At 65.5% G+C, this 54,990-nt stretch carries 58 protein-coding genes and 3 tRNA genes (1 of these 61 only partly in view); 30 read left to right on the top strand and 31 right to left on the bottom strand.

All coding sequences use genetic code 11. The features are described 5' to 3' along the window. Positions 1-97, bottom strand: partial view of a hypothetical protein gene (locus MNI96_RS21935; RefSeq protein WP_283776597.1) — the 5' portion only. The gene continues 26 nt to the left of window position 1, outside the view; 97 of the gene's 123 nt are visible here — the first part of the coding sequence; it begins with the start codon at positions 95-97; the stop codon falls past the left edge of the window. A gap of 188 nt (positions 98-285) precedes the next feature. Between MNI96_RS21935 and MNI96_RS20150 the strand changes: the two genes are divergently transcribed. Beyond that, on the top strand, positions 286-1,683 hold the full coding sequence (locus tag MNI96_RS20150) for a bifunctional enoyl-CoA hydratase/phosphate acetyltransferase (RefSeq protein ID WP_249696079.1): 1,398 nt from the start codon (positions 286-288) through the stop codon (positions 1,681-1,683). Next, the gene (locus tag MNI96_RS20145) at positions 1,680-2,870 is read left to right on the top strand and encodes an acetate/propionate family kinase (RefSeq protein WP_249696077.1); all 1,191 of its coding nucleotides are present in this window, start codon (positions 1,680-1,682) and stop codon (positions 2,868-2,870) included. Before MNI96_RS20150 ends, MNI96_RS20145 begins: the two co-directional genes overlap by 4 nt. Before the next feature lie 14 nt (positions 2,871-2,884). Here the strand turns inward: MNI96_RS20145 and MNI96_RS20140 are convergent, their stop codons facing one another. From MNI96_RS20140 to map, 3 genes are all read right to left on the bottom strand, one after another. Next, entirely contained in the window at positions 2,885-3,283 is a 399-nt protein-coding gene (locus tag MNI96_RS20140) for a hypothetical protein (RefSeq protein WP_249696075.1), read from the bottom strand. Positions 3,284-3,451: 168 nt separating this feature from the next. Continuing rightward, complete coding sequence (gene radC / locus MNI96_RS20135) at positions 3,452-4,162, bottom strand: RadC family protein (protein WP_249696073.1); 711 nt, start codon at positions 4,160-4,162, stop codon at positions 3,452-3,454. A gap of 25 nt (positions 4,163-4,187) precedes the next feature. Continuing rightward, positions 4,188-5,021 (bottom strand): type I methionyl aminopeptidase, encoded by an 834-nt coding sequence (gene map, locus MNI96_RS20130; RefSeq protein WP_249696072.1) that lies wholly within the window; start codon positions 5,019-5,021, stop codon positions 4,188-4,190. Between the two features lie 672 nt (positions 5,022-5,693). On the opposite strand from map, the gene MNI96_RS20125 reads away from it, so the two are divergent. Then, entirely contained in the window at positions 5,694-6,998 is a 1,305-nt protein-coding gene (locus tag MNI96_RS20125; protein WP_249696070.1) for an aminotransferase class V-fold PLP-dependent enzyme, read from the top strand. A gap of 82 nt (positions 6,999-7,080) precedes the next feature. Next, complete coding sequence (locus MNI96_RS22045) at positions 7,081-8,100, top strand: sodium:calcium antiporter (RefSeq protein ID WP_349629205.1); 1,020 nt, start codon at positions 7,081-7,083, stop codon at positions 8,098-8,100. Between the two features lie 33 nt (positions 8,101-8,133). On the opposite strand, the gene MNI96_RS20115 is transcribed toward MNI96_RS22045, so the two are convergent. Beyond that, a complete protein-coding gene (locus MNI96_RS20115) occupies positions 8,134-8,661 on the bottom strand; it encodes an MgtC/SapB family protein (protein ID WP_249696067.1) in 528 nt (175 codons plus the stop codon). A gap of 468 nt (positions 8,662-9,129) precedes the next feature. On the opposite strand from MNI96_RS20115, the gene MNI96_RS20110 reads away from it, so the two are divergent. Further along, the gene (locus MNI96_RS20110; RefSeq protein ID WP_249696064.1) at positions 9,130-10,575 is read left to right on the top strand and encodes a TrkH family potassium uptake protein; all 1,446 of its coding nucleotides are present in this window, start codon (positions 9,130-9,132) and stop codon (positions 10,573-10,575) included. Between the two features lie 27 nt (positions 10,576-10,602). After that, positions 10,603-11,304 (top strand): DNA/RNA nuclease SfsA, encoded by a 702-nt coding sequence (gene sfsA / locus MNI96_RS20105; RefSeq protein WP_249696062.1) that lies wholly within the window; start codon positions 10,603-10,605, stop codon positions 11,302-11,304. Positions 11,305-11,379: 75 nt separating this feature from the next. On the opposite strand, the gene MNI96_RS20100 is transcribed toward sfsA, so the two are convergent. The 5 genes from MNI96_RS20100 to MNI96_RS20080 form a co-directional block, all read right to left on the bottom strand. Beyond that, complete coding sequence (locus MNI96_RS20100; protein ID WP_249696060.1) at positions 11,380-12,060, bottom strand: L,D-transpeptidase; 681 nt, start codon at positions 12,058-12,060, stop codon at positions 11,380-11,382. Between the two features lie 176 nt (positions 12,061-12,236). After that, positions 12,237-12,746 (bottom strand): xanthine phosphoribosyltransferase, encoded by a 510-nt coding sequence (gene gpt, locus MNI96_RS20095; protein ID WP_158192987.1) that lies wholly within the window; start codon positions 12,744-12,746, stop codon positions 12,237-12,239. Positions 12,747-12,784: 38 nt separating this feature from the next. Beyond that, complete coding sequence (locus tag MNI96_RS20090; RefSeq protein WP_249696058.1) at positions 12,785-13,522, bottom strand: competence/damage-inducible protein A; 738 nt, start codon at positions 13,520-13,522, stop codon at positions 12,785-12,787. An 81-nt stretch (positions 13,523-13,603) separates the two neighbouring features. Next, complete coding sequence (locus MNI96_RS20085) at positions 13,604-14,827, bottom strand: FAD-dependent monooxygenase (RefSeq protein ID WP_249696056.1); 1,224 nt, start codon at positions 14,825-14,827, stop codon at positions 13,604-13,606. A gap of 25 nt (positions 14,828-14,852) precedes the next feature. Beyond that, the gene (locus MNI96_RS20080; RefSeq protein ID WP_249696054.1) at positions 14,853-15,098 is read right to left on the bottom strand and encodes a zinc-finger domain-containing protein; all 246 of its coding nucleotides are present in this window, start codon (positions 15,096-15,098) and stop codon (positions 14,853-14,855) included. A 226-nt stretch (positions 15,099-15,324) separates the two neighbouring features. Here MNI96_RS20080 and MNI96_RS20075 point away from each other — a divergent pair, with 226 nt between their 5' ends. Both MNI96_RS20075 and MNI96_RS20070 read left to right on the top strand, forming a co-directional pair. Then, positions 15,325-16,092, top strand: a complete 768-nt coding sequence (locus tag MNI96_RS20075; protein WP_249696052.1) for an alpha/beta fold hydrolase — start codon at positions 15,325-15,327, stop codon at positions 16,090-16,092. After that, positions 16,089-16,973 (top strand): alpha/beta fold hydrolase, encoded by an 885-nt coding sequence (locus MNI96_RS20070; RefSeq protein ID WP_249696050.1) that lies wholly within the window; start codon positions 16,089-16,091, stop codon positions 16,971-16,973. Before MNI96_RS20075 ends, MNI96_RS20070 begins: the two co-directional genes overlap by 4 nt. Before the next feature lie 547 nt (positions 16,974-17,520). On the opposite strand, the gene MNI96_RS20065 is transcribed toward MNI96_RS20070, so the two are convergent. Further along, entirely contained in the window at positions 17,521-18,330 is an 810-nt protein-coding gene (locus tag MNI96_RS20065; protein WP_249696048.1) for an enoyl-CoA hydratase, read from the bottom strand. A gap of 252 nt (positions 18,331-18,582) precedes the next feature. Between MNI96_RS20065 and cysE the strand changes: the two genes are divergently transcribed. Beyond that, a complete protein-coding gene (cysE, locus tag MNI96_RS20060; RefSeq protein WP_249696046.1) occupies positions 18,583-19,416 on the top strand; it encodes a serine O-acetyltransferase in 834 nt (277 codons plus the stop codon). Positions 19,417-19,597: 181 nt separating this feature from the next. Next, positions 19,598-19,816, top strand: coding sequence for a DUF3126 family protein (locus MNI96_RS20055; RefSeq protein WP_067216731.1), 219 nt, complete (start codon positions 19,598-19,600; stop codon positions 19,814-19,816). A 107-nt stretch (positions 19,817-19,923) separates the two neighbouring features. Here MNI96_RS20055 and MNI96_RS20050 read toward each other — a convergent pair whose 3' ends face one another. Then, positions 19,924-20,649 carry a hypothetical protein gene (locus MNI96_RS20050; RefSeq protein WP_249696044.1) on the bottom strand — a complete coding sequence of 242 codons (726 nt, stop codon included), beginning with the start codon at positions 20,647-20,649 and terminating at the stop codon, positions 19,924-19,926. A gap of 239 nt (positions 20,650-20,888) precedes the next feature. On the opposite strand from MNI96_RS20050, the gene MNI96_RS20045 reads away from it, so the two are divergent. Together MNI96_RS20045 and MNI96_RS20040 are read left to right on the top strand one after the other, a co-directional pair. Next, complete coding sequence (locus MNI96_RS20045) at positions 20,889-21,206, top strand: DUF6949 family protein (protein WP_249696043.1); 318 nt, start codon at positions 20,889-20,891, stop codon at positions 21,204-21,206. A gap of 86 nt (positions 21,207-21,292) precedes the next feature. After that, entirely contained in the window at positions 21,293-21,829 is a 537-nt protein-coding gene (locus tag MNI96_RS20040; protein ID WP_249696041.1) for a gamma carbonic anhydrase family protein, read from the top strand. A gap of 159 nt (positions 21,830-21,988) precedes the next feature. Here the strand turns inward: MNI96_RS20040 and MNI96_RS20035 are convergent, their stop codons facing one another. From MNI96_RS20035 to MNI96_RS20025, 3 genes are all read right to left on the bottom strand, one after another. Then, on the bottom strand, positions 21,989-22,606 hold the full coding sequence (locus tag MNI96_RS20035) for a transglutaminase-like cysteine peptidase (protein ID WP_249696039.1): 618 nt from the start codon (positions 22,604-22,606) through the stop codon (positions 21,989-21,991). A gap of 323 nt (positions 22,607-22,929) precedes the next feature. Then, positions 22,930-23,550, bottom strand: coding sequence for a PilZ domain-containing protein (locus MNI96_RS20030; protein ID WP_249696037.1), 621 nt, complete (start codon positions 23,548-23,550; stop codon positions 22,930-22,932). Between the two features lie 139 nt (positions 23,551-23,689). Beyond that, on the bottom strand, positions 23,690-24,346 hold the full coding sequence (locus MNI96_RS20025; protein ID WP_249696034.1) for a PAS domain-containing protein: 657 nt from the start codon (positions 24,344-24,346) through the stop codon (positions 23,690-23,692). Positions 24,347-24,874: 528 nt separating this feature from the next. On the opposite strand from MNI96_RS20025, the gene MNI96_RS20020 reads away from it, so the two are divergent. The 4 genes from MNI96_RS20020 to MNI96_RS20005 all read left to right on the top strand — a co-directional run bounded on the left by MNI96_RS20020 (position 24,875) and on the right by MNI96_RS20005 (position 27,543). Continuing rightward, positions 24,875-25,636: a rhomboid family intramembrane serine protease gene (locus tag MNI96_RS20020; RefSeq protein WP_249696032.1), complete on the top strand. Its 762-nt coding sequence runs from the start codon at positions 24,875-24,877 to the stop codon at positions 25,634-25,636. 122 nt (positions 25,637-25,758) lie between these two features. Further along, entirely contained in the window at positions 25,759-26,190 is a 432-nt protein-coding gene (locus MNI96_RS20015) for a CBS domain-containing protein (protein ID WP_158192974.1), read from the top strand. A gap of 22 nt (positions 26,191-26,212) precedes the next feature. Beyond that, positions 26,213-27,073, top strand: coding sequence for an AraC family transcriptional regulator (locus MNI96_RS20010; RefSeq protein ID WP_249696030.1), 861 nt, complete (start codon positions 26,213-26,215; stop codon positions 27,071-27,073). 68 nt (positions 27,074-27,141) lie between these two features. Beyond that, positions 27,142-27,543 carry a DUF2000 domain-containing protein gene (locus MNI96_RS20005; protein WP_249696028.1) on the top strand — a complete coding sequence of 134 codons (402 nt, stop codon included), beginning with the start codon at positions 27,142-27,144 and terminating at the stop codon, positions 27,541-27,543. Between the two features lie 26 nt (positions 27,544-27,569). On the opposite strand, the gene hisI is transcribed toward MNI96_RS20005, so the two are convergent. Both hisI and folE read right to left on the bottom strand, forming a co-directional pair. Continuing rightward, complete coding sequence (gene hisI / locus MNI96_RS20000) at positions 27,570-28,022, bottom strand: phosphoribosyl-AMP cyclohydrolase (RefSeq protein WP_249696026.1); 453 nt, start codon at positions 28,020-28,022, stop codon at positions 27,570-27,572. Positions 28,023-28,070: 48 nt separating this feature from the next. Then, positions 28,071-28,706 (bottom strand): GTP cyclohydrolase I FolE, encoded by a 636-nt coding sequence (gene folE / locus MNI96_RS19995; RefSeq protein ID WP_067334636.1) that lies wholly within the window; start codon positions 28,704-28,706, stop codon positions 28,071-28,073. A gap of 271 nt (positions 28,707-28,977) precedes the next feature. Here folE and MNI96_RS19990 point away from each other — a divergent pair, with 271 nt between their 5' ends. From MNI96_RS19990 to MNI96_RS19965, 6 genes are all read left to right on the top strand, one after another. Next, entirely contained in the window at positions 28,978-29,415 is a 438-nt protein-coding gene (locus tag MNI96_RS19990) for an iron-sulfur cluster assembly scaffold protein (RefSeq protein WP_249696025.1), read from the top strand. Between the two features lie 11 nt (positions 29,416-29,426). Further along, complete coding sequence (gene yidD / locus MNI96_RS19985) at positions 29,427-29,780, top strand: membrane protein insertion efficiency factor YidD (RefSeq protein ID WP_249696023.1); 354 nt, start codon at positions 29,427-29,429, stop codon at positions 29,778-29,780. Positions 29,781-29,947: 167 nt separating this feature from the next. Next, on the top strand, positions 29,948-31,135 hold the full coding sequence (locus tag MNI96_RS19980; RefSeq protein WP_249696021.1) for a GNAT family N-acetyltransferase/peptidase C39 family protein: 1,188 nt from the start codon (positions 29,948-29,950) through the stop codon (positions 31,133-31,135). A 5-nt stretch (positions 31,136-31,140) separates the two neighbouring features. Beyond that, positions 31,141-32,595 carry a RimK family ATP-grasp domain-containing protein gene (locus MNI96_RS19975; protein ID WP_249696019.1) on the top strand — a complete coding sequence of 485 codons (1,455 nt, stop codon included), beginning with the start codon at positions 31,141-31,143 and terminating at the stop codon, positions 32,593-32,595. A 147-nt stretch (positions 32,596-32,742) separates the two neighbouring features. Further along, on the top strand, positions 32,743-34,698 hold the full coding sequence (gene thrS / locus MNI96_RS19970) for a threonine--tRNA ligase (RefSeq protein WP_249696018.1): 1,956 nt from the start codon (positions 32,743-32,745) through the stop codon (positions 34,696-34,698). A 150-nt stretch (positions 34,699-34,848) separates the two neighbouring features. Beyond that, positions 34,849-35,718: a lysophospholipid acyltransferase family protein gene (locus MNI96_RS19965; RefSeq protein WP_249696016.1), complete on the top strand. Its 870-nt coding sequence runs from the start codon at positions 34,849-34,851 to the stop codon at positions 35,716-35,718. Between the two features lie 14 nt (positions 35,719-35,732). Here the strand turns inward: MNI96_RS19965 and MNI96_RS19960 are convergent, their stop codons facing one another. Continuing rightward, positions 35,733-36,782 carry an RgsD C-terminal domain-containing protein gene (locus MNI96_RS19960; RefSeq protein WP_249696014.1) on the bottom strand — a complete coding sequence of 350 codons (1,050 nt, stop codon included), beginning with the start codon at positions 36,780-36,782 and terminating at the stop codon, positions 35,733-35,735. A gap of 224 nt (positions 36,783-37,006) precedes the next feature. Between MNI96_RS19960 and MNI96_RS19955 the strand changes: the two genes are divergently transcribed. After that, on the top strand, positions 37,007-37,591 hold the full coding sequence (locus MNI96_RS19955; RefSeq protein WP_249696012.1) for a nitroreductase family protein: 585 nt from the start codon (positions 37,007-37,009) through the stop codon (positions 37,589-37,591). 2 nt (positions 37,592-37,593) lie between these two features. Next, the gene (locus MNI96_RS19950) at positions 37,594-38,196 is read left to right on the top strand and encodes a flavin reductase family protein (protein ID WP_249696120.1); all 603 of its coding nucleotides are present in this window, start codon (positions 37,594-37,596) and stop codon (positions 38,194-38,196) included. A gap of 65 nt (positions 38,197-38,261) precedes the next feature. On the opposite strand, the gene MNI96_RS19945 is transcribed toward MNI96_RS19950, so the two are convergent. After that, the gene (locus MNI96_RS19945) at positions 38,262-39,143 is read right to left on the bottom strand and encodes an HpcH/HpaI aldolase/citrate lyase family protein (RefSeq protein WP_249696010.1); all 882 of its coding nucleotides are present in this window, start codon (positions 39,141-39,143) and stop codon (positions 38,262-38,264) included. A 2-nt stretch (positions 39,144-39,145) separates the two neighbouring features. After that, positions 39,146-39,598, bottom strand: a complete 453-nt coding sequence (locus MNI96_RS19940) for a MaoC family dehydratase (protein WP_249696009.1) — start codon at positions 39,596-39,598, stop codon at positions 39,146-39,148. A gap of 187 nt (positions 39,599-39,785) precedes the next feature. Here MNI96_RS19940 and MNI96_RS19935 point away from each other — a divergent pair, with 187 nt between their 5' ends. Then, positions 39,786-40,865 (top strand): lytic transglycosylase domain-containing protein, encoded by a 1,080-nt coding sequence (locus MNI96_RS19935; protein ID WP_249696007.1) that lies wholly within the window; start codon positions 39,786-39,788, stop codon positions 40,863-40,865. Positions 40,866-41,044: 179 nt separating this feature from the next. Next, the gene (locus MNI96_RS19930; RefSeq protein WP_249696005.1) at positions 41,045-42,199 is read left to right on the top strand and encodes a DUF2336 domain-containing protein; all 1,155 of its coding nucleotides are present in this window, start codon (positions 41,045-41,047) and stop codon (positions 42,197-42,199) included. Between the two features lie 33 nt (positions 42,200-42,232). Here MNI96_RS19930 and MNI96_RS19925 read toward each other — a convergent pair whose 3' ends face one another. The 3 genes from MNI96_RS19925 to MNI96_RS19915 form a co-directional block, all read right to left on the bottom strand. Then, positions 42,233-42,760: an Hpt domain-containing protein gene (locus MNI96_RS19925; protein WP_249696002.1), complete on the bottom strand. Its 528-nt coding sequence runs from the start codon at positions 42,758-42,760 to the stop codon at positions 42,233-42,235. Positions 42,761-42,845: 85 nt separating this feature from the next. Next, on the bottom strand, positions 42,846-43,424 hold the full coding sequence (locus MNI96_RS19920; RefSeq protein ID WP_249696000.1) for a response regulator: 579 nt from the start codon (positions 43,422-43,424) through the stop codon (positions 42,846-42,848). A 101-nt stretch (positions 43,425-43,525) separates the two neighbouring features. Then, positions 43,526-44,308, bottom strand: a complete 783-nt coding sequence (locus tag MNI96_RS19915) for an NAD kinase (protein WP_249695999.1) — start codon at positions 44,306-44,308, stop codon at positions 43,526-43,528. Between the two features lie 70 nt (positions 44,309-44,378). On the opposite strand from MNI96_RS19915, the gene cutA reads away from it, so the two are divergent. Next, a complete protein-coding gene (gene cutA, locus MNI96_RS19910; protein WP_249695996.1) occupies positions 44,379-44,702 on the top strand; it encodes a divalent-cation tolerance protein CutA in 324 nt (107 codons plus the stop codon). 24 nt (positions 44,703-44,726) lie between these two features. Here the strand turns inward: cutA and MNI96_RS19905 are convergent, their stop codons facing one another. From MNI96_RS19905 to MNI96_RS19895, 3 genes are all read right to left on the bottom strand, one after another. Continuing rightward, positions 44,727-45,641 (bottom strand): cytochrome c, encoded by a 915-nt coding sequence (locus MNI96_RS19905; RefSeq protein ID WP_249695994.1) that lies wholly within the window; start codon positions 45,639-45,641, stop codon positions 44,727-44,729. A 112-nt stretch (positions 45,642-45,753) separates the two neighbouring features. Beyond that, a complete protein-coding gene (locus tag MNI96_RS19900; RefSeq protein WP_158192952.1) occupies positions 45,754-46,197 on the bottom strand; it encodes a c-type cytochrome in 444 nt (147 codons plus the stop codon). Positions 46,198-46,321: 124 nt separating this feature from the next. Next, positions 46,322-47,170, bottom strand: a complete 849-nt coding sequence (locus tag MNI96_RS19895; protein WP_249695992.1) for a transcriptional regulator — start codon at positions 47,168-47,170, stop codon at positions 46,322-46,324. A 283-nt stretch (positions 47,171-47,453) separates the two neighbouring features. On the opposite strand from MNI96_RS19895, the gene MNI96_RS19890 reads away from it, so the two are divergent. Beyond that, positions 47,454-48,359 carry a fatty acid desaturase gene (locus MNI96_RS19890; protein WP_249695990.1) on the top strand — a complete coding sequence of 302 codons (906 nt, stop codon included), beginning with the start codon at positions 47,454-47,456 and terminating at the stop codon, positions 48,357-48,359. A 12-nt stretch (positions 48,360-48,371) separates the two neighbouring features. On the opposite strand, the gene MNI96_RS19885 is transcribed toward MNI96_RS19890, so the two are convergent. From MNI96_RS19885 to MNI96_RS19865, 5 genes are all read right to left on the bottom strand, one after another. Further along, the gene (locus MNI96_RS19885) at positions 48,372-49,067 is read right to left on the bottom strand and encodes an orotate phosphoribosyltransferase (protein WP_158192949.1); all 696 of its coding nucleotides are present in this window, start codon (positions 49,065-49,067) and stop codon (positions 48,372-48,374) included. Positions 49,068-49,195: 128 nt separating this feature from the next. After that, a tRNA-Thr gene (locus MNI96_RS19880) sits at positions 49,196-49,271 on the bottom strand. 100 nt (positions 49,272-49,371) lie between these two features. Then, complete coding sequence (locus MNI96_RS19875; protein WP_249695987.1) at positions 49,372-50,529, bottom strand: cytochrome-c peroxidase; 1,158 nt, start codon at positions 50,527-50,529, stop codon at positions 49,372-49,374. Between the two features lie 9 nt (positions 50,530-50,538). Then, a complete protein-coding gene (locus tag MNI96_RS19870; RefSeq protein ID WP_249695986.1) occupies positions 50,539-53,229 on the bottom strand; it encodes a TonB-dependent receptor in 2,691 nt (896 codons plus the stop codon). 190 nt (positions 53,230-53,419) lie between these two features. Further along, positions 53,420-54,403, bottom strand: coding sequence for a TrmH family RNA methyltransferase (locus tag MNI96_RS19865; protein WP_249695983.1), 984 nt, complete (start codon positions 54,401-54,403; stop codon positions 53,420-53,422). Positions 54,404-54,611: 208 nt separating this feature from the next. Here MNI96_RS19865 and MNI96_RS19860 point away from each other — a divergent pair. Both MNI96_RS19860 and MNI96_RS19855 read left to right on the top strand, forming a co-directional pair. Then, a tRNA-Tyr gene (locus tag MNI96_RS19860) sits at positions 54,612-54,696 on the top strand. Positions 54,697-54,714: 18 nt separating this feature from the next. Then, positions 54,715-54,829: transfer RNA gene (locus MNI96_RS19855), tRNA-Gly, on the top strand. The last annotated feature ends 161 nt before the right edge of the window (positions 54,830-54,990 follow it).

Below are 54,990 nucleotides of genomic sequence, written 5' to 3'. Positions count from 1 at the left end.
CGAGCGAGAGGGAAAGCTGGTAGGCGCCGGAGCTGCTGTCCGTGCCATCGCCAAGGGCGAGCAATGCGCAGGCAAGACGTGCAAACAGGCGGTTCATGGCGGCTCCTCACGTTCAGCTTGTGCTACGCTGCAAAAAGGCCGGCGGATTGCCGCAGCGGTTTGCGCGCAGTGCGGCGATGGGCGGCCGAGGGGTCCGGATATTGACGGATTGCATGCCGGGGCGGGGGGCATGCATGCTCCCGCGCGACCGACTGACACCCAACGACAAGCCGGAACCGATCTTTCATGGACATTCGCACGGGCGCCACCGGCCAGAACATGGTGGAGAACCGGACCTTCGACGAGATCGCGGCCGGCGACAGCGCAGTGTTGCGCCGGACGCTTGCCCAGCAGGATATCGACCTGCTGGCGGTGATCTCGGGCGGCGGCAGCGCCGGAGAAGGCGCCGGCGCCGGCTCGGTGGTGACCGGACTGGTGTCGCTGCTGGTTGCGACCGAGCTGCCGGGACCCGGCGTGGTGATGCTGGGGCAGGAGCTTGCCTTTCGCGGCACAGTATCCGCCGGCGATGCCCTTGTGCTGACGCTCACCGTCACCAGACGGGAAACCGAGACACGGGAGCTGACCCTGTCCTGCGACTGTCGCACGGAGGCGGGCAGGGAGGTGGCTTCCGGTACCATCCGCGTGCGCGCGCCGGACGAGAAGATCCGCCGGCCGAGGGCCGAGCTGCCCGATATCCGCATGAGCCGGCACGAGAGGTTCCGCGCGCTGATGGCGGAGGCAGCGTCCTCCAAGCCTCCTGTCGCAGCCGTCGCCCATCCTTGCAGCGCACCGGCGATCGCCGCGGCCGCGGAGGCCGCGCAGGCCGGCATCGTCGTCCCGATCCTGGTGGGGCCGCGCGGCAAGATCGAGCGGGCGGCAGCGGAGGCGGGCGTTGCCCTCGACCGATTCCGCCTGGTCGAGACGCCGCACAGTCACGCGGCGGCCGAGGAGGCGGTGGCGTTGGTGCGACGGGGCGAGGCCTCGCTGCTGATGAAGGGCTCGCTGCACACGGACGAGCTGCTGCGTGCCGTGCTCGACCGGGCGAAGGGACTGCGGACCGAGCGGCGGCTGTCGCATGTCTACCTGATGGACGTGCCGGGCTACCCCCGGCCGCTGCTGGTGACCGATGCGGCGGTCAACATCGCGCCCGATCTCGCGATCAAGCGCGACATCATCCAGAACGCCATCGATCTGGCGCATGCGATGGGTCTCGCCCTGCCGAAGGTGGCGATCCTCTCTGCGGTGGAGACGATCAATCCGAAGCTCGCCTCGACGCTGGACGCCGCCGCCCTGTGCAAGATGGCGGACCGGGGCCAGATCACCGGCGGGCTCGTCGACGGGCCGCTGGCCTTCGACAATGCGGTCGATCCATGGGCCGCCAGGGAAAAGGGCATCGTCTCGCCGGTCGCGGGGGAGGCGGACATTCTCGTGGTGCCGGATCTGGAGGCCGGCAACATCCTCGCCAAGCAACTGACCTTCCTTGCCGGCGCGGATGCCGCCGGCGTGGTGCTGGGCGCGCGGGTGCCGATCATCCTGACCAGCCGCGCGGATGCGGAGCGCACCCGGCTCGCCTCCTGCGCGGTCGCCGCGAAACTCGCGCGCGTCCGTCTCGCCGCGGCCTCCGGCGGGGAGGGCACGGCGTGAGCGGGGCAGGCGAGACGGGCGCGATCCTGACGCTCAATGCGGGCTCATCGAGCATCAAGTTCGCGATCTTCGACGTTGCGACGGACGGCGCCCTGCGGGCGTGGCGGCGCGGCGAACTGCGTGAGGACGGGGCCGGCCAGCGCTTCCGGGTGAAGGGCGCGGACGGTGAGTTGCTGGCCGATGAGGCCTGGGCACAGTCCGGTTTCGAGGCCTCGCTCGAGCATCTTCTCGCCCGGCTCGACGGCGAACTCCACGGGCGGCATCTTGCCGGCATCGGCCACCGTGTGGTGCATGGCGGGGCGGGCCACAGGACACCCGAGGAGGTGACGCCGGAGCTCCTGGACCTGCTCGGCAGCCTGGCGGAACTGGCGCCGCTGCACGTACCGCACAATCTCGCACCGATCCGCGAGATCGCCCGCACGCGACCCGGCATCCGGCAGGTCGTGTGCTTCGACACGGCTTTTCATCGCACGATGCCGGCGGTGGCGACGCGCTTCGCCCTGCCGCGCGAGTTCGAGCGGCGCGGTATCCGCCGCTACGGCTTTCATGGCCTCTCCTACGAATATGTGTCCCGGCGGCTGGCGGTCGTCTCGCCGCAGGTGCATGGCGGGCGGGTGATCGCGGCGCATCTGGGCAACGGCGCCAGCATGTGCGGTTTGAGGGGCGGCGAAAGCCTCGACACGACCATGGGCTTCACGGCGCTGGACGGGCTGGTGATGGGCACGCGCTGCGGCGCGCTCGATCCCGGCGCCCTGCTGCATCTGATGCGCTGGGAAGGGCTGTCCATCGACGAGACGGAGCGGCTGCTCTACACGCGCGCAGGACTGCTGGGGCTGTCCGGCATTTCCAACGACATGCGGGTACTGCTGGAACGTGCGGAGCCGGCGGCGGCCGAGGCGGTCGAGGTCTTCGTGCATCGCATCGTGCGCGAGACAGGTGCGCTGGCCAGTGTGCTCGGCGGGCTGGACGGGTTCGTCTTTACCGCGGGCATCGGCGAGAATGCGCCCGAGATCCGCGAGCGCATTTGCGCCCGGCTCGGCTGGCTGGGCGTGCGGCTGGATCCGGCGGCAAATGCGGCGGGAGCACAGGTCATTTCGGCGGCGGACAGCGTCGTCGAGGTGCGGGTGATACCCACCGACGAAGAGGCGATGATCGCGGAGCATGTCCGCGATCTGCCGGCTTCGTGAGGCATGCGGTGCCGTCAGGCGACGACGAGAGAGGCCGCCTTCAACTCGTCGGAGATCTCTTCCGCGTCACGGGCGACCTGTTCGGCCGTCTCTGCCGCGACCTCGGGCACAAGATTGGCAGCGCGGTAGCCCTCGCGGGTATAATCCTCGAGCGCATCGCTGCAGAACTCGGTGCAGGCCGCAACAACGTCGACGGGCTGGCGCGCCTGCAGCAGGCGCTCGGCGAGACGAACGTCCTTTTCCACCCGCAGGCGCAGGAAGTCGACCATCTCGACCTGTCGGTCCAGCGTCGCGCGCAGCGCCTCGGATTGCATACGCCCGATCAGAACCAGCGGGTTGCAATAGGCCATTTCGAACGGCGTAAGGGAGGCGTTGACGCCGTCCCCGGAAACGGTCTTGCGAGTATTTGCCATCGATGCGGACCTCCCGTTATGGGTCCCTTGCGGGACAGGGGTGTTGCGGCCGTCCACGACCGCAAGGCCAATCCTAGCGCCGGCGTGTGGCAGAACGTTGATAAACGTCAAGCACGGCTGCGACGGGGTGTCGCTGCCGGGCAGCCGTTTGAGAGGCGCTATGGGGCTTCAGATCAGCTGCAGGCCGCGGAAACTCGCATGGCCGTCGCGCCCGACGATGATGTGGTCGTGCAGGACGATGCCGAGCGTGCCGGCGATGGCGGCGATCTGCTTGGTCATCTCGATGTCGGCGCGCGAGGGGGTCGGGTCGCCGGACGGGTGGTTGTGCACCAGGATCAGCGCGCTGGCGGAAAGCTCCAGCGCCCGCTTCATCACCTCGCGCGGATAGACCGGTGTGTGATCGACCGTGCCGCGCTGCTGCACCTCGTCGGCGATCAGCGCGTTCTTCTTGTCGAGGAAGAGGATGCGGAACTCCTCGCGGTCGGAGAAGGCCATGGCGGTGCGCACATAGTCGATGACCTGCGACCAGGACGACAGGACGGTGCGCTCGCGCACCTGACCGCGCAGGAAGCGCTCGGCCACCGCATGGGCGAGCTTTAGCTCATCGACCACCCGGTCACCGACGCCGCGCACTTCCTTGAGGCGGGCCGGCGGGGCGGCCAGCACCTCGGCGAAGGAGCCGAAGCGGTCGATGAGCGCCTTGGCCACGGGCTTGGTGTCGGCGCGGCGGATCGGCGAGAACAGCAGCAGCTCGAGCAATTCGTAATCCTGCAGCGCGGCGTGGCCGCCTTCACGGAAGCGCTGGCGCAGCCGGTCGCGGTGCCCATGGAAATGCGGAGCGACGCCAGCGTCGGAGAAGCCGTCGTCGGTGCCGTTCATGCCGCCCCCTCCCGTGGTGCCGTCGTCAGGCGCGACCGAAGGTCAGCGGATTGTCGAGGCCGGCGGGCGACAGGGTGAAGATCTCGCACCCCGTCGCGGTGATGCCGACCGAGTGCTCGAACTGGGCCGACAGCGAGCGGTCGCGAGTGACGGCGGTCCAGCCGTCGCCGAGCACCTTCACATGCGGCCGGCCGAGATTGACCATCGGTTCGATGGTAAAGATCATCCCCGGCTTCAGCTCGATGCCTTCGCCCGGACGGCCGTAATGCAGGATGTTCGGCATGTCGTGGAACAGACGGCCGACGCCGTGGCCGCAGAAGTCGCGCACCACCGAGCAGCGCTCTGCTTCCACGAAGCTCTGGATCGCGTGGCCGATGTCGCCGGTGGTCTTGCCGGGCCGGGCCATCTCGATGCCGCGCAGCAGCGATTCGTAAGTAACCTCCACCAGCCGCTCGGCGGCGCGCTTCAGCTTGCCGACCGCATACATGCGGCTGGAATCGCCGTGCCAGCCTTCGAGGATGTAGGTCACGTCGATATTGACGATGTCGCCTTCCTTGAGCGGCTTGTCGTTCGGGATGCCGTGGCAGACGACATGGTTGATCGAGGTGCAGGTCGACTTGGTGTAGCCGCGGTAGTTCAGCGTCGCCGGCAGGGCGCCGTTTTCCACACCGAAGCGGTAGACGAAATCGTCGATCTCCTGAGTGGTGACGCCGGGCACGATCTTTTCCACCAGCGCATCGAGGCAGCGCGCCGTCAGCTGTCCCGCCTTGTGCATGCCGGCGAAGTCCTCCGGCCCGTAGAGGCGGATCTGGCCGGTATTCTTGAGAGGGGCCGTGGTGGCGTCGATATAGGTGACCATTGCGAGATGCTCGTCCGGGCTGTTCGTGTCGCGGGACTGCCGCCCCCCCGCGCCGCAGTGTCTGCGGTCGCCGCGCGATGCGGGAGGCATGCGGGGCGCAAGGGTCGGGCGGGACTGGCTCCGCCGGGATTTCCAATAGCCTTAAAACGCGAGGGCGTGGGGCGCAATCCGCTTTCGCCGCAAGGGCGAGTGGCGCTGGACGCAGGGCCGGCACAGCAGGCGCGACCGGCCGTAGGGGCGCCGGTCTGTCTGGTACGGACGGCGGGACTCGAACCCGCATAGCCGAGGCTGAGGGATTTTCGTACCAGCTACGGCTTTCGCCGCCGCCTTTCGGCGTTTGTGGTCTGGACTATACCTTCACCGTAGCGAAAGCCTTAGGTGCTGCCCGTCTAGTCTCTACACCTTCCCGATTTCTCGGGCTTGGCTCGGGATCGCCATGTGACAGGGTTCCCCGAATTTGAGCAGTTCTACGTCCCGCGTTTCCGCCGGCGCACTCAAGTTTGCCCCAAGTCCCTTGTGTCTACCAATTCCACCACGTCCGCACTGGCCTCTCTGCTAGCAAAGCGCCGACCAATGCTCAACCTGGAACTGAGCTGCCGACATGGTCCCTCGCTCAGGCAACCATGTGCTACGTCTTGCGTTGAATCTCAAGACAGACACGGAGGCCTCCCCATGGCGTTTTCGCGCCGTCATCTGCTTCACCTCATGGCGGCGTTTCCGGCTGCGCTTGGCATCTCGAGGATTTCGGAGGCGGAAACGCTTAGCCCGTCGTCGCTGGAAGACTGGGAGGCGGTCCGCGATCTCTTCGAGCTGACCCGCGACAAGGTCCACATGAGCGCGATGCTGCTGTCGTCGCATCCCCGTCCCGTGGCGCAAGCGATCGCGCGCCATCGTGCAGGACTGGACCGCGACACGGTCGCCTATCTCGAAGCCCATATGGAGGAACTCACCGAGGCGAGCCGGCGTGCTGCGGGCACCTATCTCGACATCCATTCCTCGCATGTGGCGTTCGCCGACAGCACGACGATGGCTGTGGGACTGGCCTATGGCGGGCTCCAGATTCGCGCGGATCAGGAGATGCTCACCACCGACGAGGACTATTTCGTCACCCATGAGGCGCTGCGCCTCAAGGCGCTGGAATCCGGTGCTCGCCTGCGCTCGATACCGCTCTACGAGCGGGCCTCCGATGCTACGGCCGAGGCCATCGCCGCCGCCGTCCTGAATGGAGTCGGCCCCAAAACGCGTCTGGTGGCGCTGACCTGGGTCCATTCCAGCACCGGGCTCAAGATGCCCATTCGTGCCATCGCCAGGGGACTTCGCGACCACAATGCGGGCCGCGACCCGCAGGACCATATTCTACTGGGCGTCGACGGTGTCCATGGCTTCGGCATCGAAGACGTCTCCTTCGCCGACCTCGGGTGCGACATGCTGATGGCCGGATGCCACAAGTGGCTCTTCGGTCCGCGCGGCACCGGCATCGCGGTTTTCAGCGGCAAGGCGCTGGACGCATTGGCACCGACGGTGCCCAGTTTCACCGACGATCCGACTTTCAATGCCTGGGTCAGGAGGCGAAACGCGCCGAGAGGCCGGAACAACGGGCGCCGCATGACACCTGGAGGCTTTAAGGCCTTCGAGCATCTGTGGGCGGTGAAGGAGGCTTTCGAGCTTCACGCTCAAATCGGCAAGGCGGCGGTTCAAGAGCGAACGCACGGGCTTGCAACCCGTCTCAAGCGCGGGCTTGCCGCCATCGACGGGGTCGCGGTGATCACCCCGATGGATCCGGATCTCTCGGCGGGCATCGTCTCGTTCGACATCGACGGTCGCTCGGCCGGCGCGGCGGTGGCGGCACTCAGGGAGCGCGGGATCGTCGCATCGGTCGCGCCGTATGCCCAGGCGCATATCCGCCTGACGCCATCTATCCGGAATATGGAGTCGGAGGTCGACACGGCGATCGAGGCCGTCAAGGCTCTGGCCTAGACGCCCCTTCGAGCCGAGCCCGGTCGTAACCGACCAGAAAAAAGGAGATTTTGCCATCCTAGTCAGCGCCTCCACGACCACTGTGCTTCTTGTCTTCATCGCGGCGGGCCTTGCGGTGTTCATCAGCGGCACCCGTCTCACCAGGCTGGCCGACACGCTTGCCGATCGCACGGGCCTGGGAGAAGCGATTGCCGGGGCGGTGCTTCTGGGGGCGTCCACCTCGCTCAGCGGCACCATCGTCTCGATTACGGCGGCACTGGAGGGGCAGGCTTCGCTGGCGTTCTCCAACAGCATCGGTGGTATCGCCGCCCAGACGGCGTTCCTGGCCATTGCCGACCTGACATACCGGCGGGCCAATCTCGAACACGCCGGCGCCGAACTGGTGAACGTGTTTCAGGCGGTGGTGCTGTTCGGCTTGCTGATGCTGCCGTTCCTCGCGGTGACCCTGCCGGAGTTCACCTTATGGTCGGTCCATCCGGTCTCCCTGGCGATACCGGTCATTTATATCGCGTCGCTGGTCGCCAGCCGCTCCATTCGCGCAGAGCCCATGTGGCGCCCCGTTGCGACCTCCGATACCCGGGAAGATCGGCCGGAGGCGGAAGGCGGCGGTGAAGGCGAACGCTCCACTGCCGCGCTCATCGCGAGCTTCGCCGGGTTGATGGTGGTCATGGGGATTGCCGGCTGGGCCATCGCCTCGAGCGCCTCAGTGCTGGTGGACAGGTTCGGGCTCTCGGCCTCGCTGGTCGGAGCGTTGGCGACGGCGACGATCACCTCGATGCCGGAACTCGTGACCACGCTGGTCGCCGTCCGGCGCGGGTCGTTGCAGCTGGCCATCGGCGGGATCATCGGAGGGAACACGTTCGACACCCTGTTCCTGACGGCCGCGGACATTTCGTATCGGGACGGTTCGCTCTATCACGCGGCCGGCCCTTCGGATTTCTTCTGGGTGGTCATCGCCGCCATGATGACGGCGGTCCTCCTGGCGGGGCTCATTTTGCGCGAGCGCTCCGGGCCTATCCGCATCGGAACGGAAAGCGCAGCGCTGCTTGCCATCTATGCGGGCGCTGTCGCGCTCCAAATCTTCGTCACGCAGGGGAGCTAGTACCCTGCAGCAGGGACCTGCTGCAGCAGCCCTTCAGTCTTGGCTGGTGACCGCGTGGTTCGGAGCGTTGGAATGTGCGTCCCGCGAGACTTGTCGCCCGGTAGACTGCGTTTGCTCGGGCTGGCCGCGTCCGGGCAGGAAGCGTTCCAGAACACGGACGCCGGTGAGCAGAACCGCACCCAGGACGAGCGCGGTGAAGAACAGGACGAACTGGCCCGCGCCTGCGGCGATTCCCAGCGCGGCGGCAAGCCACAGATTGGCGGCCGATGTCAGGTTGTGGACGTCGCCGCGGGAGAAGAAGATGGTCCCGGCCGCGATGAAGCCGATGGCTTGCGCCAGTCCCTGGATTACCCGCAAGGGATCCATGCTTTGCGGGCCGGCATCGAATCTCATCGCGTCGTAGAGCAGAAGCGCGGACACCGTGATCGCCGCCGAGCTTAGCGACACGATGCCATGCGTGCGAATGCCGGCGGAAATGCCGCGCAGTTCGCGGTCGAGGCCCAGCACGAGGCCGCCGGCAACTGCGAGCGACAGCCTCAGGACGATATCCGTTTCAAGCATGCGACCACTCCATTCCTTGCAAACGGCCTGATCGGAGACATTGTTCCGGCGCCGGCAGCAGGGAATGCAAACGACAACGCCGCAGCGAGGTGGGAGGCGGCACCGGGAGGCAGGGCTTGCGGGCGAAGCCTTGACCATGTCCGTTCAGCCTTGTACTTGGCTCGGCCGGGGAAAATGGTAGGTTGGCAGCCACATGCAGTCGGTGCCGCAAGGCAGCAGGCGGATGAGGTCCGAGATGCCCGCAAAATCAGCAGGATTCGTGCGCACTATCCTGCGCGCTCCCGGATAAGCCGGAAAACTCGCTTCAGATACAGAACGACAGGTACGGTCTCCAGAGTTACCGGTCCCTCGGTCTAGGCCATGCGGGGTCGAGCCCTACCGTCCGTACCAGGATTGCCGCCACGCATCGCAAGACGGGACGACGATCGCAGATCCCGGACGACGCCAGACGACGAAAGACGCCATTCCGTGATTTCGCTTCGCCCCGTGCTCAACGTCCTCGGTTTTCTCTACGTGGGCCTGGCGACAGCCATGCTCATCCCGGCAATGGTCGACGTCGCCGCGCGCAATGCCGACTGGCAGGCCTTCGTCATGTCGGCGCTGATCACCGGCCTGATCGGCCTGCTGCTGTCCGTCGCCGTCGGCGGTGCGCTGACCGAGGGGCTCGACATTCGCCAGACCTTCATCCTGACGACGCTGTCCTGGCTGACGCTGCCGGCCTTCGGGGCGCTGCCGTTCCTGTGGCTCGGCATCGGGTATGCGGATGCGGTGTTCGAGGCGGTATCCGGCTTCACGACGACGGGATCGACAGTCCTTTCCGGCCTCGACAGCCTGCCTCCCGGTTTGCTGGTGTGGCGCTCCCTGATGCAATGGATGGGCGGCGTCGGCATCGTCGTCATGGCCATCGTTCTGCTGCCGTTCCTGCGGATCGGCGGCATGCAGCTCTTCCAGAGCGAGAGCTCGGACCGCAGCGAGAAGATCGTCGCGCGCTCGGTCGAACTGATCCGTCTGTTCGGCATCACCTACCTGTTCCTGACCTTCGTCTGCGTGCTCGCCTTCCTGCTGACCGGCATGACGGTGTTTGATGCGATCAACCATGCGATGGCGACGATCGCGACCGGCGGCTATTCCACGCACGATGCGTCTTTCGGTTTTTTCGCCAATCCTGCTGCCGGTTGGGTCGCCGTGGTCTTCATGCTGATCGGTGCCATGCCTTTCGTGCTGATCATCCAGGCCTTGCGCGGCCGGCCGCTGCTGCTGTGGAACGACCCGCAGGTGCGGGCGCTGCTCGGCCTCGTGGTTCTGACCTCGCTGGCGGTGACGGTCTATCTCGGGGCGGCGCTGGAGATGAACTTCTCCGAAGCGCTGCTGGCCTCGACCTTCAACATCGTCTCGATCATCACGACGACGGGTTTCGCCATGGGCGACTACACCACCTGGGGTCCGCCGGTGATCGGCCTCGCCCTGCTGCTGACCTTTGTCGGCGGCTGCACGGGCTCCACGTCCGGCGGTATCAAGATCTTCCGCTTTCTGGTGTTCTTCGGCACCGTGCGGGCGCATGTGCGGCGGATGGTCCGGCCGAACCGGGTGATGTCCGAGCAATACGCCAATGCCCGCCTGACGCCGGAGCTGTCCTTCTCGGTCCTGGCCTTTCTCGTCGTCTACATGGGCTCAGTGGGTGCGATCACGCTGGCGTTGTCCGGCTTCGGTCTCGACCTCGTCACCGCCCTGTCGGCGGCGGCAACGGCGATCTCCAATGTCGGCCCCGGTCTCGGCCCGATCATCGGCCCGGCGGGCAACTTCGCACCGCTGCCCGATGGGGCGAAGTGGATCCTGTCCTTTGCCATGCTGATGGGCCGGCTCGAGCTGTTCACCGTGCTGGTACTGCTCGATCCCGACTTCTGGTCGCGCTGAGCCCGTTCAACTGTCCGGAGTTTCCCCTTGCGCTTCGCCACTCCCCTCGTGCCCGGCCGTCTCGTCAAGCGCTACAAGCGATTCCTTGCCGATGTCGTTCTCGACAGCGGCGAGGAGGTGACGGCCCACTGTGCCAATCCCGGCTCGATGCTGGGACTGCGCGAGCCCGGCGCGCGGGTCTATCTGTCGGTCTCCGACAATCCGGCGCGCAAGCTGAAATATTCCTGGGAGATCGTGGAGGCCGACGGAGCGCTGGTCGGCATCAACACCGCGCATCCCAACGGCCTGGTCGAGGAGGCGCTGCGTGCCGGGTTGATCGAGGAACTGGCCGGCTTCACCGGGCTGCGCCGCGAAGTGAAATACGGCCGCAACTCGCGCATCGACATTCTGCTTGAGGGGACCGACGGCCGTCCGGTCTATGTCGAGGTGAAGAACGTTCACCTGATGCGGCAGGCGGGCCTCGCCGAGTTCCCGGACTCGGTGACTGCGCGCGGTGCCAAGCATCTGGTCGAGATGGGAGACATGGTGGCGGAAGGTTCGCGCGCGGCGATGGTCTATCTCGTGCAGCGACCGGACTGCGACCGCCTCTCCTTTGCCGGCGATCTCGATCCGGCCTATGCAGCCGCCTTTGCGGCGGCGCGGGAGCGAGGCGTCGAGGCCTATGCGATCGGTTGCCGGATCACGCCGGAGGAAATCATCGCCGAGCAGCGGATAACCTTGCTGCCATAACTAAAACGGGCCCGTTGCAACGGGCCCGCCGGAATCTTGCGCCTGTCGGATGCGGAGGAAATGCGGGCGCTGCCGTCAGGCGAGGCCGCTATTGTCCTGCAGGACGACGATCGGAGTATCGTTCGGCACCCTTGCAGCGAGGTCGATGACGTCCTGATTCATCAAGCGCACGCAACCGGAAGAGACCGCCTTGCCGATGGTCCAGTATTCCATCGTGCCGTGGATGCGGTAGATCGTGTCGCGATTGCCCTCGAAAATATAGAGAGCACGGGCGCCGAGCGGGTTGTCCAGCCCCGGCTCCATGCCGTTGCGATAAGGCTCCAACTCCGGCTGCCGGGCGATCATCTCGGCCGGCGGCGTCCAGCGCGGCCAGGCGCGCTTGTAGGCAATGCGGGCACGCCCGCCCCAGTCGAAGCCGGCGCGGCCGATGCCGACGCCATAGCGCAGGGCCTGTCCGTTTTCCATCACCAGGTAAAGGAACCGGTTCGGCGTGTCGACCACGAGCGTGCCGGCGCGTTCCTGGGTACGGTAAGGCACCACCTGGCGGAAGTAGACCGGATCGACGCGGCGCAAGTCCACGGCCGGGATCGGGAATTTCTCGTTCGGCATCGCCGCGTACATCTGCAGGTAGTACGGGTCGATCACCGGAGCCGGTGCCGCCGCCGATGCCGCCTGGATGCGCGGGTTGTTGCCCGTGCTCTGGCAGCCGGCAAGCGCCATCGCGCCGAGACCGACCAGAGCGGTGCGACGCGACATGAGGGTGTTGCCGGAAGCGGGAAGGGAACCGGCGCGCGGGAGAATCTCGTGTGTCATAACGCGGTTATAGGCTGAGAAATTGCGCCGAAATATGGGCAGGGCAATAACTTTCCCGCGAGTGCAGGGCTGGCCTGCACCCGCCGGGGAGCTGTGCGGCAGAGTTGACGCAGGGTTCTTCAGCCCTGCGTGCTGGTGGCGATCGGCGGTTGAAATTGCCAGCCCATGTCCCAAGGGAAATAGATCCAGGTGTCCTGCGAGACTTCGGTGACGAAGGTATCGACCAGCGGACGGCCCATCGGCTTGGCATAGACGGTGGCGAAATGCGCTTCGGGCAGCATCTCGCGAACGACACGCGCGGTCTTGCCGGTATCGACCAGGTCGTCGATGACCAGCACGCCGGATCCCTTGCCGCCGTTCAGATCGACCACCTTCTTGTCGATGGTCTTCAGGACCTGCAGCTCGCCCTGATTCTCGTAGTCGTGATAGGAGGCGACGCACACCGTCTCGATGAGCCGGATGCCGAGCTCACGCGCGACGATGGCCGCCGGAACCAGGCCGCCGCGGGTGATGCAGACGATCGCTTCCCACTTGCCCTGTCCCGACAGGCGCCACGCGAGGGCACGGCAATCGCGGTGGAACTGGTCCCAGGAAACGGGAAAGGCTTTGGGGGCTTGCGGGTTTTCCATGCGGGTCGGGTCCTGTCGTTCGGCAGATACGTGAAAGGTCAGCGGGTGGTGGCGGCGACGGCGGCGCGCACCGCCTCGGCCGCCCGTTGCAGCAAGTCGCCGTCGCGCGAGCGCACGACGATCTGGGTCGAGAAGCGCCCGTCGACGGAGCGCGGGTAGGAGCCGATCATGACGCCGGGATGCGCCTCCTGGATCTCGCGCAGGCTCGCTGCGATCCGGCTTTCCGGCAGGTCGGCATCCACCGCCTCCGACAGCATGCGCTTGCCGGTCTTCAACGTCGGGGCGACGGCGTCGAGCATGGCCTGCATGATCGAGGGGACACCGGCCATGACATGGACGTTGCCGATACGGAAGCCGGGCGCCTTCGAGACGGAATTCTCGATGAGGTCCGCCCCTTGCGGAATGCGCGCCATGCGCAGGCGCGCCTCGGTCAGCTGGCCCTCGGGATAGAAGTTGCGAAGGATCTCGACGGCGCGCGGGTCGTGGTCGATCGGCACGCCGAAGGCCTTGGCCATCGAATCGGCGGTGATGTCGTCATGGGTGGGGCCGATGCCGCCGGAGGTGAAGACATAGGTGTAGCGGGCGCTCAGCTCCCGCACCGCCTCGACGATGCGGTCTTCCACATCCGGCACCACGCGCACCTCGGACAGGTCGACGCCGATGGCCGTGAGATATTCGGCGAGATAGCCGATATTCTTGTCCTTGGTGCGCCCCGACAGGATCTCGTCGCCGATGACGAGGAAGCCTGCGGTTACGATGTCCTGGTCAGCCGACATGCCCATCACACTCCCGGATCAGTCCCTGTCGCCCCTTTCGCCGCGCCGTCGGGATGCGGGGCGGTGCGCTCGCGGGCATGATCAGGCGCCCGGAGGCCGCCATCCATATAGCCAATCGAGCCGCGCGAGAAGACGTTCCGACGGCAGGGATCGCATCACCAGGTCGCGGGCAAGCGCCAGCGGCCCGCTCATGTGGTAGATGCGGTCGTTGGAGCGTGCCAGGCGCATCACCCGCTCGGCCCGGTCCTGCCGTTCCGTCTCATAGGCGCGCATGGCGCGCGGGACATCGCTCGCGCCCCGGTCGAGATGACGTGCCAGCGCCTCCGCGTCCTCGATCGCCATGGCCGCGCCCTGGGCGGCAAAGGGCAGCATCGCATGGGCTGCATCGCCGAGCAGGGCAAAGCGCCCGTCGACCCAGCTGGTGCCTGGATCCATCGAGCAAAGCGCCCATTTCAGCCACGAGGAGGGGAGGGAAAGCAGTTCGCGGCAGTTGCCCGGCCAGTCGCGAAAGCGGGCGAGCAGGGGATCCCGGTCGGCAGGGGCGGACCAGGCCTCTTCCTGCCAGTCCTCTTCCACCAGGGCGACAAGATTGAAGCTTTCGCCGCCGGCAACGGGGTAGTGCACGACATGGGCGCGCGGGCCGAGCCACAGGCCCGTGACGTTGCGCCAGCGCTCGGGCACCTCGCTCGCCGGGATGACGGCCCGGTAGGCGGTGCGCCCGGAGAAGGCGGCGGCACGCAGGCCCATGACGCGGCGGCGCACGGTCGACCAGACGCCGTCGGCGCCGATCAGTGCCGCGCCCGTATCGTGATCGAGCGGGGTATGTGGATCCGTGTCCCCGGCTGCGTGCGCGAGTTCCAGCTTGATGGCGTCGGCGCTTTGCGCGGCTGCGCGCAGCCGCGTGCCGAGGCGCAGGGTAATGCCGGCGGACGCGCGGGCCGCCTTGAGCAGCACTTCCTGCAGGTCTGCGCGGTGAATGACCAGATAAGGCGCGCCGTAGCGCTTCTCGGCGATCTTCCCGAGCGGGATTTCGGCGACCAGGGTGTCGCTGCGGGACGTCATGACCTGAATGGCGCGGGGAGCCACCACATGGGGCAGCAATGCGTCTTCAAGGCCGAGGGCGCGCAGCACCTGCATCGTATTGGGGGGGAGCTGCAAGCCGGAGCCGACGGGGCGCAACTCGCTCGCCTGCTCGATCACCGTTACGGCTCGCGAGCGGCGCGACAGGCACAGGGCGGCCGTCAGACCGCCGATGCCTGCGCCGGCGATGAAGATGCGGTTCGCGTCGGAGTGGGACTGCGCCATGCGCGAGCCTTGCGACAGCCGTCGGTCAGGCGGCTTCCGGGGTCCAGACGCAGTCGGCCGGCTCCGCCTGATGAGCACTCAGGGCCGGGTTGTAGCGGTAGAGCGTCGAGCAGTAGGGACAGATGATCTCATTGTCGTCGCCCATGTCCAGGAAGACGTGCGGATGGTCGAAGGGCGGGCGGGCCCCCACGCACTGGAACTCCTTCGCGCCGATCTCGATCGACTCCAGGCCGCGGTCGTTCTGGAAATGGGGAATTACAGCATGCGCCATCGCATCCATCCGTCGTTCAGCATGTCCTGCAGGATTTGCCGGACCATACGCAGGAAGGAGCGGTTTGAACAGGGGGAAGTGGCGGTTTCGCCACAACTGCGGCGACCGGAAGCAGGGAGCACGAACAAGGGGCGGGCGGCCCGGGGGCTGCAGGCTTTTCATCGGCAGCCATGCGCATTATCGTGGGACTCCGTGTTTTTACGTTTACGTCAAGGTAAAGGCTCCGATGCCCCATTTCGATTCCGCCGGTCTCCGCCTCGCCTATCTGGACGAGGGACGGGGCGAGCCGATCCTTCTCATCCACGGCTTTGCCTCCAACAAGCATGTGAACTGGGTCTATCCCGGCTGGGTGAAGCTGCTCACCGAGGCCGGCCGGCGGGTGATCGCCATCGACAACCGCGGGCACGGCGAGAGCGCCGGCAGCCACAATCCCGACGACTACGGCGCGCCGGCGATGGCAGAGGATGCAAGGCGCCTGCTGGACCATCTCGGCATCGAACGGACTGACGTAATGGGCTACTCGATGGGCGCGCGGATCTCCGCTTTCCTGACGTTGAACCATCCGCAGCGGGTACGCAGCGCCGTCTTCGGAGGGCTGGGCTATGGCATGATTACCGGCGTCGGCGATCCCGAGCCGATCGCGGCGGGTCTCGAGGCCGAGAAGCTGTCCGACGTGACGGATCGGGGAGCGCGCGCCTTCCGGGCCTTTGCCGAGCAGACCAATTCCGACCGTCTCGCGCTTGCCGCCTGCATGCGCTCCTCACGGCAGAAGATCAGCGAGGACGAGGTCTCCCGCATCACCCAGCCGGTTCTGGTTGCCGTTGGGACCAAGGACGAGATCGCCGGTTCGCCGGAGAAGCTCGCCCGGCTGATGCCAAGAGCCAGGGTGCTGGAGATCCCCGGCCGAGATCACATGATCGCCGTGGGCGACAAGGTCTACAAGGCGGGCGTGATCGATTTTCTTGAGAGCCTGGCGCGGGAGGGCGTTGCGTGAGCCGCGAAACCATCACGCTGACCGGGGCGGAGAACAACCGCCTCGTCGCCGATGTCCATGGCGCCGGCGGGCAGCCCGTGCTGCTGCTGCATGGCGGCGGGCAGACGCGCCATGCCTGGGAGGGGACCGGCGAACGGCTGGCCGCACGCGGGCTCTCCGCGTGGTGCCTCGACCAGCGTGGCCACGGCGACAGCGACTGGGTCGACAGCGGCGCCTACGAGTTCCGCGACTTCGGCCGCGACGTGGTGGCGGTGTCGGACCAGATCGCCGAGCGCTCGGGCGCGCGGCCCATCGGCATCGGCGCCTCGCTCGGCGGCATGGCGAGCCTGCTGGCCGAGGGGGCGTTCCAGCCCGGCACGCTGTCGGCGCTGGTGCTGGTCGATGTGACGCCGCGGATGGATCCGGCAGGCGTGCACAAGGTGATTTCCTTCATGGCCGACCGGGCGGAGGCAGGCTTCGGCACTGTGGAGGAGGCGGCCGATGCCATCGCCCGCTATCTGCCGCATCGCAAGCGCCCGGAGCGGCTCGACGGGCTGGCCAAGAACCTGCGTCTTCACGACGACGGGCGCTACCGCTGGCACTGGGACCCGCGCTTCCTCGGCGACCGGCGCGGCCGGCCGGTCGAGCCCGGCGAGGGTATCGAGGAACGCGTCGAGGACGAGCTCGTGCGTGCGGCGCAGGCGCTGAAGGTGCCCGTCCTGCTGGTGCGCGGCGCGCGCTCGGAACTGGTCACCGAAGCGCAGGTGGACGAGTTCCTGACCTTGGTTCCGCATGCCGAGTACACCGATGTCGCAGGGGCGGGGCACATGGTCGCCGGCGACCGCAACGACGCCTTCGCGGGCGCGGTGGTTACCTTCCTCGACCGGTTGCGCGCCGCCTGAGCAGGTCAGTCGCCCACGGCTTTTCGAGCGATCTTTTCAGCGTTTGAACCGGGGTACCGGGTGGCTTTGAGGTGCCCTGGAGCGCTGCCGTGCGCGTGGCGGTCTTGGCATGCTTTCGCGCGCTCGGAGCCGCCGCGGTTCTCACTTGCCGATTCAAGGTGGCGATGGTTCAAATTTTTACAAAGATATCAAAATCTTGTATGGTTAATTGAAGGTTAATGCAGAAATTTGGTTCAAGTAAACGAACGGCTTGAGAGTTTTCTCTCAAGCTTCTGATCAAGAACGAATTTTCAGTCTATCTTAAAGTGACATGTCAGCTTGCTGAGGATCCGATTCAAGATCTTCGCAGACAGAATCAAGCTGGATCGGGCGTCAGAGAATCATCCCGGATTCCGCCGGTCAAGAGCCCGGTCCGCAAAGTCGGTGCGTGCTCGGCTCTTTTTTTTGACGCTGCAAGGAGTCGGTTAACAAAATGACTCTGCGTCGCCGGCCGTCGCCCTTCGCGCGGCGGGATCGCTCTGCCGAAGGCGGGTATCGCGCGTCATGGTTAACCGCCGGTGAATTCCGGCGACCGCTTCTCCATGAAGGCGGTTCGCCCTTCCACGAAATCGCGGCTGTCGAAACAGGCATCGGCCAGCGTCTGGCAGGCATCGAGATCCTCGCCCGACAGGCGCGCGGTGAGCGCGTCGATGCCGGCGCGGGCCGCGCGAAGGGTGAGGGGCGCGCCGGCCGCGATCTCGCCGGCGAGGCGCCGGGCCTCTGCCTCCAAGGTGCCTGCGGAGGCGACGATATCGAGGAAGCCGAACCGCTCGGCCTCCTGCACGCCGATGCGCCGCGCGGTGAAGAACAGAAGCTTGGCGCGCGAGGGACCGAGCAGGCGGACGACATCGGCAATCGCCGTCGGCGGATAGCCGACACCGAGCCGCGCCGCGGGAATGCCGAAACTTGCGCCGTCCTCGGCGATACGCAGGTCGCAGGCGGCCGCAAGCCCGAAGCCGCCGCCGAGACAGAAGCCGCGGATCATTGCCAAGGTCGGCAGGGGAGCATTGCGCAAGGCGTCGAAGGCGGCGGCGTTCGAAGCCTCGTAGGCACGTGCGGAGGCCGCATCCTTGCGCAAGGTTGCGAACTCGGAAATGTCGGCACCGGCGATGAAGGTCTCCTCACCGGCGCCGCGCAGCACGATGACGCGCACGCCAGGGGCTGCGGCAAGCTCCGCCACGGCCTGCGGGATAGCTTGCCACATGGCGAGCGTGATGGCGTTCTTGCGAACGGGGTTGTTCACCTCCAGCCAGCCGATGCCATTCTCGATCCGGGTGGTGATGCGGGCGGGGCGGGTGTCGGCGGGACTGTCGGTCATGTCGGGTCCGAAGCTTCGAAAAGGGACGGGTTGCGCATGGTTATCGCAAGGTGCGGCGACACAGTCCATTCGAGGAAGGCGTTGGATGCGTGCCAGAGAGTATGCCGTGTACCGAGAGCGGCGTGAAATGACCGTTACGGCAAGCTTGACCTATGGCCTTGCCTGCACACATCGCAGTAAGATGACGCCAACGACCTGTGCTTGAAGGGAGCCTGTCCTGCCTGTCCGGCGGGGCTCCATAAGGAGGCGGACATGCCGCAAACCAACCCCCTTGCCGAGGCGCCGGCCCTGCCGCGCCACGATCCCGTCTGGAGCCAGCTCCGCGAAGAGGCCGAAGCGATGGTGCGCTGCGAGCCGGCGCTGGCATCCTTCGCCTACGAGACCGTGCTCAACCATGACCGGCTGGAAGAGGCCGTCGTCCACCGTCTGGCCGACCGGCTCGGTCACGTGGTGGTCTCGCCCTCCCTGATCCGCCAGACCTATCTGGAGGCGTTGCAGGACTCGCGGGCGCTTGCCGAAGCTTTCCGGGTGGATCTGGTTGCCGTCTACGACCGCGACCCGGCCTGCACCCGGTTGCTGGAGCCGTTGCTCTACTTCAAGGGCTTTCACGCGCTTCAGACGCACCGGCTGGCCAACTGGCTCTGGAAGCGCGGGCGCAAGGACTTCGCGCTCTACCTGCAGAGCCGATGCTCGGAAGCCTTCCAGGTGGACATCCATCCGGCCGTCCCGGTCGGTGTGGGCGTCTTCGTCGACCACGCCACCGGCATCGTCGTGGGCGCCACGGCGCAGATCGGCGACAATGTTTCGATCCTGCAGAACGTGACGCTGGGCGGTACGGGCAAGGAGGAGGGCGACCGCCATCCGAAGATCCGCAATGGCGTGCTGCTCGGTGCCGGGGCCAAGGTGCTGGGCAATATCGAGATCGGCCATTGCTCGAAGGTGGCGTCCGGCTCCGTGGTGCTGATGGACGTGCCGCCGAACTCCACCGTTGCCGGCGTGCCGGCACGGGTGGTGGGGGCGGCCGGCTGCGCCGAACCGTCGCGCACCATGGACCAGCTTCTGTCGGCGGACAGCGACAAGGGCTGACGCTACCGAGGCGGGACGCTTCAGACGCGTGAAAGCAGGGCGCGCCGCCCCCAGCTGGGGGAAAGGCGCGCTTTTTTCTTGGTTCGAGCGGCCGAATGTGTAGGTTCGGGCGCATTCCGGCATGGCCGGCAACCCGTTTGGGCGCGGGTGCAATGTCCGACGCCCCAGAAAGGAGCCTTTCGTGAAGCCAGACGAGATCCGCAAGCTCGAGGCCTACCTCCAGAAGAAGTTCGAGCTTCCGAAGCTTGTCGTCCGCGCGCGTCCGAAGAAGGACGATTCCGCCGAGGTCTATATCGGCGAGGAGTTCATCGGCGTGATCTATCGCGACGACGACGATGACGACGACCTGAGCTGGAACTTCCAGATGGCGATCCTGTCGTACGATCTCGACGAGGCCTGAGCCGCACGCATTTAAGCAACCGGGCTCCGGCATCGGGCCGGAGTTTGAAGAAAACGGGCGCACCGCTTGGCGGGCGCCCGTTTTTCGTATCGCAGCAAGGATGTGCGTCAGGAGGCGGGGCCGGGCGACAGGCTGGCGACCAGAGCGGCAATGCCGTCATCCAGCTTCTGCCAGTGTTCCAGCTGAGCCTGGCGAAAGCGGTAGGTGGCGAAGAGGCCGTGGCCGAGGCGGATGCTGCGCTCGCAGGTGGCGGCCAGTGCCTTGTCCCGCGGCGTAAAGCAGCGGGCGGCAAAGAGGCGTCCCGCCTCGGCGCGATGCGCGACGAAGTCGGTGCCGCTGGTCGGATCGCCGGGCAGGGGCAGAAGGGCAAGGCCTGCCGGACCGGGCAGGGGATTGCCCGAGGCGAGCGACAGCCAGACCTGGGTCAGGCGCTCGCTTGTGTCCATGATGTCGGCCGTCAGCGTCGGCTCCAGTGCCACGAGAATGACGGCGGACGTGTCGCTCGGGTCGGCGAAGGCGCGGGCGTTGAGCTCGCTGTAGCCGTCCATGGAAGGCCACAGGACCGCCAGGCTCAGCCGGTCGACAGGGCCGCCGGCAATCCGCTCCTCGACCCTCCGCATCATGTTGGCCGGCACTTTCAGCTCGGTAGGGCCGAGGGTGACAGGAACGCGTTCGCGGCTATCGCTCCAACCCGTGGGGCCACGGGTATAGGTCAGCCAGCTGCCGACCGTGTGGGCCACCAGCGCGGTGCCGGCGAGGGCCAGCGCAAAGACCATCGATGTGAAGTGGCGGGCCTCGATGCCCGTTCCGCCGGGAAGAGTGAGCGGCATCATCCGCAGGCTCCCGTTGCCGCCCGCGAGGGCGCACCGGGACAGGGCAGGGCGCCCGTCGGGCTGTCCCGATGCGGGACGGGTGTCCCGATCTGTGCCGGGACGCGGGGCGCTCCGTTCGCCATCTTTATGGTTACCAGTCCGTTAATGGGGCCGCGCAAACGGCATGCTATTTGCTGGAAGGAAACCCGAGTTTCCGGTTAAGGTCCCAGAGAATTGGTTAACGAGGGGTTAACGGCATCATGAGTGAACTGGCACTAGCTGCCTATCTCGGCTGCGCGGGCTTCGTCATTTCGGGAATTGTCGGCAGTTTCTATCAGCTTGTGACGGGGGAACCCCTGAGGTTTGCCATCTCGGTAGAGACCTGGATAAAGGGTCTCCTGTCCTGTGTGCTGTGCGTCTTCGCAGGTCCCTTCATCATCATGCGTAACGCGATTCGCGGCCGCAGGGTCGAACAGCGGCCGCTCGGCTGGCTGGTGGCCTCCTCCACGATCGCGGGAATGTGGAGCCTTTGCTCCGGCATCATGGTCGTGCATACTGCGTTGATTGTCCTTCTGTAAGGCGCGGCGCCCACCGGGTGCTGCTCCTTGCTGCCTTTCTCCCTCCTCCCGTCCCGCATGACGCCTCAGCCCTGCCGGAGTTTCAGATGCCGCTTTACCGCCTCGACGATCACAGCCCCGTCACGCCCGAACCCGGAACTTATTGGATCGCCCCGGATGCGGCGGTGATCGGGCGTATCGTCCTGATGCGAGGGGCCAGCGTTTGGTTCGGAGCGGTGCTGCGCGGCGACAACGAAACGATCACCGTGGGCGAGGGCTCCAATGTGCAGGACGGCTGCGTGCTGCATACGGACATGGGCTTTCCGCTGGACATCGGCCGCGGCTGCACGATTGGACACAAGGCGATCCTGCATGGTTGCACCATCGGCGACAACACGCTGGTGGGCATGGGCGCGACCGTGCTGAACGGCGCTCGCATCGGCCGAAACTGCATCATCGGCGCCAACGCTCTGATCGCCGAGGGCAAGGAGATCCCGGACAATTCGCTGGTGGTCGGCATGCCGGGGCGTGTAGTGCGCCAGCTCGACGAGGCCGCCGAGGCGCGCATCGCCGCCTCTGCCGAAGGTTATGTCGGCAAGTGGCGCCGCTATATCGCCGGCCTGTCGCCGGTTGCCGAGAGCTGAGCAAAAAAAGGCCGGCCTCCGCATCAGCGGAGACCGGCCGGCAACCCGACCCCGGGGTATGGGGGAGGGGATGGGCCTGGTTGCCATCAGTGACGGCGCAATGCTTCGTGTACTGCCAAGCCGCGCGGGTGGCGGGTGTTCGGTCCCGCCGACCAGCCGTCAGTTTCCGATGCTGGCCAGCGTGCTGGTCCGCAGGTCGGAGATGGCGGCCCACTTCGCCGGATGCGACACCGACTGCCGCTTCACAAACCGATAGGGGGCCGAGTACCAGGGCAGAACGGCCTCAATCTGGTTGTCGAGGATGACGTCACCCTGATCGGTGCGGACCGTGAGAACGGCATGGCCCGCGTTGTTGGTGTCCTTGACGACGGTGATCAGCAGGGCGCTGGCCGGCCAGCCCCGGTTCAGCAGCACGCGCTTCTTCTCCAGCACGTATTCCTCACAGTCGCCGGCACCGTCGACCGGATAGGTCCAGTATTCCTCGACGCCGAAAAGCTCGATGTCGGTCACCGGCCGGATGCGATCATTCACTTCCGTATTGATGGCGATGAGCTCGTTCCAGCGCTCGCGATCGAGCTTGACGACCACGGCGCCCTTGCCGTCCGGTTCGCACTCCACAGGATTTTCCTGACAGAAGCCGACATGGCCGACAGGTGCCTTCGCCATTGTGCCGGTCTCCATGAAACGCCCGGCCTGCGCATTGGCTTGGCTCGTGCCGGTCGCGATCAGTGCCAGTGCGAGAAGAGTATACTTCAGATATTTCGCGTTCATTGTCATGTCTTCGCCCTCCCCAAGGCTGACAAGACAATGACATGCTCGTTTTTATTTGCGTCTAAGGTCGACGTCGGAAGTTTATTTGAAATATAAGAGATTTATAAGATAATTTATACTTGTTTTGATTAAAATTGTAGAGATCGAACGCCCCTTGGGGAGGGCCGTAAAACGGGCGCAAAAATGCCTTTCCCCGCAAGCGCATGGGCGATTGCGGGTCGGCAAAGCGAGTGATCGGAAGAGGCGAGAGAGCGGCGCGAAAACGCGATCAGGCCCGCACGGACATGGCGTCCGGGCGAGCCTGTGCTGCGGTCTTTAGACCGTCGGGATCAGGAAATGTGCTTTTCGAGCAGGTCGCGGTTCTGGATGTTGGCAAACTCGACGGCGATGCCGTCCTCGGTGTGGCGCACCACGCGGGCGCGCATCTTGCCGATGCCGATCGCCATGCCGATCTCCGGCTTCACCTCGGTCTTGATCGAGGCACCCGACAGCGACACGTCGATGATCCGCGACTTGTAGCTGCGCCCGTCCGGCAGGACGATCTGGGTGATCGGGTTCTTCGGCGTGAAGCGGTCGTGGCGCCGATCTTCCGGCAGGTTGAGCACGTCGCGATTGGCAAGCCAGGTCAGGACGTTGGCGAGCTTGTCGCGCTTGCGCATCGGCGCGTTGATGCGGATGGCGAACCCACCCTCGATCTCGCGCACCACCTCGCCCTCGATCCGGCCGATATGGTCGATATAGGCGATGATGCGCTCGCCGACGCGCGCCGGCACCGGGGCGATTATGGCGGCGCCCCCGGGAGACATGTCGACGATCTGGCAGGGATACTCCTGGCGATCCTCCAGCATGAAGCGACCGAGAATATTCACCGGAACGCGGGAATGGCGCCGACGGTCGACATTCTTGGCTGCGGCAGCTGTCGTATACGTGAGTGCCGTGGCGTGCGCCATGCGTCGTCGACCTTCCCTGGAGCGCACGACATGGAGGCCGCGCGAACACTGCCGGTCGAAGATATGGTGTGGCAGTTAACAGTTGGTAAGCAAGGGCCTGTGCAGGGCTGCGGATGTCAATACTTGCGGCTGCGCCAACTCAGCTTTTGCCGCCCTCGATGACCATCAGATGCTGTACTCGCCGTGCTTCGGCCAACACTTGCATGGGGGGAGAGGCGGCCTGCAGGAGGGACGGCTGCCGCCCGAACCGCGGAACGGTGCTGACGGAACCGCGCGGCTGCGGGCGCACGAAGGCGGGTCGCTCGTCCGGCCAGATCAGCCGCACGCTCTTGATCGTCTGCGACAGGAGCGGATGCATGCCGGCCCAGTAGGGCTGTTCCAATGCGACACAGGCGCCAAGCACGCGGCTGCAGCCCTCGCCGGGAATGTGAAGCGGCAGCAGCAGCATCTCCATGTCGACCGTCTGCTTGCGCTCCGTATAGCCGGTGATGCCGATCACCGCAGCGGCCGCGTCCTCGTTGACCGCGGCGAGCAGCGTGGACAGCGCCTCGCGGTCCTCGTCCGACCAGCCGCGCAGGATGTTGCGGTTCTTCAACTCGCGGCAATGCAGGGCGCATAGTCGGGTTCCGGCCAACCGGTAGCGATAGGTGTCCCGGTCGACGAGTTCCAGGATGAAGGTGTCGCCGAGCACGGCACGGATCCGGCCGGGCTCGATCTCGCCGCGGTCCGGCGCCGGCCGATCGCCGCGCAGACTGTCCCAGTATTCATAGAGCTGCTGCGTCACCGGATGTTTCATGTCGACCAACCTTGCCCCCGTTTTCCGCTCCTCCCGGCGGGCCCGGTGGGAGCGTGTGTCCTGTTTTCGCGCAAGGCCGGCCATCGGAACCGGCAGGTGTGCCGGAACGTGGGACGCCCTGCGCTTTCTTGTCTGCGGAAGCGGAAAACTGTCCGGTTTCGGGACGTTTTTCCTACCTGTGCCACGCGTTGACGGTTACGAAGCAGGGCGCATGCCAAGCAGTTGAACGGTTCGCTTTACCTCTTGTTAAGGTTAACGAAGGGTAGCGGTTGCCGCGGCGTCGGTTTGATGTGCAGGATCAGGCAGTTGGTAAATCGAGTTTATCTGCACCGCGCGACGACTGACCTCGTTTGCCGGAATCCGGCCAAGGCGCCGATTTCCACCACTTCCTGGCCGCCCGGATCGCGTGCAAGCGCGGCGGGCGGCTTTTCTTTGACACTCGTCCGGCCCCGACTGTCGGCAGGCGGCTTGACGGATCGTCCTCGGCGGCCGATCTGGTGACTGACGATCACCGCCAGGCGCGAGACAATGCACGAACCCAGACCTTTAGAGATTTACGATCAGGGCCCGCCGCCGTCGGAGCCGGTCTTCAACCTGCCGAAAGTGGTGACCTGGCTATCGCTGGTGCTGATCGGCGTGCATCTGGCGGACACGTATCTGTTGTCGAGAGACCTGCGATACGAAGTCCTGCTCGCCTTCTCGTTCCTGCCGGCACGCTACCTTCCGGACGCGGTCGCCCTGTATCAGTTGCCGGGCGGCGAGCCGGCAAAGGCCTGGACCTTTCTCACCTACGCATTCCTGCATGGGGGATGGGGGCATCTCTTCGTCAATGTGATGTGGATGGCGGTCTTCGGATCCGCGGTCGCCCGGCGCTTCGGTACGGCGCGGTTCCTGGTGCTCTCCGCCGTCTGCGCCGTGGCCGGCGCTGCGCTGCACCTTGCGCTGCACTTCGGCGAGACGGTGCCGATGATCGGGGCTTCGGCCGCGATTTCCGGCCAGATGGCGGCTGCGACGCGCTTTGTCTTCGACATGGGCGGGCCGCTCGGCGCGATGCGGCGGACGGATGAGTTCGCTTACCGAATTCCTGCCTCCGGCATGGCCGCGACGCTCGCCAACCCCCGGGCGATGATGTTTCTGCTGGTCTGGTTCGGCATCAACTTCCTGTTCGGCATCATTTCCCTGCCGGGTGCCGGGGAGGGGGGCAGCGTCGCCTGGGAGGCCCATATCGGCGGGTTCGTTGCCGGTTTTCTGTTGTTTTCCCTTTTCGATCCGGTGCCACGCCGCCGGTAGAGCGTCTCTCCCCCGCAGTGTTGCCGATTGCGCGGCGACAGGGATTTGTCATGATGGAAGCGGAATCGGGAGCTGCGATGCTCCCGGCCCGCAGCCAGGACAAGCCACCGGGGAGGTCGGACATGACGGTCGCATCAATTCTCAACGAGAAGGGGCGGGACGTGGTGACGGAGCATGCCGAGACGACGATGCGCGAGATTTGCGCGATTCTCGGAGCCAAGCGCATCGGCGCCATCGTCATCACCGACGGCAAGGGTGCCATCCGCGGCATCATCTCCGAGCGCGATGTGGTCCGGGCAATCTCGCAGGACGGTACCGATGCGCTCGACAAGCCGGCCTCGGCCTACATGACCGCCAAGGTCGTGACCTGCCAGGCGACGGAGACGGTGAACACCGTCATGGCGCGCATGACCGGAGGGCGCTTCCGCCATGTGCCGGTGGTCAAGGACGGCAAGCTTGACGGGCTGATCTCCATCGGCGACGTGGTCAAGCATCGCATCGCGCAGATCGAGCGCGAGGCGGAGGACATGCGCAACTATATCGCCATGACGTGACAGGGGCGCGTGGCGAGCTCGCTTGAGCCACCACGCGGCGGGGGGCGACCTGGAGCGGAGAAGACGCGGCATCATGCGGGCAAACCGCTATCACCATCTCGGCTGGCATCACGGAATCGAACTGTTCGAGGCCGCCTTCAGTACCCAGACATTCGCGCGGCACGCACATGCCGGCTTTGCTATCGGCGCCATCGCCGAGGGCGCGGGTGGATATGTCTGTCGCGGCGAGAGCATGATTCTTCCTGCAGGCACGCTGTCGCTGATGAACCCGGAAGAGCCGCATACCGGCCATGCCGCGGCCGGACGCGTTCGCTACAACATGCTTTATGCGAGCGAGGATGCGGTTCGCGAGATTCTGGGTCTTTCGCAGTTGCGCGGCTTTGCGGAGATTGCGCCACGCGACCGGGCCCAGGTTCTGACGCAGGCGCTGGGCGTGCTGGCCGCAAGGCTGAATGCGGCCAAGGGGCGCGACTGGCGATTGGCGGCAGAAGAAGCGATCCACCGAGTGCTCGCCTGTGCCTTTTCGCTGCATGGGCGCACCGAACTGCGGCCCGCAGGACGGGAGACAGCGGCGATCCGCAGGCTCAGGGAGCGCATCGCAGCCGGCGTGGAGGCGGGGGAGAGCCTGACCCTTCGGGAATTGTCGGCCGAAGCCGGTCTTGCGCCGTCCTATCTGGTGCGCAGCGTCGCGAAAGTGACCGGCATGACCCCGCATGCACATGTCTTGCAGCACCGTGTCGATTTTGCTCGGCAGCTGTTGCTGGATGGAATGCGTGCGGCGGAAGCGGCGGTGGCCGCCGGTTTTTGCGACCAGGGCCACATGATCCGTCAGTTCCGGCGGCACTGCGGGGTCACGCCCGGTGCCCTGGTCCGTCACAGCTAGGTCAATTTCGTCCAATCCGCGCCAGATCAGGCGTGGCAAGGGCAAGCCCCTGACAACAGGGGAATGCCATGTCGATCAAGCCTGTAATCATTCTGTCCGACAGCCTGCCGGTCGGGCTCAAGGCCAATTTCGCGGCTGTGCTGGGGATGAGCCTTGGCCGGTTCGAGCCTGCTCTCGTCGGAGCGGACACGCCAACGAGCGACGGTATCGTTCTTGCCGGAATCACGACGGTGGCGCTGCCGGTGCTGGGTGCCCCGCAAGAAGAACTGCCCGTCCTCTTCGCGGCGGCCGAGGGCCTGCCGGTTCGCCTTGCCTATATGCGCGCGGCTTTCGAGGCCCGCAACTACGGGGATTATTCGCAGCGTATCGCAGCCGCGCCGCTTGCCGGCCACACGCCGCATGCGGTTCTGCTGGCCGGGCCGCGCAAGGCGGTCGACCGAATCTGCGGCAGGTTGCCGCTGTTGCGGTAGTGAGGGATTGCGGGGAGATGCCGCGGTCAGCCGCCGTAGACGTCCTTGGGATCGTAGACCCGCTCGCCGCCGGCCTGTTCCAGGCCGACTCTGCCGTCCTCGCCCGAAACGATGCGGCGATAGAAGCACGACCGGTATCCGACATGGCAGGTGGCGCCATTGCCGGCGACGCGCACCTTCATGACCAGGGCATCCTGGTCGCAGTCGGTGAGGAGTTCGACGACCTGCTGGACCTGGCCGGAGGTGCCGCCCTTCTTCCAGTATTCCTGGCGGGACCGGCTCCAGTACCAGGCCTCGCCCGTCTTGATGGTGCGGGCGAGAGCCTCGGCATTCATGTAGCCGACCATCAGCACGGTGCTGTCGTCGGCATCGGTGACGACACAGGCAATGAGCCCGTCGGCATCGAACTTCGGCTGGAAAACGTTGCCGTTTTCCAGCTCGTTCTTGTCGCCGCGCCCGGCGAAGCGAATGTCCGTCATGTGTCTTCCGTCGACGCCGGGCGGCGCCTTGTCCTTGCGTGTGCCCGATCAGTCGCGACGGCCGCCGCGAACCAGGCTCATGAAGCGGACCTGCTCGCTGGGATCGTCCCGGAACACGCCGGTGAACTGGGTGGTGATGGTCGAAACGCCCTGCTTCTGCACGCCGCGCATGGTCATGCACTGGTGCTCGGCCTCGATCATCACGGCGATGCCGCGCGGAGCAAGATGCGTGTCGATCGCATCGACGACCTGGGCCGTCAGGTTCTCCTGCGTCTGCAGGCGCTTGGCGAAGATGTCGATCACGCGCGCGATCTTCGACAAGCCGACGACGCCTTCCGACGGATAGTAGGCGACATGAGCCTCGCCGACGAAGGGCAGCATGTGATGTTCGCAATGCGAGAAGAACGGGATGCCGCGCACGAGCACGATGTCGTCATAGCCGCCGACATCCTCGAAGGTGCGCTTCAGGTGTTCTGCCGGGTCCTGGAAGTAGCCGGAGAAGATTTCTTCATATGCCTTGGCGACGCGCTTGGGCGTGTCGAGCAGGCCCTCTCGCTCGGGATCGTCTCCGGTCCAGGCAAGCAGCGTCCGCACGGCCGCTTCCACTTCCTCGCGCGACGGGCGCGGGCGGGTGGCCGCCGCGGTGTCGTCGCGGGTCGTGACCGGCTTCAAGATGGCATCCATTGCGGGATCTCCCGATTGTACTGTATTCCGCATCCCTTACGCCGCCCCCGTGATTTTGGACCACTGGAGTTTCTCGAAGTGCTGGCCCCGGGCGGCGGAGGGGTCGCATGCCATGTTGTTTGAATTACGGCAATTCTTCGCGACCTGTCCGGCCCGGCCGCGACCTGAGACCTGTGTGTCCATTTCTTTCCCGCGTTCCACCCTATATAAGAAATGCCAAATGGCTGTGAAGCCGGTTGCTCCGGCGTCACGCTGTCTTGATGAGGCGCCTATGCTCGACGACATCTACAACTCGAAGATCCTCGAACTCGCCGGCAACATCCCCTGCCTCGGCCGTCTCGACGCACCCGATGCCTCCGCGAAGGCGCATTCAAAATTGTGCGGCTCGACGGTGGTTGTCGACCTGAAAATGCAAGAAGGAGTTGTGACCGATTTCGCGCAGGACGTCAAAGCCTGCGCGCTCGGACAAGCTTCGGCGTCTATCGTGGCGCGGCATATCAAAGGTGCGACGCTGAGCGATCTGCGCGAAGCGCGCGACGCGGTGCTTGCGATGCTGAAGGAAAACGGGCCGCCGCCGAGCGGGCGTTTTGCCGAGGCTGCCGTGCTGCAGCCGGTGCGCGACTTCAAGGCCCGTCATGCCTCCACCATGCTGGCCTTCGAGGCGGTGGTGGAAGCTGCCGAACAGATCGAGGCGCGGCGCGCTGCCTGAAGGATCGGGGCATGTGTACTGGTCGGCCCGCCCACGACAGCAAGGGCAAGGACGCGCCAGGCGTGCCTGCTCGCATCGGTCTCCTGCTGATCCGCATCTACCAGCTGACCCTGTCGGCCTTTATCGGCCGTTCCTGCCGCTATGCGCCGACCTGCTCGGGATATACGGCCGACGCAATCACTCGCTACGGATTGTGGGCCGGAAGCTGGATGGGCGTGGCGCGCCTGCAGCGCTGCCGGCCCGGCGGCGGCAGCGGCTTCGACCCGATCCCCGAGGACTTGCCGGAGAGGGCCCGATGGTATCTGCCGTGGCGCTACGGGCGTTGGACGGCGGACCATATCGACCCGGCGACGCGGCTCGATTAAGGGCGTTTCCCGCGGCCATGCGAATTCCGTTGGAGCCATGCGAAACCCGTTGAAGACGCAAGGCGAATTTGGAGATAGAGGCCTTTCAGGCCATCATTGGAAAAGCGCCACGAGCGAACAGGCGGCAACCGGTGATCGACCCAGCAGATCCCCCCGGAGATCCGGACTTGAACACTCTCGAGACAGGGCCGGCCCCGGCACCTGAAGCCGGCCGCGAAAGCGCGCCGGAAACCGACCCAGAACCTCGACCCGGCGGCGACAGGCCCACCCTGCGCGCCGCCAGACCGGAGGATCTTTCCGCGCTTGTCGAGGTCGAGGAAGCCTGCTTCTCGCAGGACCGGATCTCCCGGCGCTCCTTCCGCCGCTTCCTGGAAAGCCCCGGCGCCTCCTTCGTCATTGCCGAGCGGGCGGGCAGGATCATCGGCTATGCCCTGTTGCTGTTCCGTTCCGGGACGGCGCTTGCGCGGCTTTACTCCTTTGCTCTGCGCGAGGAGATGCGCGGTTTCGGATACGGCCGGGCGCTGCTGGCGGCGGCGGAGGCAGACGCCTTCGCTCGCGACCGCATCGTGCTGCGACTGGAAGTGCGCGAGGACAATGTCACCGCGCGCGGGCTCTACAGCAAGGCAGGATACCGGGTGCACGGGCGGGTCGCCGACTACTACGAGGACGGCACCGCCGCGCTGCGGATGGAGAAGCTTCTGCACGACGAGGCGGCGCCGCGCTCCGCCGTGCCCTACCACCCGCAGACGACCGAGTTCACCTGCGGGCCGGCCTGCCTGATGATGGCGCTCAAGCATTTCGACCCGGCCACCGACCTGGGCGAAAGGCTCGAGCTGCGGCTCTGGCGGGAATCGACGACCATCTACCTCGCCTCCGGCCATGGCGGCTGCGGGCCATTCGGTCTTGCCGTTGCGGCCGCGAGCCGCGGGCTTTCCGCCGAGGTTCGCCTGTCGCCCCCGGGGCACCTGTTCATCTCCTCCGTGCGTGATCCCGACAAGCAGCGGGTGATGCAGATCGTGCAGGACGACTATCGCGCCGAGGCGCGGCGGCTCGGCATTCCCGTGATGGAGGAGCAGTTGCCCGCCCGGGCGCTGGCAGAGACGGTGCGGGCGGGCGCGCTGGCCATCGTGCTGATCTCCGAATACCGCATGCTCGGCCGGCGCGGCCCCCACTGGGTGCTGGTGCAGGGCGAGGATGCACGCCACCTCTTCATTCACGACCCCTGGCTCGGCTACGAGGGGTACGAGACGCCGCAGGACGCCTCGAACCTGCCGGTGCCGGATGCCGAATTCGACCGCATGGCCCGTTGGGGCAAGCCGCCGGTGCGCGCGCAGATCATCTTGAGAAAGGGCTGAGACCGATGGCTACATGGGTCGTTCTCGTCGACAATCCGAAAGATTTTTCCAACGCCGACACGCCCCACAAGGTGATGAGCGTGCGCGACTACATGCTGCGCCCCAAGCTCTTCACCGGCACCAACCCCAACATCATCAACCTGTCGCGGTCCTTCGCCTACCAGGGGGCGGGTTACTATGCCTCGCTGCTGGCCGAAGCGCGGCAGCACCGGGTTCTGCCCAATGTCGAGACGATGATCGAGCTGTCGCGCAAAGGGTTGTACCGGCACGCGCTGCCGGAGCTGGAGGACAGCCTCAACCGGTGTCTGGCAAAGGCGGACGGCGTCGGCGACAGGCTGCTGGTCTGCCTCGGCCAGACGGAGATCGCCGCGCTCGAACCGTTTGCGCGCCTGTTGTTCGATTGGTACCGGGCGCCCATCCTGGAGGTGAGCCTCGGCAAGGACAGCTGGCGGGCGATCACCCGCATCCGCGTTGTGCCGATCTCCGATCTCGACGAGGCCTCGCGCAGCTTCCTGAGCGCCAGCCTGGAAAGCTACACGCACCGTGCCTGGCGGGCGCCCAAGCAGCGCTTGCCGATGAAATACTCGCTGGCTGTTCTCACCAACCCCAAGGAAGAGCTAGCGCCATCGAGCCAGGCGTCTCTCCGTCATCTGGCCAAGGTCGCTGCCCGCCAGGGCGTCGAGATCGTGCCGATCGGCAAGGGCGACCTCGACCGGCTGGCGCAATACGATGCGCTGTTCATCCGCGAAACGACGAATATCGACAACCACACCTACCGCTTCGCGCGCCGGGCCGTGCAGGAGCGCATGCCGGTGATCGACGATCCGGTCTCGATGATCCGCTGCACCAACAAGGTCTATCTCGCCGAGCTGATGGAAACGCACGGCATTCCGATCCCGAAGACGGCGATCCTGTCGAGCGTCAAGGAAGCGGTGGGACTGGAGGCGCGGCTCGGCTCGCCGGTGGTGCTGAAGATCCCGGACGGCTCGTTCAGTCGCGGCGTGTTCCGCGTCGCGGGCGAGGCGGCCATCGCCGCCAAGGCGAAGGAACTGCTGGAAGACAGCGACATCATCATCGCACAGGAATACTGCCCGACCGAGTTCGACTGGCGCATCGGCGTGCTGGACGGTGAGCCGCTCTTCGCCGTGCAGTATCTGATGGCCAAGAAGCACTGGCAGATCGTCAAGCACGAGGACGGCAAGCAGGCGAAGGAGGGAAGTTTCCGCTCCATCTCGCTCGCCGAGACGCCGCCCGCCGTCGTGGAAACCGCCGTTCGCGCCGCCCGCCTGATCGGCGACGGGCTGTATGGCGTCGACCTCAAGTCCTTCGGCGACCGGGTCGTCGTCATCGAGGTCAACGACAATCCAAACCTCGATCACGGTGTGGAGGACTCGATGGAAAAGGACGCGGTCTGGGAGCGGCTGGTGCGCTGGTTCGTCCGCCGGATCGAGGCGCGGTAAGGGCTTTCCGGCAGTGTTGGCGGCCAGGCCGGTTGCCCCTTGCGGCCAAATCACCTAAATGGAGCGCGGTTCGCGCCGGCATTTTGCGTGTGCGCCCGACCATAAACGCTTACCTGCCCTGTTTGCAGGAGTGAGCCGGAGACAGACATGATCCATCTGACCTTTCCCGACAATTCGGTTCGCGACTTTGCGCCCGGCGTGACCGGCGCCGAGATCGCTGCCGGCATTTCCAAGTCGCTGGCCAAGAAGGCGGTCGCGGTGACGCTCGACGGAGAGCTCGCGGACCTGTCGCTGCCGATCGAGCGCGACGCCCGGCTGGAAATCGTCACCCGCGAAGATCCGCGGGCGCTGGAGTTGATCCGCCACGACGCCGCCCATGTCATGGCCGAGGCGGTGCAGGAACTGTGGCCGGGGACGCAGGTGACCATCGGTCCGGTGATCGAGAACGGTTTCTACTACGACTTCAAGCGCGACGAACCCTTCACGCCCGACGACCTGCCGGTCATCGAGAAGAAGATGCGCGAGATCATCCAGCGGGGCGATGCCTTCACCCGCGAGGTGTGGTCGCGCGACGAGGCGAAGCGCCACTTCCTGGAAAAGGGCGAGACCTACAAGGTCGAGCTGGTCGACGCGATTCCTGCCGACCAGGACGTGAAGATTTATCGCCAGGGCGCGTGGCTCGACCTGTGCCGCGGACCGCACATGGCCTCGACCCGCCAGGTGGGCGACGCCTTCAAGCTGATGAAGGTGGCCGGTGCTTACTGGCGCGGCGACAGCAACAACGAGATGCTGACCCGCATCTACGGCACCGCCTGGGCCAACGAGGCCGAGCTCAAGGCCTATCTCCACATGCTGGAGGAGGCGGAGAAGCGCGATCATCGCAAGCTCGGCCGGGAGATGGACCTTTTCCATTTCCAGGAAGAGGGGCCGGGCGTCGTGTTTTGGCACGCCAAGGGCTGGAGCCTGTTCCAGAGCCTGGTCGCCTATATGCGCCGCCGGCTTGACGAGGACTATGACGAGGTTAACGCGCCGCAGATCCTCGACACCTCGCTGTGGGAAACCTCCGGTCACTGGGGCTGGTACAAGGAGAACATGTTCTCCGTGCAGTGCGCCGATCCGGAAGCCGAGGACACTCGCCTCTTCGCGCTGAAGCCGATGAACTGCCCGGGCCACGTGCAGATCTTCAAGCACGGGCTGAAGAGCTATCGCGACCTGCCGCTGCGGCTGGCCGAGTTCGGCGCGGTGCACCGCTACGAGCCTTCCGGCGCCATGCACGGGCTGATGCGCGTGCGCGGCTTCACCCAGGACGACGCCCACATCTTCTGCACCGAGGAGCAGATGGCGGCGGAGTGCCTGAAGATCAACGACCTGATCCTCTCGGTCTACGAGGATTTCGGCTTCAACGAGATCGTCGTGAAGCTGTCGACCCGGCCGGAAAAGCGTGTCGGTTCCGACGAGCTTTGGGATCATGCCGAAGCGGTGATGGAAAAGGTCCTGAAGCAGATCGCCGACCAGTCGGGCGGGCGCATCAAGACCGACATCCTGCCGGGCGAGGGCGCGTTCTACGGACCGAAGTTCGAGTATACGCTGAAGGACGCCATCGGGCGCGAGTGGCAGTGCGGCACCACCCAGGTGGACTTCAACCTGCCGGAACGCTTCGGTGCCTTCTATGTCGACAAGGACGGCGAGAAGAAGACCCCGGTGATGATCCACCGCGCCATCTGCGGTTCGATGGAGCGCTTCCTCGGCATCCTGATCGAGAACTTCGCGGGCCATTTCCCGCTGTGGCTGGCGCCGCAGCAGGTGGTCGTCACCACCATCACCTCCGATGCGGACGACTACGCGAGCGAGGTGCAGGCGGCGATGAAGAAGGCAGGCCTGCGGGCTGAGCTCGACCTGCGCAACGAGAAGATCAACTACAAGGTCCGAGAGCACTCGCTGGCCAAGGTTCCGGTCATCGTCGTGTGCGGCAAGCGCGAGGCGGAAGAACGCACGGTCAACATCCGCCGGCTGGGCTCGCAGCAGCAGTCCGTCACGGGTCTCGACGAGGCGATTGCCGCGCTCGTCGAAGAGGCGGTGGCGCCGGACCTGCGTCGGGGCTGAAACCGTCGCAAGCGGTGTTCAAAAAAGAGCCGGCCGGGGATCTCCCGGTCGGCTCTTTTCGTACGGCACGTTCCGGAATGTCGCGCTCCTGTCATGCAAGACGGTCTAGATCGGGGTTTCTTCCGCACAGGCGAATTCAGGGGCCGGGTGGTGAAGGAAACGGAACTCAGCTACGCCAACGAGGCGCATTCGTGGACCAAGCGTGTCGTGATCCGCGGGATAGAGACGCTGTCGGGACGCAGTTACCTGCTCGGCTACTATCGCTACTGGCGCGATGCCGTCGCCGCGACCTCGACCACCAAATGGAGCGACCTGCTGGCGCTGATCGGCGTGGATGTGGTGGTGGAAGAGGGCAGCTGGCCGCCGGAGAACCTGCCGGACGGACCGCTGGTGATGATTGCCAACCACCCTTACGGGCTCGGCGACGGACTGGCGATCCTGTCGCTCGCCGAACGGTTAGGGCGTCCCTACCGCATTCTCATCAACAACGAGCTCCTGAAGGCGCCGGAGATCCGCCCTTACGCGCTGCCCATTGACTTCGAGGAGACGGCGGACGCGCTCAGAACCAACATGCGCACCAGGCAGGAGGCCCTGCGCCTGCTCGCCGAAGGCGTCACGATCATCGTGTTCCCCGGGGGCGGGGTGGCGACGGCCGACCGGCCCTTCGGCCGCGCGCGTGAGCTGCCGTGGAAAACCTTCACGGCCAAGATGATCCGCGCGGCCCGTGCCACGGTCATCCCGCTGTTTTTCGATGGCCAGAACTCGCCGCTCTTTCACCTGGTCTCGCGCTTTTCGCTGACGTTGCGCCTGTCGATGTATATCCGCGAGTTCCGCCGGATCATGGGTTGCGATCTGGCGGTGCGGGTAGGCGCACCGATCCCGTATGAGGAGCTCGCAGCTTTCGGCGATCAGAAGGCGATGACCGAGCATCTGCTGGCGCGCGTGGTCGCGATGGCGCCGGCGGTGCCCAGGCGGCGGGGCAGGCCTGACCGGCGCCGGCTGCGGCGGATCGCTGCCTGAGACCTGCTCAGGGACTACTGCTTGAGAAGTGAGCTCGTCAGGACCTCGACCTCGCCGTGGGCGGCGGTCTTCACCTCGAAATCGCGCGAGTAGAGCTTGTCCTCGTTGCGCGCGATCACCTGATATTCGCCCGATGCCAGTACGAAGGCCGGGAAGGCGCCCGTGCCTTCCACCACCGTATCGCCGCCGGGGGTCAGCACCGACCAGTTGGTGTTGGCAATGGCCTCGCCTCCCGGCTGGTTGACCAGCTTCAGCGTGACGCGGGCCGCGTCGTGATAGACCGTCGCCTCGGTCAACTTGCCTGGCTCGACGCGGATGTCGGCGCGCACCGTGGCGTTGACGGCGCCGTAGCGGCTGACGATGTGGTAGGTGTCTGCGTTCAGCCGCACGATGTCGCCCGGCTTCACGTTGTTGGCGACGATCTTGCGCTCGCCGCGATTGTTGAACTCGCGCTCGTAGATGTCGAACACCAGCCGGCCGGTGCGGATCGGCTGATTGCCGGAGAATTGCGCGTCGAGCTTGATGCCGCCGGCATTGAGCACGACCGTCTGGCTGGTGAGGCCGTTGCGCACGGAGATGCGGCTGGTGCGGCCGGCATAGCCGAAGGCGGTGTGGACGAAATAGTCGCCCGGAGCCAGGCGGAAGTCGGCATCGCCTCCGGTTGCCGTTGCCACGAGTTCAAGGCGGCCCGTGTCATCCAGCGTCGGCCGGTAGACGCGCCAGGTGACGCCCTGCGTCAAGGCGGGGCCATCCTCGGAGAGGCGCGCGACCATGTAGACCGGACTTTCCGTGCCCTGGTCCGGCATGCCGGTGTCCGGCGTGATGGCCGGGGCGTAGGGCACGACCGGCGTCGACGAGCCGGGCACGGCATTGCCACCGAACAGATCGCCGAGGGGCGGTGCCGCCGGTTCTTCGGGGGCGGCTTGCGTATCCGCGTCCTCCGTCGGTGCGGCCTCCAGTTCGTCGGGCTTGGCCGGAGGTGTCACCACCTCCTGCGCATGGAGCGGGGAGATCGCCAGACCGACGGCGCAAAGCGCGATTGCGAAAGCCCTGAACACCTGCATTTGCCGGCTGCCTGCCCCTGTCTCGTAACGAAAGCGAACGGGAGAAAACCCGCCCCTGGGTTCCACTCCAAAACTGGGGCAATTTCAAGTCATCTGTCGCCTGCAACCCCGGCAAGATTGACAGGCGCGAAAACCCGTCTAGGTCATGAAGGCGAAAGCGCGGTTCGCGCCCCTTCCATCCCGTGCCGACCCGTTCGCGGCCGGCGCCGACAAAAAGGCAGAAAATGACGACGGAGCAATCCGAAACCCTGCACTTGATGCTCACGCGGCGCTCGCATCCGGCCATGACCATGGTCGAGCCGGCGCCGGAAGGCGAGGCCCTGCGCACCATCCTAGAGGCCGCCTCGCGCGTGCCCGATCACGGTAAGCTGGTGCCCTGGCGCTTCATCCTCATCCGCGGCGAGTCGCGGGCCGAACTCGGCAAGAAGCTGCTGCCTTTGGTCGAGGCGCGCGAAGGCGAGCTTTCTGGAGAGCGGCGCGATCAGGAACTGACGCGCTTCACCCGTGCGCCGCTGGTGATCGCCGTGGTGAGTCGCGCCGCCGTACATCCCAAGATCCCGGTCTGGGAGCAACAGCTGTGCGTCGGTGCGGTGTGCATGAACCTGGTGATGGCGGCAAATGCCAGCGGCTTTGCGGCGCAATGGCTGACCGAATGGATGGCCTTCGACGACGACGTATCGTCGCTGCTGGGCCTTGCCGAAGCAGAGCGCATCGCGGGCTTCATTCATCTCGGCACGCCCTCCCAGCAGCCGAGCGAGCGCCCCCGCCCCGACCTTGACGACCTGATCAGCGAATGGAGTGCCGCATGAACATGTACAGCTACGAGGTCGCCAAGGGGCACGGCCTGCCGCACAATCCGTTCAAGGCGTTGGTGGCGCCGCGGCCGATCGGCTGGATTTCCAGCCGGGCTGCCGACGGGGCGGTCAACCTTGCCCCCTACAGCTTCTTCAACGCGGTCTGCGACACGCCGCCGATCGTGGTGTTCTCTTCGTCCGGCTACAAGGACTCGGTCGCCAATGTCGACGAGACGGGCGATTTCGTCTTCAACCTTGCAACGGAAGACCTGAAGGACGCCATGAACACGTCTTCGGCGCCGTTCGACAAGGGCGTGTCGGAGTTCGAAAAGGCCGGCCTGACGGCGCAGGAGTCTCTGCTTGTCGGTGCGCCGCGGGTCGCCGAGGCGAAGGCCGCACTCGAATGCAAGCATCTGCAGACGATCCGCCTGACGGCTCATGACGGCACGCCGACAGACAGCTGGATGGTGCTGGGCGAGGTTGTCGCCGTGCATATCGACGAGGCCATGCTGGTCGACGGGCTGTTCGACGTGACGAAGGCGCGGCCGCTCTCGCGGCTTGGTTACATGGACTATGCGGTGGTCGACAGCGTGTTCCAGATGCGCCGGCCCAGGGCCTGAGCATCTGCCGCTTCCGGAGTTGGTTGGCAAGGCCGGAGGGCATGTTCCTCCGGCCTTTTGTTGTGTCAGGCGGTGGCAACGATACCGGCGCGCGCGAGTACCTTTTCGGCCCGGCGCAGGTGCGGCCGGTCGAGCATCTCGCCGTCGAGACCGACGACGCCGGGATTGCCGGCAGCTGCGAAGGCCTCGAACACCTGCCTCGCCTTGGCGATCTCTTCGCTCGAGGGGGTGAAGACTTCGTTGATCACCGGAACCTGTGCGGGGTGGATGGCCATCTTGCCGGTGAAGCCGTCGTTCAGCGCTTCCAGCGCCTCGGCCCGCAGGCCGTCCATGTCCCGGAAATTGGTGAAGACGGTGTCGATGGGGGCTACTTCGGCCGCGACCGCGCCGAAGAGGCAGAGGTTGCGCGCCAGCCAGAACGGGCCCGAATAGCGCCCGTCCGCAGTCCGGTTGCCGAGCGCTCCGAGATCGGCCGACAGGTCTTCCGCGCCCCAGGTGAGGCCGGCAAGGCGCGGGCTCGACGCGGGATAGGTGCCGAGATTAAAAACCGACGCGGCGGTCTCGGTGGCGACGACGATCACGCGGGTCGCGCCGTCGGCAAGTCCCTGCTCGGCCTCGTGCACTGCAAGCTTGGCCGCAAGGTGCTGTACGTCGCGGCCGGAGATCGACTTGGGCAGCATGATGCCGTCGGGCGCTGCTCGCATCACGGCGGCGAGGTCTGCGTCCGTCTCGCCGGTGTCGAGCGCGTTGACGCGGACATAGAGGCGCGGGCGGGTCTCCAGCTCGCGGTTCGCCGCGAGAAAGGCGGTGGCCGTCTCGCGTGCCTTCGGCTTGGCCTCGAGCGCGACGGAATCCTCCAGGTCGATCAGGAGCACATCGGCGCCGCTCGTCAGCGACTTCTCCAGCTTGCGCTCGCTGTCGCCCGGAACGAAGAGGAGCGAGCGCACGCTCAGCCCTTCTTCTTCATGAAGGCCTGACGGCGGCAGCTGGCGACCAGGATGTCGTTCTGATTGTAGGCCTTGTGCTCGAACTCGACGATGCCGGCATCGGGGCGGGACTTCGACTCGCGCTTGGCGACCACTTCGGTGGTGCAATGAACGCTGTCGCCCTGGAACAGGGGATGGGGGAACCGGACATCGGTCATGCCGAGATTGCCGATGGTGGTGCCGACGGTGGTGTCGTTTACCGAGATGCCGATCATCAGGCCGAGCGTGAAGATGCTGTTCACCAGCGGCTGGCCCCACTCGGTCTGCGTCTCGCAGAAATGCCGGTCGATATGCAGCGGCTGCGGGTTCAGCGTCATGTTGGAGAACAGCATGTTGTCCATCTCGGTGACCGTGCGGGTCAGCGAATGGGCAAAGACGTGGCCGATCTCGAACTCCTCGTAATGCAGTCCCGGCATGCGTTCCTCCCTGTCGTTTGAGCCGGTTGCAGGCCGGCCGTACCATTTTCCGGACGAATCGAGTCTCTCGATTAAAGACATAAAGTGCAATTCGCAACGGACCTTAGCGGACGTTAACCAGTCGTTAACCAAATGGCCGTGACTCTTAACCAAATCCTAAGACATGCGTTACGCAGGAGAGCGGAGCATGAAAGTCGGCGAACCGATCTCGATCGCATCCAGGATCGAGCAGGCGTTCCAGTCGGCCAGCACGACGACCGGCACCTCCTTCGAGTACCTGGTGAAGACGGCGAAGCGGGAATCCAACTTCGTCGAGACCGCCCGCGCGCGCACCTCGAGTGCGACCGGTCTCTTCCAGTTCATCGAAAGCACCTGGCTGGAGACGCTCAAGGAATCGGGCGCGCGCCACGGCCTGGGGCAGTATGCCGATCAGATCGAGCGGACCGCGAACGGCAAGTATCGCGTGGCCGATCCGGCCATGCGCGAGAAGATTCTCAATCTGCGCAACGATGCCAACATCGCGTCGATGATGGCTGGCGAGTTGACGCAGAAGAACGCCTCGTATCTCACGGAGAAGCTCGGCAGGCCGCCCAGCGAGGGCGAACTCTATATCGCGCATTTCCTGGGGGCGGGCGGTGCCCACAAGCTGATCTCGCTGGCCCAGAGCCAGCCGGACCTTGCCGCGGATCAGGTCTTTTCGCGACAGGCGAAGGCGAACAAGCCGATCTTCTACGACCGGGGGGGCGCGCGTAGCGTCTCCCAGGTCTATGCCAACCTGGTTTCCAAGCATTCCGGCCCCATGCCGGCGCTGCCCGGAGCCGGCGGCACGCTGGTGGCAGCGCGCCCCGAGACGAAGCCGACCACGGGCACCGAGCTTGCCTACAATGCCGACGGCGAGCGGTCCGCCAGCGACGCCCCCACCAGCCGGGTGCTGACGGCCTGGTCGGCTACCGACGACATCTCCTCGCCGTTCCATGCGCTGTTCCGCAATGGCATGGAGGCGCGGCGCGTGTCGTTCGACTCGCGCTTCGCGTCGGCCTTCGCGGCCCAGGAGGCCGGGCAGGCGGAAGCGCTGGAGCGGGCGGCGGCGCGCCTGGAGGCGGCATCGAGCAGCGATGCCTATGCCGAGCGGCGGTCGCGGGTTCTCGTCGAGGCAAGCGGTGGGCAGCGAACTGCGAGCCTTCTGCGCAGCCAGCCGATGGATCTCACCGGCTTCCTCAACTACCAGCCGACCTTCGCCCAGAGGGAATTGCTGCCGCCGGTGTGAGCCGCGGCACCAGCAAGGATGGACAGCGACGCGCGGACCAGGCGGTTCGGGCGTCTTTCTTTTTGTCTCGGTCGGTCATGGTGAACGAAGGCTTTATGGTGAACGAAGCTTTAAGCGTTTTGGCCCCAGACTGGTGACCTGCGCTGCGTTACGCGGCGCGACCCAGGGGACTACGCATCATGATCGTGCATCAGTTTTTGCGTTGGATGGCAGATGCGCCGGTGGCCCGGCGGGCGGAGGCAACGAGCGCGCTCGCCAAGGCCTATCTTTATTCCGAAATGTCCGCTGACGACCGCGATGCGGCGGAAGCGGCGATGATCATCCTTCTCGACGACCCGGCCGTGCAGGTGCGCCGCGCGCTCGCCGAAGCTCTGTCGCGCAGCGACAAGGCCCCGCGCGAGGTGGTGCTGGCGCTGGTCAGCGACCTGCCGGACGTGGCGCTACCCGTTCTGGAGCGGTCTCCCGTGCTGCTGGATGCGGAACTGGTCGATGCAATCGGCGGCTTCGCGGACCCGCTGCCTGCGGCGGTGGCGCGCCGGTTCCACCTGTCGGTGGAGGTGGCGGCTGCGATCGCGGAGGTCGGCTCGCTGCAGGCATGCGTGGCGCTTGCCGAAAACGACACGGCGGACATCTCGCGTTTCAGTCTGGTCCGGCTGGTCGAGCGCCACGGTAAGGACGCGACCTTGCGCGAGGCGCTAATGGCGCGCCCCGGCATTCCCATCGAGATCCGCCAGATGCTGCTGAAGCAGGTCGGCGACTTGTTGAGCGATCACCCCCTCGTTCGTCGGGGCCTCAAGGAAGAGCGGGCCCGTACGGTGGTGACCGAAGCGCGCGAGCGGGCGACGGTCAGCCTTGCCAGCCAGGCGGGCCCCCAGGAGACGGATGCGCTGGTCGGGCATCTCGTGGAATCGGGACAGTTGACGGCCGGCCTGCTGCTGAGGGCGCTGTGCACGGGCAATATCCGCCTGTTCAACGCAGCGCTGGCGCGCCTGTCGGGCATGCGCAAAGATCGCGTGCACGGGGTGCTTGAGACGGGCAGGGGACTCGCCGTTCGGGCGCTGCTGGCACGCGCCGGTCTGCCGCCGCGCACCCACGCGCTGATCCAGGTTGCGGTGGGCGTGTGGCGTGATCTGGCGCGCGAGATCTCTCCCGATCTCGTCATTCCGTCGAACCCGGCCGTGGCAAGGTTGATGATCGCCGAGGTGCTTGAGCGCTACCAGTCGCAGGATGGGGTCGAGGCGGACGATCTGGTGGTGATGCTGCGCCGCTTCTCGGCCGAGATCGCGCGCGAGGCAGCGCGCGCCTATGTCGGCCGGACGCTCGCCGCCGCCTGATCGGACTGCGGCTTGCCCGCCGAGGGCGAGGGGTCACTCCTCCTCGCCGTCTCCATGCCGTGACACGTAGTCGTTGGTGACGTCGGCAATTCTATCGACCAGCGCCTTGGCGGTGGCGTTTTCTTCCTGCTGCCCGGTCTCGGCGACCATGGCGCGGATCGCTTCGACATGCTGGGCGATAAGCTTCAGCGGTAGCTTGTCCGCCGCCACATGCTCCATCAGATGGCAGAGGCTGCCGGCGACGGCGCCAACCCGCGGATAGCCGAAAGTGCTCGCCTGACCCTTGATGTCATGGGCCGCGCGAAACAGCGTCTCGCGACGCTCGGTATCGCCGATGCCGTTTTCCTGGATATCGGCCCAAGCCTGCGACAGGGTTTGCGCCTCGCTGGCCATCCAGTCGTCGAAATCGTGAGAAAGGCGCTCGAGCGCGGCTTCCGCCGACTTGATCGGGTCGAACCGCGCAGCCTCGCGCTCGCTCATGACCCGGACCTTCGCGCGAAGATCGCGTGGTGGCTTCACGAGTTCGTAGCCGGCATTCTGCTTGGTCGGGTCGCTGCTCATCTGTTCTTTCGCTCCCGCTGCGCGCCATCTCCGGCAATCCCGCCGTCGAACGACATGCTGCTCAGGTTGCTACAGGAATGCGGTCTCATCCTGTCGCCGATTCCCTGCCTACCCGTGAGAAATGACTTTGCGGGAGTTCCGTTGGACCGTCCAGAGTATATCCATCGTCGACCGGCTGTCCCCGACGTTCGTCTCCCGAGAAACTCGGGTTCTGGAAGCGGCGCCGGTCGGGTCCGAAAAAGCCCTTTGTGCGGACGAAGTCGCGCTGGTTGAGAATGCAATTGGCGATGCGCAGGTAGAGGGCACGGGCGGAGACCGGCTTGCACATCACCTCCGTCACGCCGCTGTCCCTTGCCTGCATCACGCGGCGCTTCTGGGTATGTGCCGTCACCGCGATGATCGGCACGAAGCAGGCGGGCGCGTGCGAGGTGCGAATGCGGCGGGTCAGTTCGCTGCCGTCCACCAGGGGCATCAGCCAGTCGATGATGATCAGGTCGGGATCGTTGCGGGAGATCTCTTCCAGCGCGTCGGCTCCATCCTCGGCCTCGTAGATGGACTTGACGCCGAAGCCCGCGACCATCGTCCGCAGGATCCTGCGCATGTTGGTGTTGTCGTCGACGATCAGAACCCGTATTCCGCCGAGGTCGAGATGGGGCAGTTGCATCCTGCGTCAGTCCTGCACGCTCTTGTCTTCAAAAGAGCCTAGCGGAAAGATCGCGGCCAAAGTTTAATTATTTGCGAAATAAGGCAAGCTACTTACTGCGGTCAGTAGCGGAACATCTCGGACAGGATCCGTTCGTCCCAATTGTGGTCCGCATCGAACAGGGCAAGGCTGGAAGAGTTTTTCTCTTCGCGCACGCGCACCTCGATGACGTTGCGGATCTCGGTATAGTCCGCTGCCGCGCTTACCGGGCGCTTGTCTGCTTCCAGAACGCCGATGCGAACACTGACGTAGTTCGGAAGCAAGGCACCGCGCCAGCGCCGCGGGCGGAATGCGCTGATCGGCGTCAGCGCCAACAATTGCGCGTCGATGGGCAGAATCGGGCCATGGGCCGACAGGTTGTAGGCGGTGCTGCCGGCCGGGGTGGCGACGAGGACGCCGTCGCAGGCCAGTTCCTCCATCCGCACGCGGTCGTCGACCGAGATGCGCAGCTTGGCGGCCTGATGCGTCTGGCGCAACAGTGACACCTCGTTGATCGCAAGTGCAGAGTGGATATGGCCGAACGTGTCCGTCGCCTCCATCACGAGCGGATGAATGCGGCTGACCACGGCCCGCGCGATCCGCTCGGGCAGACCGTCCTCGCCGTATTCGTTCATCAGGAAGCCGACCGAACCGCGGTTGAGGCCGTAGATCGGCTTGCCGGTATTCATGAACCGGTGCAGGGTCTGGAGCATCAGGCCGTCGCCGCCGAGGGCGACGATCACATCGGCCTGCTTGGGGTCGTTAGCGCCGTAGCGGCCCTCCAGCTGGATGCGGGCACGCTCCGCCTCGTCCGTCTCGCTTGAGACGAAGGCCAGTTTCTCGATAGTCTGCGGCAGACGGTCCATGTTTCTCACGTAGCACGGGCCGGGAAATTTGGGGACCCGTCTTTTGATGCAGGGCGAGATGGATATCCGGTTGATCTACGCGACTTTTCCAGACACGGAGAGCGCCCGTGCGGCGGCCGGCCGGCTGGTTGGCGAGGGGCTGGCTGCCTGCGTCAACATGTGGCCGGGAATGACGTCGATCTACCAGTGGGACGGCGCGCTGGAGGAAAGCGAGGAGATCGTGTTCCTGGCCAAGACCACCCGGTCGCGGGCACGGGAGGCGATCGAGGCGGTCGTCCAGGCGCACCCTTACGACGAGCCGGCGGTCATGCTGTTGCCTGTGGAGGGAGGCAGCGCCTCGTTCCTCGACTGGATCCGCCGGCAGACCGGCAGCGAGGCCTTCGAGGGCAGCTGATCTCCGGCACCTCGGCGGATCGGATCAGTTGCTTTGTGCAGGGATTGGCGCGATCGACTTGAGATAAGCGGCCACGGCCGCGCGGTCCTCCGCCGGCACCTTGGCCCAGTTCGCCTGGACCGAGGCCATGCTGCCGCCGACGCTGTCGAAGTCCGGGGTGAAGCCGCTTTCCAGATAATAGGCGATGTCCGTCGCCGACCAGGAGCCGATTCCCTGCGACGACGGTGTGATGTTCGGGATGCTGCCCTCGCCGTCGGGATTGGGGCCGCCCGCCATCCATTGCGACGTATCCAGGCCGCCGAGGACATTGCGCGGCGTGTGGCATTCCGCGCAGTGTCCGGCACCGGTCACCAGATAGGCGCCGCGTTCGGCTTCTGCGCCGGCATTTGCTGCAAGGGCGGGGGCGGCGGTGTCGAGGAACAGCAGCTTCCACATGCCGAGCGCACTGCGCCAGGAGAAGGGGAAGGCGAGATCGTGGTCGGCCACCTGGTTTTCCGAGGCCGGCAGCGTGTCGAGATAGGCCTTCATGTCGATCAGGTCCTCCGCCTTCATGTTGCGGTAGGAGCCATAGGGGAAGGCCGGATAGTAGTGCAGACCCTGCGGCGAGGTGCCGTGGATCATCGCGTTCAGGAAGTCGCTGACCGACCACCCGCCGATGCCCGCTTCGGACGGCGAGATGTTGGGCACACGGAAGAGGCCGAACGGGGTGTTCAGTTCCACCCCGCCGGCAAGCACCAGTTTGGCGTCGCCGGTGGCTCCCGGAGAGGCATGGCACGAGGCGCAGCCGCCTGCCCAGAACATCCGCTCGCCATTTGCCAGGTCCGCCTGACGCGCCGGGATCGTGGCGGGGTCGACCCGCTCGGGCCGCGTGAAATACAGCCCCGCGGCGATCAGCAGCAGGAACACGCCGAGGAGACGGCGGAAGGTGCGGCGGGTCATGTACTACTCCGGGACACGTCGTGCGAAATGCCTGCCGACCGGCAGAACCGCACCGTGCGCCGGGAGACCTGCTCCGGCGCGCGGTGCGGCATGTTCAAGCGACCTTGTTAGATCAGTTCTTCTTGACGCGGTAGGTCTCGTGGCAGGCGCGGCAGTTCTGCGCGACCGAACCGAAAGAGGCCTTCAGGGCGTCGAGGCTTTCGCCGGCTGCCGGGATTGCGGCCATGGCGGCATTCTGCATGTCGAGGGCGACCTTCTCGAAGCCGGCGCGGTCTTCCCAGATTTTCGGGCCGGCCTCGCTGGTCGGCGAATCGGCCCCGTCCGGAAACTGGGCGACGAATCCCGAGGGCGTGGTGAAGAGGATGCGCATGGCCAGTCCGGCCAGCTCCGGATTGTACGGGATCTCGCCTTTCACCATCTTGCCGAGCGTGCCCGTGGCCGCGCCCACGGACTTCATCATGTTCTGGCGGATTTCGATGGGGTCTGCATTGGCGAGCGACGCAGTCGTCGCAAAGGCCACGAGCACGGCTGCCGTGCGCAGGCAGGACTTGAGCATATGTGTGTCTCCCTCAGGTGCGGCACGACACGCCGCCCAAAGGGAGTGTCCACGCATTTCCCCTCATTGCTCAAGATGCCGCATTTCACGAAGGCGTGAGAGCAGGTGCGTTCGCGCCGCTCGGCTAGTGCCTCGCCAGGTCGCGCAAGTGTCCGGCCGCGCGGTCGGGGCCGATGGAAGCGGCACGGATCAGCATGTCGAAATGCCGGGTAAGTGCGCGGATGTGCTCGACCGAGTTCACCACCAGATAGAACGAGCCGAGGAAGAGGGCGGCGCGCTGCGGCCCGAAGACGGTATAGGGTGGGGAAAACCGGGCGCGGCCGTCATAGAGGAACAGGCGGAACGTCGGGTAGAGCTCCTCCACCAGCCGGGCCATATGCTCGAGCTGCTCGCGCCGGTCGCCTTCGCTCAGGCCCGTCCAGATGCCTGTTCCGCCGGCCAGCTGCTCCAGTGTCTGCAGCGGCATGCAGACCTCCATGTCCGTCTCGGGACGGCGCGTATAGGCGAGCAGGCGCCGCCCCTGATCGGCCTTGGCCGCAGCCTTGACGGTTTCCGGCGCGCCGAATTCGTAGGCGAGCACCGCCTCGGTGCGCAGAAGGTCGGGAACCGTACCCGGCACATAGCGGATCTTGTAGCCGACCGCCTGCTGGTGCCAGCTTGCCAGCAACGTGTCGCCGCGGCCGTTTTCCGCCTGTTCGATCTCGATGGCCGGCGCGATGGCTGCCGCATCCGAGGCGCTCTGGGTCAGCCCGAGCAGCCAGTCGGTGGTGACACCTTCCGAGCGGGCGATATCGCAAAGTGCCTCGGCCCGCGGCATGCGTGTGGAGGCGGCGTCGAGAAAATGACTAAGGGCCGACCGGTCGAGGCCGATACGGGCGGCAAAGCGGCCGGGCGGCTCGCCGCGTCGCGCCATCAGGATGCCGAGCCGCTCGCGGAAAAGCGCCGCGAGTTCGCGCTTGTCGGTGCCGGTCATGTCGGCCGCTCCTCATCGCTCCGATATGATTTTCTGTTTCGCATGAAATTTGCGAAAACACATCAAATCTATATGTTCTCAATGAAATCACATTTGTCTTTGGATATCGACACATTGTTCCGCGTGCCGGTTCCGGCACTCTGTGCGGATGCAGCACGCGCAAACCTTGCCAGCCGCGGGAACGCCCTTCGAACTCCATCCTTTGCAAGAGGACGCCGGAGCGGGTTCGCTTGCCGGTGTCGAGCGGCAACTGCTTTCACGGGCGGCATTCGAATGGCCCACCTTGGCATTGTTGACCGGGGTCTATCTGGCATTTGCCGTGCTGGTGACGGCGGCATCCATGGCGCAGGGGGACGGCTGGTCGGCACTCCTCTGGCTCTGCCTGGTGCCGGTGGTGACGCTGCATTCGTCGCTGCAGCACGAACTGCTGCATGGCCATCCGTTCCGCAATCCGCGGCTGAACGCGCTGCTCGCCGGATTGCCGCTCGGGCTGTTCGTGCCCTACTGGCGGTTCCGCGCCCTGCATATCGCCCATCACGACGACCCGCGCCTGACCGACCCTTATGAGGATCCCGAGAGCTGGTATCTGCATCCGCGCGACTGGCGGGCGGCGGGGCGGGGGAGACGCGCCCTGCTTGCCTTCAACAACACGCTGTTCGGACGGATGCTGGTCGGGCCGGCCATCGGCATGGCGGGCTTCGTCGCTGCCGAATGGCGGCTGGCGCGGGGCGGGCGCAACGATGTCCTGCGCGCCTGGGGCGAGCATCTGGTGCTCGCCGGCGTTCTGCTGGCGCTGCTGGGGCTATTGCCGGGCTTTTCGCTGCCGGCCTATCTGGCGGTCTGCTACGGCGCCTGGTCGCTTCTGTGCGTGCGCACGTTCCTGGAGCACCGGGCGGAAGAGGCGGTCGGACACCGGACGGTGATCATCGAGGACAGGGGGCCGCTTGCCGTCCTGTTCCTCTTCAACTCGCTGCATGCGGTGCATCACCGCTTTCCGGCCGTGCCCTGGTACCGGTTGCCGGGGCTCTATCGCCGCCACCGCGATGCGTTCCGGGCGGAAAACGGCGGCTATGTCTACCGCTCGTATCTGGAGATCGCGCGCCGCCATGCCTTCCGCGCCAAGGAACCGGTGGAACATCCGGTCCTGGCGCGGCGGCTGGGGCGCGAGAAATTGCAGTCGGCGGAGTGAGGACGTGCCGGCTCAGACCGAGAATTCGGAGATGCCGCCATGGGCGGCCGACCACTTCAGCGGCTCGTTGAGGAAGGATTCGACCGAGGCGAGGGTCTTCTCGTCGAAATGGTTTTCGTCGCGGGCGACCGCCAGCACGTCGCGCCAGGTGGCGAGATAGTGCAGCGTCAGGCCGTTGCGGGCCATCGCCTCGTAGGTCTGCGGGAAGATGTCGTAGAAGAAGAGCACGATGGCGTGGTCGACCTGGGCGCCGGCCTTGCGCAGCGCCTCGGCGAAGCGGACCTTGCTGCCGCCGTCGGTGGTCAGGTCCTCGACCAGCAGCACCCGGTCGCCCTCCTTCAGAACGCCTTCGATCTGCGCGTCCCGGCCGAAGCCCTTCGGCTTCTTGCGCACATATTGCATGGGCAGGCCGAGGCGCTCGGCGATCCATGCGGAGAAGGGGATGCCGGCCGTCTCGCCGCCGGCGACCGCGTCGAGCGATTCGAAGCCGACATTGCGCAGGATCGTCGCGGTGGCGAAGTCCATCAGCGTGGCGCGCAGGCGCGGGAAGGAAATCAGCTTGCGGCAGTCGATGTAGACCGGGCTGGCAAGGCCGGAGGTCAGCTTGTAGGGCTCGTCGGCGCGGAAATGGACCGCCTTGACCTCGAGCAGCATCCTGGCCGTCTGGCGTGACACGAAGGCGGGATCCGGGAAACCGATCGGGTTCATGTGCTGTCCTCTCGCTGCTGTATGCGCCGTGTTGCGCCTTCGGCCCGGCTGTTGCGCAGCCGGGCGAAACCGTTCGACCCGCGATGCGGACCGTGCCGTGTTCGGACTGGAAAACATCGGGGAGGTGGTGGTGCCGGCAACAGGATTCGAACCCGTGACCCCCTGATTACAAATCAGGTGCTCTACCAGCTGAGCTATACCGGCATCGGAGCGGCGTTTAGCACACCTTTCGCAGGCGTGCATCCGTTTCGAATGCTGCTTTGCTCAAAAACGAACGTGTTTTGCATGAGGCAACGCCGGCTGATCACAAGCTCTCCAGGAACGCAATCAGCGCCCGGATTTCTGCCTGCTCCAGATCGAGGCGCTTGAGGAGCGGCGAGGTGCGGGCTGCATGGGGCCAGAGCGGGTCGGCCGCTTCCGTCTCGTTGCGCGGCCGGATGAGGCCGCCGCCTTGGACATAGAAGGCGATGACGTTGGCCAGACGCGGCATGATCCCGTTGTGCATGTAAGGCGCGGTCAGCCGCACATGGCGCAGGGGAGGCGTGCGAAACAGGCCGACATCCTGCGGATCGCCCGTCTCCTCGTACCGGCCGAGATCCTGAAGCCGGCGGCGAAAGAAGGTGAGCCCCAGATTGTGCATCTTCTGGTCGGTCAGCAGAGGGCCGAAGTGGCAATTGGCGCAGCCCGCCTTGCCGCGGAAGAGATTGAGGCCCCAAAGCTCCTCATCGGAAAAGCGGATAGGTAGTCCTGCGGCGAAGCGATCGAACCGCGTCCCGCGTTCCAGCGTGCGCTGGAACGCGGCCAATGCCTCGGCGACGTGCGAAAAGGCGATGGGCGTTTCGCCGTAGACCTGGCCGAAGGCACGGACATAGTCCGGCCTTGCGCGAAGGCGGTCCACCACCTGGGCAAGATCTTCATTGGCCATCTCGACGGGGTTTAGCAGGGGGCCGGCGGCCTGCTGCTCGAGGGTTGCCGCCCGGCCGTCCCAGAAAAACGCGTCGCGATAGCCTGCCCCGAAGAGCGAAGGGGCGTTGCGCCGCCCCTCCTGTCGTTCGTGGCCGACCGAGACCCTGAGCCCGTCGCCCCAGCCAAGCTGCCGGTTGTGGCAGGATTGGCAGGAGAAATGCCCGGAAGCGGACAGCAACGGATCCTCGAACAGCCTGCGCCCGAGGCGGGCCTTCCGGAGTTCGACACCCTCCGGGGGTGGACGCCGCTCGAGCGGGCCTAGTTCGACGAAGGCGACCTCCGGTTCGACCAAGGCCTCAGGCCACTCGGACGGCGGACGCGCATAGGCCCGGCGCAACGCCTCGAAATCTCCTTTGCCCGGGTCGGAAGGAAAGGTCGAGGCGAGCTGATCGTCGCCGGCTCGCTGCCAGCGCTCGTGTACGAGCAGACCCGGCATGAGCAGGACAACGGCAAGGCACAGGCCCCACAGGCCCACGAAGAAGCGGAAGAAAGGCATTGCTCTTCTTCAGAATGTGGTGCTGAGGCCGAGCCAGAAGCTCCGCCCTTTGATGAAGGGATTGCTGTTGTTGGCCGTCGCGTTGCCGATTTCGTTGAAGAGATTGTTGGCGACCAGGTTGAGGCGGACGCTCCTGTGCTCATCACGCAGGAGGACGAGATTCGAGTGCAGGTCGACGGTGAGGGTTCCGTCGAAATCCTTGTCCTCCCAGACGTCGTGGCGAACGCCCTCGAACACCTGCGTGCGTCCCGTGTCCTCGACGCCGGTGAAGGGGAAATTGTAGTTGGCCGCGAAGCCCAGATTGAACCTGCCTTCGTACCAGCTCGTCATCATCGCGAGTTGGGCGCGCATGGGAATGTCCATGTTTCCGGTCACCACGGAGAAGCCCGCGACCGAATAGGACCGGCCGTTGTAGAGGATCCGGTCGAGAAGATCGTCCTCGTCGTAGAAGTAGCTGTCCGGGGAGAGCTCCTGTGCGGACCATGTGAAGGACGCGGTCAGCGTCAGCTGATCGAGGAAACGGAACCGCTCTACATCCCAGGTCTTGGCATATTCCGCGGTGGCGGATTCGTAGGCCCCGGTTCCGGCGTTGGTCAGTTCCCAGACATTGCTGCCGAGATCCGCCTTGGCGTACTGGTCCTTCATCGCGCGATTGACATAGCGAAGGCGGAACGCACCGTCCACGAGCGGATCGATGACCTTGATGCCGGCCACCCATTCGTCCGTGAAGGGAGTTCGCAGGTCCGAGGCCCTGTTGCCATAGACGCCGGTCTCTGCGCGCATCGTCCATTCGTCGGTGACATTGCCGCTGCCGTCATGGCCTCGGGTGTAGGCCTGCCCGCGTGGCTGATTGTCACGGATGGCATAGGCAAGGCTTTCGCTGTCGTAATAGCGGTTGAACCCAGCGGAGAGCTCGATCCTTTCGATGGGCGTGATCGTCGCGGCGATGCGCGGCGCGATGTTGACGTTCTTCTGGTAGTCGTCGACCTGGAGGCGCACGCCCGGCCGGACGGTCAGCCAGCCGAAGCTCTGCTCGAGTTGCAGCCAGGCATCAGCCGAGTTGAGGGTTGTCGTGGTGTCGAAAGCCTCCCAGATCGACTTGATATTGGCATACTGATCGGGGCCGCAGGCCTCGCTGCCCAGGCAGGTGAATTGGCTGAGCCCGAGGGAGCGGGCGTCCCAGAGCGTGTTGACCGAGGTGTAGTAGGTGAAGTCGCTTTCGCGCGCGCGGCGGGCGTTCGTGTGGGTGAGGTCGAAGCCGGCCTCGAATGTTCCGGCCCAGATGGATCCCGTAACGTTCTGGCCGAAGAGATACTGCGTTTGTTCCTGAACTTTGTTCGCGCCATATCCGCCTTCGCGGCAGATGACATTCGTTGTCGTGGTCGGGTCGAGCCGGCACCAGGAGAGGATATCCGGGTCGCTCGACGTCCAATGGGTGGCGGTTCTGGTACCTTCCCTGATTTGGAAGACCCGGGCGACGTCGCTGTTCGTCTGGTTCCGCGTCGACGAGTGGGAGACGACGGCCTTGGTGTCGAGCGTCAGGCCGAGGATCTGGCCGAGCGGTATCTCGAGAGTGTCGAACGTGTATGAATGCTCGATCTTGCCGGCATAGGTCCGGGTGGAGACGTCGACTTGCATGTCACGCCAGCTCGGGCTTTCGAACCCTTGCGTATAGTCGGTGACCATGCCCTCCAGCGAGAACAGTCCGTAGTCTGTCTTGGCGTCGAGCTGGAGTCTGAAGAAATTATTCAGCGAATCCTCACGGATATCTCCGGAGTAATAGATATATTCTTTCTGCTTTTTTGTTGTTACGTCAGTCCTGCTGTACTGCGCTATCATGGAAAAGATTTCGTTGATGGGCCCGCTGAGCGAAAGGGAAGACTTGATCTTGGTGAATTCCGGCGACTTGCGATCGAGCGGGTTGGTGCCGTCGGACGTGGCGATATTGTAGCTGACGAACTTGTCGCTTTCGACTTGGACGCTCGCCGTGCCTGTCCAGCGCTGCGTGTTGGGCTTGTTTAGTTCGTACGAAACGACGCCGCCTTGGAAGTTGCCGTAGCGGGCGGATGCATTGCTGTCGACAACGGTCACGCTGTCCACAAAATCGGATGGCACGAAGATCGTCTGGGGATGCAGGCCGTAGAAGCGGTCAGCATTGGGCGTATTGGTGTCGCTGGCCAGCTCCGAGTTGCCATAGCGCTCGACTGACCCGGTAACCGTGTTGGTCGGGATGCCGTTGACGATGAAATTGTTTTCGTAGGTGCGCCCGCCCGAGATGGAGAGAAGCTCGGGGCGTGTGTCGAGAATCTTCTGACCGTCGACGCCGACGTCGGTGTCGGCTTCGTTCTGGTACTGGACGTTCGGCAGGCCTCGCAGCGCGGAGTTAGCATCGCCGCTGCCGTCGGTGCGTACGGTGAAGGCGTCCGTGTCGAGGGTCGTCGTGCCGACATCCGCCGGGCTGCGCGGGCCAAAAAACTCGTAGAACGGAATGATGAGCCTTTTGAGACGTGTGGCTTGCCCCGACTTGTCGGCTGCAGGGCCGTCGGACGCCTGAGTGCTCGCGGCGTCGGGCACCTGTTCGTCGGCCAATGCCGCGGGAGAGACGGCGGGGGCTTGCGACTGGGCGAAGGACGCTGCCGGCAGGGCAAGCACGATCGTTGCGACGCCGCTGATTGCGGCGCGCTTCTTGGCATTTTGCACGATGGGGCCCTCGATGATTGTAGTGAGTTGGGGGGAAGAGAGGGTGGCTCGCGCAAAAGCTGGCTGAGGCGCTCAAGCGCCTGAAGCTGGCAAATATTTAACTTGAGTTATTGAGTCAAGAATTAACGCGCAGATTGTCGGGAGGGTATTTTTTCGGAGGGCTTCGGACTCGCTGGAGCGGAAAATGGGTTTACAGGCCCATTTTCCCCCGAGTGACGTAAAGGGCCAGCACCGCCGCATTGGAGACGTTGAGCGAGGCGATGGCGCCGGGCATGTCGAGCCGGGCGAGGGCGCTGCACGCCTCGCGCACGCCCTGGCGCACGCCCTTGCCTTCCGAGCCGAGCACCAGCAGCACCTTCTCGCCGAGGTCCGTCTCTTCCAGACGCGCCGGCCCCTCGCTGTCGAGGGCGACGGCCTGGAATCCGGCCTCGCGCATCTCGGTGACGAAGCGCGCCATGTTCTTCACGCGCACATGGCGGACCATGTCGAGCGCGCCGGAGGCGGATTTCGCCAGAACGGAGCCTTCTTCCGGGGCGTGCCGCTCGGTCGTCACCACCGCATCGGCGGCAAGCGCCACGGCGGAGCGCAGAATCGCCCCGACATTATGCGGGTCGGTCACCTGATCGAGTGCCAGCACGAGTCGGGCCCTGGCAAGGTCGCGCGGACCGAAGGCGGGCAGGGGATCGGCCTCCAGGACGGCGCCCTGGTGCACCGCGTCGCGCCCGACGAGGTGGTCGAGTTGCCGCGGACTGACGGTTTCCACAGGAACGTCGAAGTCAATTCCGCGCTCGGTCAGGCGGCGCTGGGCGTTCTCGGTCGCCAGCAGCCGGTGGCGGCGGCGATCGGAATTGCGGAATGCGGCCTCGATTGTATGGAGGCCATAGAGGAGGACCGGCCCCTCGGACGCGTCTCCCTCGCGCGATGAGCGCGGGCGCACCCTGGCGAACGGACGGCGCCCTTCGCCCTCATGCGCGGCGCCCTGCGCCGACTGCTTGCCGCCGCCCTTTCTGAAGCCGCCCTTGGCGCCCCGGCCTTTGGTACCCTTGTAATCCCGCTGGCCGCCTGCCGATCCATGCGGAGGCTTGCTGCGGGAATGCGCGGGCGAGGGGGCGCCGGTCTCTTCGGAGCTGGTGGAGGTGCCGGATGGGCCGGCCGGTGTGTCGGGTCGTGTCATGAGCGAGCGATTATCCGCAAGGTGATCCACCGGCAAGGAGAAACCGCTGCCGGACGGGCGGTCGTTTTTGTGTCCAAAGGCTATAAATGGGTGTTGACACCCCCATGCCTGTTCTACATAACACGCGCCACGGGAGCGGCCTCGCGATTGTTTCGCGGGGCGTTTTCGTGAAGCCATCCAGGATGCTTCGGCGACAGGGCGGTGAAACGGAGGAGTGCCCGAGTGGTTAAAGGGGACGGACTGTAAATCCGTTGGCTTGGCCTACGTTGGTTCGAATCCAACCTCCTCCACCATCCCCCTTGCGGCAGGCGGCGGGTGTAGCTCAATGGTAGAGCAGCAGCCTTCCAAGCTGATNGGTGTAGCTCAATGGTAGAGCAGCAGCCTTCCAAGCTGATGACGAGGGTTCGATTCCCTTCACCCGCTCCACTTTTCGAGTGACGCTGCTGCTCCTGACCAGGCTTTACGACAAACGCGCATGCCCTGCTTAGCATCCACCGCCCTGGGGCGGTCGGGTCTTGATCGAAATGATGGACTTAACCGCAAGTTAACAGAGAGCGACGCCGATGGCGAAAGCAAAGTTTGAGCGG

The sequence above is a fragment of the Stappia sp. WLB 29 genome, from assembly GCF_023507705.1.
Taxonomy (GTDB): Bacteria; Pseudomonadota; Alphaproteobacteria; order Rhizobiales; family Stappiaceae; genus Stappia.
Note: the sequence above shows the minus strand (reverse complement) of the source record. Positions and strands in the feature narration are given on the sequence as shown.

Bases quoted from the DNA above. Each gene is read 5' to 3' on its own strand.
- MNI96_RS19975 (WP_249696019.1), top strand. From the start codon at position 31,141: ATGGCTACATGGGTCGTTCTCGTCGACAATCCGAAAGATTTTTCCAAC.
- MNI96_RS19960 (WP_249696014.1), bottom strand. From the start codon at position 36,782: ATGCAGGTGTTCAGGGCTTTCGCAATCGCGCTTTGCGCCGTCGGTCTG.
- MNI96_RS19885 (WP_158192949.1), bottom strand. From the start codon at position 49,067: ATGAACCCGATCGGTTTCCCGGATCCCGCCTTCGTGTCACGCCAGACG.
- MNI96_RS20015 (WP_158192974.1), top strand. From the start codon at position 25,759: ATGACGGTCGCATCAATTCTCAACGAGAAGGGGCGGGACGTGGTGACG.
- MNI96_RS19875 (WP_249695987.1), bottom strand. From the start codon at position 50,529: ATGCCTTTCTTCCGCTTCTTCGTGGGCCTGTGGGGCCTGTGCCTTGCC.
- MNI96_RS20140 (WP_249696075.1), bottom strand. From the start codon at position 3,283: ATGGCAAATACTCGCAAGACCGTTTCCGGGGACGGCGTCAACGCCTCC.
- MNI96_RS20065 (WP_249696048.1), bottom strand. From the start codon at position 18,330: ATGACCGACAGTCCCGCCGACACCCGCCCCGCCCGCATCACCACCCGG.
- gpt (WP_158192987.1), bottom strand. From the start codon at position 12,746: ATGGAAAACCCGCAAGCCCCCAAAGCCTTTCCCGTTTCCTGGGACCAG.
- yidD (WP_249696023.1), top strand. From the start codon at position 29,427: ATGTGTACTGGTCGGCCCGCCCACGACAGCAAGGGCAAGGACGCGCCA.
- MNI96_RS19905 (WP_249695994.1), bottom strand. From the start codon at position 45,641: ATGACCCGCCGCACCTTCCGCCGTCTCCTCGGCGTGTTCCTGCTGCTG.
- MNI96_RS19915 (WP_249695999.1), bottom strand. From the start codon at position 44,308: ATGGACCGTCTGCCGCAGACTATCGAGAAACTGGCCTTCGTCTCAAGC.
- MNI96_RS20045 (WP_249696043.1), top strand. From the start codon at position 20,889: ATGAGTGAACTGGCACTAGCTGCCTATCTCGGCTGCGCGGGCTTCGTC.
- thrS (WP_249696018.1), top strand. From the start codon at position 32,743: ATGATCCATCTGACCTTTCCCGACAATTCGGTTCGCGACTTTGCGCCC.
- hisI (WP_249696026.1), bottom strand. From the start codon at position 28,022: ATGACGGACATTCGCTTCGCCGGGCGCGGCGACAAGAACGAGCTGGAA.
- MNI96_RS20090 (WP_249696058.1), bottom strand. From the start codon at position 13,522: ATGTCGGCTGACCAGGACATCGTAACCGCAGGCTTCCTCGTCATCGGC.
- folE (WP_067334636.1), bottom strand. From the start codon at position 28,706: ATGGATGCCATCTTGAAGCCGGTCACGACCCGCGACGACACCGCGGCG.
- MNI96_RS20040 (WP_249696041.1), top strand. From the start codon at position 21,293: ATGCCGCTTTACCGCCTCGACGATCACAGCCCCGTCACGCCCGAACCC.
- cysE (WP_249696046.1), top strand. From the start codon at position 18,583: ATGCCGCAAACCAACCCCCTTGCCGAGGCGCCGGCCCTGCCGCGCCAC.
- MNI96_RS19950 (WP_249696120.1), top strand. From the start codon at position 37,594: ATGTACAGCTACGAGGTCGCCAAGGGGCACGGCCTGCCGCACAATCCG.
- MNI96_RS19940 (WP_249696009.1), bottom strand. From the start codon at position 39,598: ATGCCGGGACTGCATTACGAGGAGTTCGAGATCGGCCACGTCTTTGCC.
- MNI96_RS20085 (WP_249696056.1), bottom strand. From the start codon at position 14,827: ATGGCGCAGTCCCACTCCGACGCGAACCGCATCTTCATCGCCGGCGCA.
- radC (WP_249696073.1), bottom strand. From the start codon at position 4,162: ATGAACGGCACCGACGACGGCTTCTCCGACGCTGGCGTCGCTCCGCAT.
- MNI96_RS20020 (WP_249696032.1), top strand. From the start codon at position 24,875: ATGCACGAACCCAGACCTTTAGAGATTTACGATCAGGGCCCGCCGCCG.
- MNI96_RS19900 (WP_158192952.1), bottom strand. From the start codon at position 46,197: ATGCTCAAGTCCTGCCTGCGCACGGCAGCCGTGCTCGTGGCCTTTGCG.
- MNI96_RS19895 (WP_249695992.1), bottom strand. From the start codon at position 47,170: ATGACCGGCACCGACAAGCGCGAACTCGCGGCGCTTTTCCGCGAGCGG.
- MNI96_RS19935 (WP_249696007.1), top strand. From the start codon at position 39,786: ATGAAAGTCGGCGAACCGATCTCGATCGCATCCAGGATCGAGCAGGCG.
- map (WP_249696072.1), bottom strand. From the start codon at position 5,021: ATGGTCACCTATATCGACGCCACCACGGCCCCTCTCAAGAATACCGGC.
- MNI96_RS20025 (WP_249696034.1), bottom strand. From the start codon at position 24,346: ATGAAACATCCGGTGACGCAGCAGCTCTATGAATACTGGGACAGTCTG.
- MNI96_RS19990 (WP_249696025.1), top strand. From the start codon at position 28,978: ATGCTCGACGACATCTACAACTCGAAGATCCTCGAACTCGCCGGCAAC.
- MNI96_RS20115 (WP_249696067.1), bottom strand. From the start codon at position 8,661: ATGCTTGAAACGGATATCGTCCTGAGGCTGTCGCTCGCAGTTGCCGGC.
- MNI96_RS20150 (WP_249696079.1), top strand. From the start codon at position 286: ATGGACATTCGCACGGGCGCCACCGGCCAGAACATGGTGGAGAACCGG.
- MNI96_RS20030 (WP_249696037.1), bottom strand. From the start codon at position 23,550: ATGGCGCACGCCACGGCACTCACGTATACGACAGCTGCCGCAGCCAAG.
- MNI96_RS20050 (WP_249696044.1), bottom strand. From the start codon at position 20,649: ATGATGCCGCTCACTCTTCCCGGCGGAACGGGCATCGAGGCCCGCCAC.
- MNI96_RS20035 (WP_249696039.1), bottom strand. From the start codon at position 22,606: ATGACAATGAACGCGAAATATCTGAAGTATACTCTTCTCGCACTGGCA.
- MNI96_RS19955 (WP_249696012.1), top strand. From the start codon at position 37,007: ATGACGACGGAGCAATCCGAAACCCTGCACTTGATGCTCACGCGGCGC.
- MNI96_RS20075 (WP_249696052.1), top strand. From the start codon at position 15,325: ATGCCCCATTTCGATTCCGCCGGTCTCCGCCTCGCCTATCTGGACGAG.
- MNI96_RS19925 (WP_249696002.1), bottom strand. From the start codon at position 42,760: ATGAGCAGCGACCCGACCAAGCAGAATGCCGGCTACGAACTCGTGAAG.
- MNI96_RS19930 (WP_249696005.1), top strand. From the start codon at position 41,045: ATGATCGTGCATCAGTTTTTGCGTTGGATGGCAGATGCGCCGGTGGCC.
- MNI96_RS19865 (WP_249695983.1), bottom strand. From the start codon at position 54,403: ATGACACGACCCGACACACCGGCCGGCCCATCCGGCACCTCCACCAGC.
- MNI96_RS20005 (WP_249696028.1), top strand. From the start codon at position 27,142: ATGTCGATCAAGCCTGTAATCATTCTGTCCGACAGCCTGCCGGTCGGG.
- MNI96_RS20125 (WP_249696070.1), top strand. From the start codon at position 5,694: ATGGCGTTTTCGCGCCGTCATCTGCTTCACCTCATGGCGGCGTTTCCG.
- MNI96_RS20100 (WP_249696060.1), bottom strand. From the start codon at position 12,060: ATGTCGCGTCGCACCGCTCTGGTCGGTCTCGGCGCGATGGCGCTTGCC.
- MNI96_RS20080 (WP_249696054.1), bottom strand. From the start codon at position 15,098: ATGGCGCATGCTGTAATTCCCCATTTCCAGAACGACCGCGGCCTGGAG.
- MNI96_RS19920 (WP_249696000.1), bottom strand. From the start codon at position 43,424: ATGCAACTGCCCCATCTCGACCTCGGCGGAATACGGGTTCTGATCGTC.